50 protein-coding genes and 2 pseudogenes (1 of these 52 cut by a window edge) are annotated in these 57441 nt (G+C 73.0%); 36 read left to right on the plus strand and 16 right to left on the minus strand.

The annotated features are described in order from the left end of the window. Positions 1-40 precede the first annotated feature (40 nt). Genes OVA02_RS04145 through OVA02_RS04155 form a run of 3 tightly spaced genes read left to right on the plus strand, consistent with a single transcriptional unit; the run spans position 41 to position 4644 of the window. On the plus strand, positions 41-1876 hold the full coding sequence (locus OVA02_RS04145; RefSeq protein WP_173153352.1) for an ABC transporter ATP-binding protein: 1836 nt from the start codon (positions 41-43) through the stop codon (positions 1874-1876). After that, complete coding sequence (locus OVA02_RS04150) at positions 1873-3798, plus strand: ABC transporter ATP-binding protein (protein WP_082460047.1); 1926 nt, start codon at positions 1873-1875, stop codon at positions 3796-3798. The genes OVA02_RS04145 and OVA02_RS04150 overlap by 4 nt, the downstream gene beginning before the upstream one ends. Positions 3799-3855: 57 nt before the next feature. Next, the gene (locus OVA02_RS04155; RefSeq protein ID WP_173153349.1) at positions 3856-4644 is read left to right on the plus strand and encodes a GNAT family N-acetyltransferase; all 789 of its coding nucleotides are present in this window, start codon (positions 3856-3858) and stop codon (positions 4642-4644) included. Positions 4645-4752: 108 nt separating this feature from the next. Here OVA02_RS04155 and OVA02_RS04160 read toward each other — a convergent pair whose 3' ends face one another. Together OVA02_RS04160 and OVA02_RS04165 are read right to left on the minus strand one after the other, a co-directional pair. Continuing rightward, complete coding sequence (locus OVA02_RS04160) at positions 4753-5133, minus strand: MGMT family protein (protein WP_173153346.1); 381 nt, start codon at positions 5131-5133, stop codon at positions 4753-4755. A 25-nt stretch (positions 5134-5158) separates the two neighbouring features. After that, positions 5159-5632 carry a GNAT family N-acetyltransferase gene (locus OVA02_RS04165; RefSeq protein WP_173153342.1) on the minus strand — a complete coding sequence of 158 codons (474 nt, stop codon included), beginning with the start codon at positions 5630-5632 and terminating at the stop codon, positions 5159-5161. Between the two features lie 99 nt (positions 5633-5731). Here OVA02_RS04165 and OVA02_RS04170 point away from each other — a divergent pair, with 99 nt between their 5' ends. The 5 genes from OVA02_RS04170 to OVA02_RS04190 all read left to right on the plus strand — a co-directional run bounded on the left by OVA02_RS04170 (position 5732) and on the right by OVA02_RS04190 (position 13588). Continuing rightward, a complete protein-coding gene (locus OVA02_RS04170) occupies positions 5732-7006 on the plus strand; it encodes an ROK family transcriptional regulator (protein WP_159825069.1) in 1275 nt (424 codons plus the stop codon). Positions 7007-7200: 194 nt separating this feature from the next. Continuing rightward, on the plus strand, positions 7201-8589 hold the full coding sequence (locus tag OVA02_RS04175) for an extracellular solute-binding protein (RefSeq protein WP_056043385.1): 1389 nt from the start codon (positions 7201-7203) through the stop codon (positions 8587-8589). A 4-nt stretch (positions 8590-8593) separates the two neighbouring features. Continuing rightward, positions 8594-9580, plus strand: coding sequence for a carbohydrate ABC transporter permease (locus tag OVA02_RS04180; RefSeq protein ID WP_200412438.1), 987 nt, complete (start codon positions 8594-8596; stop codon positions 9578-9580). Between the two features lie 2 nt (positions 9581-9582). Continuing rightward, complete coding sequence (locus OVA02_RS04185; RefSeq protein ID WP_043594260.1) at positions 9583-10419, plus strand: carbohydrate ABC transporter permease; 837 nt, start codon at positions 9583-9585, stop codon at positions 10417-10419. A gap of 94 nt (positions 10420-10513) precedes the next feature. Next, complete coding sequence (locus OVA02_RS04190; RefSeq protein WP_267659296.1) at positions 10514-13588, plus strand: alpha-mannosidase; 3075 nt, start codon at positions 10514-10516, stop codon at positions 13586-13588. Positions 13589-13700: 112 nt separating this feature from the next. Here OVA02_RS04190 and OVA02_RS04195 read toward each other — a convergent pair whose 3' ends face one another. Beyond that, on the minus strand, positions 13701-14627 hold the full coding sequence (locus OVA02_RS04195; protein WP_056044502.1) for an ROK family protein: 927 nt from the start codon (positions 14625-14627) through the stop codon (positions 13701-13703). 339 nt (positions 14628-14966) lie between these two features. Between OVA02_RS04195 and OVA02_RS04200 the strand changes: the two genes are divergently transcribed. The 8 genes from OVA02_RS04200 to OVA02_RS04235 all read left to right on the plus strand — a co-directional run bounded on the left by OVA02_RS04200 (position 14967) and on the right by OVA02_RS04235 (position 24867). Beyond that, positions 14967-16184, plus strand: coding sequence for an ROK family transcriptional regulator (locus tag OVA02_RS04200; protein ID WP_056043376.1), 1218 nt, complete (start codon positions 14967-14969; stop codon positions 16182-16184). A 216-nt stretch (positions 16185-16400) separates the two neighbouring features. Then, positions 16401-17723 (plus strand): extracellular solute-binding protein, encoded by a 1323-nt coding sequence (locus tag OVA02_RS04205; protein WP_200922550.1) that lies wholly within the window; start codon positions 16401-16403, stop codon positions 17721-17723. A gap of 106 nt (positions 17724-17829) precedes the next feature. Next, positions 17830-18831 (plus strand): carbohydrate ABC transporter permease, encoded by a 1002-nt coding sequence (locus OVA02_RS04210; protein ID WP_200922549.1) that lies wholly within the window; start codon positions 17830-17832, stop codon positions 18829-18831. Next, positions 18828-19781 (plus strand): carbohydrate ABC transporter permease, encoded by a 954-nt coding sequence (locus tag OVA02_RS04215; RefSeq protein ID WP_199736328.1) that lies wholly within the window; start codon positions 18828-18830, stop codon positions 19779-19781. Before OVA02_RS04210 ends, OVA02_RS04215 begins: the two co-directional genes overlap by 4 nt. A gap of 4 nt (positions 19782-19785) precedes the next feature. Next, complete coding sequence (locus OVA02_RS04220) at positions 19786-21507, plus strand: beta-N-acetylhexosaminidase (protein ID WP_267659297.1); 1722 nt, start codon at positions 19786-19788, stop codon at positions 21505-21507. A 22-nt stretch (positions 21508-21529) separates the two neighbouring features. Then, positions 21530-22315, plus strand: coding sequence for a glucosamine-6-phosphate deaminase (gene nagB, locus OVA02_RS04225; protein WP_123571241.1), 786 nt, complete (start codon positions 21530-21532; stop codon positions 22313-22315). A 67-nt stretch (positions 22316-22382) separates the two neighbouring features. Further along, positions 22383-24083, plus strand: a complete 1701-nt coding sequence (locus OVA02_RS04230; RefSeq protein WP_267659298.1) for an N-acyl-D-amino-acid deacylase family protein — start codon at positions 22383-22385, stop codon at positions 24081-24083. 157 nt (positions 24084-24240) lie between these two features. Further along, positions 24241-24867, plus strand: coding sequence for an NAD(P)-dependent oxidoreductase (locus OVA02_RS04235; RefSeq protein ID WP_267659299.1), 627 nt, complete (start codon positions 24241-24243; stop codon positions 24865-24867). Between the two features lie 167 nt (positions 24868-25034). Here the strand turns inward: OVA02_RS04235 and OVA02_RS04240 are convergent, their stop codons facing one another. Next, positions 25035-25439, minus strand: a complete 405-nt coding sequence (locus OVA02_RS04240; RefSeq protein WP_056043363.1) for a RidA family protein — start codon at positions 25437-25439, stop codon at positions 25035-25037. A 150-nt stretch (positions 25440-25589) separates the two neighbouring features. Here OVA02_RS04240 and OVA02_RS04245 point away from each other — a divergent pair, with 150 nt between their 5' ends. Further along, the gene (locus OVA02_RS04245; protein ID WP_267659300.1) at positions 25590-27089 is read left to right on the plus strand and encodes an alanine racemase; all 1500 of its coding nucleotides are present in this window, start codon (positions 25590-25592) and stop codon (positions 27087-27089) included. A gap of 91 nt (positions 27090-27180) precedes the next feature. Here OVA02_RS04245 and OVA02_RS04250 read toward each other — a convergent pair whose 3' ends face one another. Then, positions 27181-28005 carry a hypothetical protein gene (locus OVA02_RS04250; protein ID WP_267659301.1) on the minus strand — a complete coding sequence of 275 codons (825 nt, stop codon included), beginning with the start codon at positions 28003-28005 and terminating at the stop codon, positions 27181-27183. Positions 28006-28143: 138 nt separating this feature from the next. Here OVA02_RS04250 and OVA02_RS04255 point away from each other — a divergent pair, with 138 nt between their 5' ends. Then, entirely contained in the window at positions 28144-28392 is a 249-nt protein-coding gene (locus tag OVA02_RS04255) for a DUF4287 domain-containing protein (RefSeq protein WP_267659302.1), read from the plus strand. Positions 28393-28437: 45 nt separating this feature from the next. On the opposite strand, the pseudogene OVA02_RS18085 reads toward OVA02_RS04255, so the two are convergent. Next, positions 28438-28824: pseudogene (locus OVA02_RS18085) on the minus strand (DivIVA domain-containing protein); the annotation flags it as partial. On the opposite strand from OVA02_RS18085, the gene OVA02_RS04265 reads away from it, so the two are divergent. Next, complete coding sequence (locus tag OVA02_RS04265) at positions 28780-29310, plus strand: SRPBCC family protein (RefSeq protein ID WP_267659303.1); 531 nt, start codon at positions 28780-28782, stop codon at positions 29308-29310. The pseudogene OVA02_RS18085 and the gene OVA02_RS04265 overlap by 45 nt on opposite strands. Positions 29311-29379: 69 nt before the next feature. Here OVA02_RS04265 and OVA02_RS04270 read toward each other — a convergent pair whose 3' ends face one another. Then, positions 29380-30321 (minus strand): hypothetical protein, encoded by a 942-nt coding sequence (locus tag OVA02_RS04270; RefSeq protein ID WP_267659304.1) that lies wholly within the window; start codon positions 30319-30321, stop codon positions 29380-29382. Positions 30322-30452: 131 nt separating this feature from the next. On the opposite strand from OVA02_RS04270, the gene OVA02_RS04275 reads away from it, so the two are divergent. Both OVA02_RS04275 and OVA02_RS04280 read left to right on the plus strand, forming a co-directional pair. Further along, complete coding sequence (locus OVA02_RS04275) at positions 30453-31121, plus strand: response regulator transcription factor (RefSeq protein WP_173153288.1); 669 nt, start codon at positions 30453-30455, stop codon at positions 31119-31121. After that, positions 31118-32860 carry a HAMP domain-containing sensor histidine kinase gene (locus OVA02_RS04280; protein WP_267659305.1) on the plus strand — a complete coding sequence of 581 codons (1743 nt, stop codon included), beginning with the start codon at positions 31118-31120 and terminating at the stop codon, positions 32858-32860. Before OVA02_RS04275 ends, OVA02_RS04280 begins: the two co-directional genes overlap by 4 nt. Before the next feature lie 465 nt (positions 32861-33325). Here OVA02_RS04280 and OVA02_RS04285 read toward each other — a convergent pair whose 3' ends face one another. Continuing rightward, entirely contained in the window at positions 33326-34306 is a 981-nt protein-coding gene (locus OVA02_RS04285; RefSeq protein ID WP_267659306.1) for an NAD-dependent epimerase/dehydratase family protein, read from the minus strand. A 156-nt stretch (positions 34307-34462) separates the two neighbouring features. Next, positions 34463-35413: a copper homeostasis protein CutC gene (locus OVA02_RS04290; RefSeq protein ID WP_267659307.1), complete on the minus strand. Its 951-nt coding sequence runs from the start codon at positions 35411-35413 to the stop codon at positions 34463-34465. Positions 35414-35485: 72 nt separating this feature from the next. Here OVA02_RS04290 and OVA02_RS04295 point away from each other — a divergent pair, with 72 nt between their 5' ends. Continuing rightward, on the plus strand, positions 35486-37231 hold the full coding sequence (locus tag OVA02_RS04295) for an AMP-binding protein (RefSeq protein ID WP_267659308.1): 1746 nt from the start codon (positions 35486-35488) through the stop codon (positions 37229-37231). Positions 37232-37370: 139 nt separating this feature from the next. On the opposite strand, the gene OVA02_RS04300 is transcribed toward OVA02_RS04295, so the two are convergent. From OVA02_RS04300 to OVA02_RS04315, 4 genes are all read right to left on the minus strand, one after another. Next, entirely contained in the window at positions 37371-38741 is a 1371-nt protein-coding gene (locus tag OVA02_RS04300; RefSeq protein ID WP_267659309.1) for an N-acetylglucosamine-6-phosphate deacetylase, read from the minus strand. Beyond that, complete coding sequence (locus tag OVA02_RS04305) at positions 38738-39133, minus strand: YrdB family protein (RefSeq protein WP_267659310.1); 396 nt, start codon at positions 39131-39133, stop codon at positions 38738-38740. Before OVA02_RS04305 ends, OVA02_RS04300 begins: the two co-directional genes overlap by 4 nt. A gap of 34 nt (positions 39134-39167) precedes the next feature. Then, the gene (gene purU, locus OVA02_RS04310; RefSeq protein WP_056044492.1) at positions 39168-39998 is read right to left on the minus strand and encodes a formyltetrahydrofolate deformylase; all 831 of its coding nucleotides are present in this window, start codon (positions 39996-39998) and stop codon (positions 39168-39170) included. 133 nt (positions 39999-40131) lie between these two features. Then, a complete protein-coding gene (locus OVA02_RS04315; protein WP_159827864.1) occupies positions 40132-40548 on the minus strand; it encodes a DUF1304 domain-containing protein in 417 nt (138 codons plus the stop codon). 141 nt (positions 40549-40689) lie between these two features. Here OVA02_RS04315 and OVA02_RS04320 point away from each other — a divergent pair. The 9 genes and pseudogenes from OVA02_RS04320 to OVA02_RS04360 all read left to right on the plus strand — a co-directional run. Beyond that, positions 40690-41250, plus strand: a pseudogene (locus tag OVA02_RS04320) (LacI family DNA-binding transcriptional regulator); the annotation flags it as partial. A gap of 29 nt (positions 41251-41279) precedes the next feature. Further along, positions 41280-41696 carry a substrate-binding domain-containing protein gene (locus OVA02_RS04325; RefSeq protein ID WP_267659676.1) on the plus strand — a complete coding sequence of 139 codons (417 nt, stop codon included), beginning with the start codon at positions 41280-41282 and terminating at the stop codon, positions 41694-41696. Positions 41697-41990: 294 nt separating this feature from the next. Then, positions 41991-43316 (plus strand): hypothetical protein, encoded by a 1326-nt coding sequence (locus OVA02_RS04330; protein ID WP_267659311.1) that lies wholly within the window; start codon positions 41991-41993, stop codon positions 43314-43316. 36 nt (positions 43317-43352) lie between these two features. Next, a complete protein-coding gene (locus tag OVA02_RS04335; protein WP_420709630.1) occupies positions 43353-44654 on the plus strand; it encodes an ABC transporter substrate-binding protein in 1302 nt (433 codons plus the stop codon). Positions 44655-44665: 11 nt separating this feature from the next. Then, the gene (locus OVA02_RS04340; RefSeq protein ID WP_056044485.1) at positions 44666-45676 is read left to right on the plus strand and encodes a carbohydrate ABC transporter permease; all 1011 of its coding nucleotides are present in this window, start codon (positions 44666-44668) and stop codon (positions 45674-45676) included. Positions 45677-45812: 136 nt separating this feature from the next. Continuing rightward, positions 45813-46568, plus strand: coding sequence for a carbohydrate ABC transporter permease (locus tag OVA02_RS04345; RefSeq protein ID WP_218141852.1), 756 nt, complete (start codon positions 45813-45815; stop codon positions 46566-46568). Positions 46569-46756: 188 nt separating this feature from the next. After that, entirely contained in the window at positions 46757-47812 is a 1056-nt protein-coding gene (locus OVA02_RS04350; RefSeq protein ID WP_056043318.1) for a glycosidase, read from the plus strand. A gap of 108 nt (positions 47813-47920) precedes the next feature. Next, the gene (locus OVA02_RS04355) at positions 47921-50017 is read left to right on the plus strand and encodes a hypothetical protein (RefSeq protein ID WP_267659312.1); all 2097 of its coding nucleotides are present in this window, start codon (positions 47921-47923) and stop codon (positions 50015-50017) included. Between the two features lie 115 nt (positions 50018-50132). Then, entirely contained in the window at positions 50133-50378 is a 246-nt protein-coding gene (locus OVA02_RS04360) for a hypothetical protein (protein WP_056043312.1), read from the plus strand. Positions 50379-50452: 74 nt separating this feature from the next. On the opposite strand, the gene OVA02_RS04365 is transcribed toward OVA02_RS04360, so the two are convergent. After that, positions 50453-51427 (minus strand): XdhC family protein, encoded by a 975-nt coding sequence (locus OVA02_RS04365; RefSeq protein ID WP_056043310.1) that lies wholly within the window; start codon positions 51425-51427, stop codon positions 50453-50455. 157 nt (positions 51428-51584) lie between these two features. On the opposite strand from OVA02_RS04365, the gene OVA02_RS04370 reads away from it, so the two are divergent. Further along, positions 51585-52277: a nucleotidyltransferase family protein gene (locus tag OVA02_RS04370; RefSeq protein WP_056043307.1), complete on the plus strand. Its 693-nt coding sequence runs from the start codon at positions 51585-51587 to the stop codon at positions 52275-52277. Between the two features lie 19 nt (positions 52278-52296). On the opposite strand, the gene OVA02_RS04375 is transcribed toward OVA02_RS04370, so the two are convergent. Next, positions 52297-53268 carry a hypothetical protein gene (locus OVA02_RS04375; protein WP_267659313.1) on the minus strand — a complete coding sequence of 324 codons (972 nt, stop codon included), beginning with the start codon at positions 53266-53268 and terminating at the stop codon, positions 52297-52299. A 291-nt stretch (positions 53269-53559) separates the two neighbouring features. Between OVA02_RS04375 and OVA02_RS04380 the strand changes: the two genes are divergently transcribed. Then, positions 53560-54078, plus strand: a complete 519-nt coding sequence (locus tag OVA02_RS04380; protein WP_056043301.1) for a DinB family protein — start codon at positions 53560-53562, stop codon at positions 54076-54078. Positions 54079-54311: 233 nt separating this feature from the next. Beyond that, on the plus strand, positions 54312-54857 hold the full coding sequence (locus OVA02_RS04385) for an MOSC domain-containing protein (RefSeq protein WP_267659314.1): 546 nt from the start codon (positions 54312-54314) through the stop codon (positions 54855-54857). A gap of 75 nt (positions 54858-54932) precedes the next feature. On the opposite strand, the gene OVA02_RS04390 is transcribed toward OVA02_RS04385, so the two are convergent. Continuing rightward, positions 54933-55322: a DUF2256 and DUF3253 domain-containing protein gene (locus OVA02_RS04390; protein WP_054147090.1), complete on the minus strand. Its 390-nt coding sequence runs from the start codon at positions 55320-55322 to the stop codon at positions 54933-54935. Between the two features lie 228 nt (positions 55323-55550). Between OVA02_RS04390 and OVA02_RS04395 the strand changes: the two genes are divergently transcribed. Continuing rightward, positions 55551-56213, plus strand: a complete 663-nt coding sequence (locus OVA02_RS04395) for a DUF805 domain-containing protein (RefSeq protein WP_267659315.1) — start codon at positions 55551-55553, stop codon at positions 56211-56213. A gap of 313 nt (positions 56214-56526) precedes the next feature. Next, positions 56527-57441, plus strand: partial view of an MFS transporter gene (locus OVA02_RS04400; RefSeq protein ID WP_267659316.1) — the 5' portion only. The gene runs 381 nt beyond the window's last position; 915 of the gene's 1296 nt are visible here — the first part of the coding sequence; its start codon is at positions 56527-56529; its stop codon lies off the right edge, out of view.

Consider the following 57441-nt stretch of genomic DNA (forward strand, 5'->3'; position numbering starts at 1 on the left):
GTTCGGTCGCCCGTGCCAGATCACGACACTTGGATCACCCATGTCTCAGAAGTCCTCGTCCGCACGCCCGCCCGACCCGGCGAAGCGCCCCTCGACGGTGCAGTCGCTCGTGCGGCTCCACCCCTACGTCAAGCCGGCCCTGCCCCGCATCGTGCTGGGCATGGTCGCGGCCCTTCTCGCCGCCGTCGTCGCCCTGCTGATCCCCCTCGTCCTGCAACTGCTCGTCGACGGCCCCCTGTCGAGCGGTGACCGATCGCAGGTCTGGCCCGCGTTCGCCGTCGTGCTGGGCCTCGGAGTGGCCGAGGCGATCCTGATCGGTGCCCGCCGTCGCCTGGTGCTCACTCCGAGCACGCACGTCGAGGCGACCATGCGGAACGCCCTCTACGCCAAGCTGCAAGATCTGCCGGTGGCGTTCCACGACCGTTGGCAGAGCGGTCAGCTGCTCAGCCGGTCGGTCAGCGACCTGAGCCTCATCCGCCGCTGGCTCGCGTTCGGTGTCGTGCTGCTCGTGGTCAACGTGCTCACGATCGTCGTCGGCTTCGTCGTCTTGTTCTCGTACAGCTGGGTGCTCGGCCTCGTCTTCCTCGTGGCGTCGCTGCCCGTGTTCTTCGTCAGCTTCGCGTTCGAGAAGCGCTACTCGGTCGTCGCCCGCCGCAGCCAGGACCAGGTCGGCGACCTGGCGACCAGCGTCGAGGAGAGCGTCCACGGAATCCGCGTGCTCAAGGCCTTCGGTCGCGGCAAGCACTCGCTGCGCGAGTTCGCCAAGCAGGCCGAGGACCTCCGCGGGACCGAGATCGAGAAGGCGAAGGCCATCTCGAAGCTGTGGCTCTGGCTGCTGCTCGTCCCCGACGTCGCCTTCGCGCTCTGTCTGCTCGGCGGCGTCTGGTTGGCCGCCGACGGCCAGCTGACCGTCGGCCAGCTGTTCGCCTTCTTCGCGACGGCGACCGTGCTGCGCTGGCCGGTCGAGTCGATCGGCTTCCTCCTCTCGATGACCTTCGACACCCGCACGGCCGTCGACCGCTACTTCGAGGTGATGGACAGCGAGAACACGGTGACCGACCCCGAGGAGCCGGCGACGATCGCCGAACCCCACGGTCGACTCGAGTTCAAGGGCACGCACTTCCGGTACCAGGACTCGCCGGCCCAGTTCTCCGACCTCGTCAACGGGGTCGACCTCGTCGTCGAGCCCGGCGAGACGATGGCCCTCGTCGGTCTCACCGGTTCGGGCAAGACGACGCTCCTGTCGCTCGTGTCCCGGCTCTACGACGTCACCGGCGGGCAGGTCCTGATCGACGGTGTCGACGTCCGCGACCTCAGCCGTGAAGAGCTCCGCCGTCACATCGGCATGGCGTTCGAGGACGCGACGCTGTTCAGCGCGTCCGTCCGTGACAACGTCCTGCTCGGTCGCCCCGACCTCGCCGACGACGCCGACGAGGCCGACCGGGTGATGCGCGAGGCACTCGAGATCGCGCAGGCCGACTTCGTCGAGCGGCTCCCCGAGGGCGTCGACACCCGCGTGGGTGAAGAGGGCCTCAGCCTGTCCGGCGGCCAGCGTCAGCGCCTCGCGCTGGCACGTGCCATCGCTGCGCGCCCGGCCGTGCTGGTGCTCGACGACCCGTTGTCGGCCCTCGACGTCGACACCGAGGCGCGGGTCGAGGCCGGTCTGCGACGCGTGCTCGCGTCCACGACCTCGCTGATCGTCGCGCACCGGCCGTCGACGGTCACCCTGGCCGACCGGGTCGCGCTGCTCCAGAACGGCACGGTCACCGCGGTGGGCCGGCACTCCGACCTCATCGCGAGCAACGAGCACTACCGCTACGTCATCTCGTCGCTCGACGACGACTCCACCACCACCCGAGAGGAGGTGCTCGCATGACCGACACGACACTCGAGGACGACCGTCCCGATCGTCCGGCGGTCGCCGACGGCCCCGTCGAGCGCGAGGCGTTGGACGGCCGCACGCCGGCCGAGAAGCGCGCCGAGCAGGGCTCGACGACGCAGGGCGTCCGCGGCGAGGAGCGCGAGAACTTCACCAAGGACGAGAGCAAGAGGCTCCGCCGTCGGTCGCTGCGCCTCCTCGGCTCGCTCGTGCACCCGCTGCGCTGGCGACTCGCGTTGATGGGCGTCGTCGTCGTGATCAGCACGGCCTCGCAGGTCGCGGGGCCGGCCCTGATCGCGATCGGCATCGACACCGCCCTGCCGGCCCTGATGGACGACCAGGACTGGGCGCCGGCGATCCTCGTCGTGGTCGCCTACCTGGTGACCGGCGTGATCGGTGCGGTGCTGATGGCGCAGTACACGGTGCTGTCGGCGCGCATCAGCCAGGCGATCCTGTTCGACCTGCGCAAGCGGCTGTTCCTGCACACGCAGCGGCTCAGCCTCGAGTTCCACGAGACGTACACGTCGGGCCGCATCATCTCGCGCCAGACGAGCGACCTGGACTCGATCCGCGAGCTGCTCGACTCGGGCATCAACCAGCTCGTGTCGGGCCTGCTGTACATGGTCTTCACCGCCGTCGCCCTGGTCGCGCTCGACCCGCAGAGCGGCCTCGTCCTCGCCGTCGCCCTCGTGCCGCTCGTCGCGTTGACCCGGTGGTTCCAGGTGCGCTCGCAGAAGCTGTTCCGGGCGACGCGCGTCACGAGCGCCCGCGTCATCGTGCACTTCGTCGAGACGATGACGGGCATGCGTGCCGTGCAGGCCTTCCGCAAGGAGGCGCGCAACGAGAAGGAGTACGCCGGTCACGTCGAGGACTACCGGCAGGCCAACTCGAAGGTGTTCACCTTGTTCGGCACCTTCGACCCGGGCCTGGTGCTCATCGGCAACGCGACCCTCGCGGCGGTCGTGCTGTTCGGCGGCTTCCGGGTGATCGACGGCTCGCTCGAGATCGGTGCCCTGCTGGCGGTGGCGCTGTACGCGAAGCGGTTCTTCGACCCGGCCGAAGAGATGGCCATGTTCTACAACGGCTACCAGTCGGCGTCCGCCGCGCTCGAGAAGATCTCGGGCGTGCTCGAGGAGCAGCCGAGCGTGCCCGACCCGACGCGCCCGGTCGACCTGTGGGACGCCAAGGGGCAGGTGCACTTCGACGACGTCGAGTTCGCCTACAACGCCGACACGGTCGTGCTGCCCGGCTTCGACCTCCACGTGCCGGCGGGGCAGACCATCGCCCTCGTCGGGTCGACGGGGGCCGGCAAGTCGACGTTGGCGAAGCTCATCTCGCGCTTCTACGACCCGACGCGCGGTGCCGTGACGCTCGACGGCGTCGACCTGCGCGACCTGCACCCGAAGGACCTCCGCCGCGCCATCGTCATGGTGACGCAGGAGGCGTACCTCTTCTCGGGTTCGGTGGCCGACAACATCTCGCTCGGCAAGCCCGACGCGACGCGCGACGAGATCGTGCGGGCGGCGAAGGCGGTCGGGGCGCACGAGTTCATCGAGGCCCTGCCCGACGGGTACGACACCGACGTGAACAAGCGCGGCGGCCGGGTGTCGGCCGGGCAACGCCAGTTGCTGTCGTTCGCCCGGGCGTTCATCGCGAACCCGAGCGTGCTGATCCTCGACGAGGCGACCGCGTCGCTCGACATACCGTCCGAGCGCATGGTGCAAGAGGCCCTGCAGACGCTGCTCGCCGACCGCACCGCGGTCATCATCGCGCACCGCCTGTCGACGGTCGCGATCGCCGACCGGGTGCTCGTGATGGAGCACGGCAAGATCGTCGAGGACGGCACCCCCGACGACCTGATCGCGGGCACCGGCCGCTTCGCGCAGCTCCACGCCGCGTGGCGCGACTCGCTCGTGTGAGGCGGGGCCCGGACGGCGGGCCCCGCCTGCCGTCCGGGCTCGGCTAGCGTGGCCTCGATGACCGACGCGACGAGCTACCTGCAGGCCTACGACGAGCAACTCCGCACCGACGCCGAGACGCCGAGCGCGATCGCGGTCACCCGCCACGGTCCGTTGCGGCTCGTCACCTTCGCCGGTGGTCGCGGGTTCGTCACCTACCGCGACCTCGGCGACGCGGACGCCGACGCGGTCCGCGCGCTGGTGGCGGCCGCCGTCGAGCACTTCGACGCCGACGACGAGATCACCCGGGTCGAGTGGAAGACCCGCGGGCACGACCGTGCCCCCGGGCTCCACGACGCGCTCGTGGCCTCGGGCTTCGAAGCCGGCGAGCCCGAGTCGATCATGATCGGGCCGCTCGCCGCGCTCGCGGACCTCGGCGAGGTGCCCGAGGGCGTGACGGTGCGTCGGGTCACCACCGAGGCGGACGTGCGGGCGATGAGTGCGATGGTCGACGAGGCGTTCGGCGAGGCGGTCGACGCGCGGATGGCCGACGCGCTGCTGTCCCGGTTGGGCCGTGGCGACGGCATGGAGCTCTGGGTCGCCGAGGTCGACGGCCGGATGGTCAGCGGAGGCCGGCTCGAACCCGTCCCCGGCACGGACTTCGTCGGCATCTGGGGCGGCGCCACGCTCGAGGCGTACCGCCACCGGGGCATCTACCGGGCGTTGACCGCGGCGCGCGCGCGTTCCGCCCTCGCGCAGGGCAAGACCCTCGTGCACAGCGACTCGACCGACGACTCGCGTCCGATCCTCGAGCGGTCGGGTCTGGTCGCCGTGTCGACGACGACCCCCTACGACCGGACGCGCTGAGGCGACCCGGGCGACGGCGGGCGGCGCCGGGGAGGCGGGCGGTCGTGGACGACCGCCTCCGACGAACATGCCCGTCCCGGTGATGCCGGTGGTCCGTGGTGCAGTCGCTCAGGGACGGTGGGAGGCGCGCTCCAGATCGACGCGGAAGGTGCCCGACCGGCTCCACAGCAGAGGCGTGCCCTCGACCCGGTACTGCTCGAGGGCGCGCTGCTCGTGGTCGCGCGGGGCATGGCCCGAGGCGCGGATCACCCGCCACCAGGGCAGGTCGGCCCCGGCGTAGGCCATCACCTGGCCGACGGCACGGGAGGCCCGCGACCCGAGGGCGGCGGCGACCGACCCGTAGGTCATCACGTGGCCCGGCGGGATCGACTCGACGACGGCGACGACCTGCGAGACGAAGTCGTCGGGGTCGGGGTCGGGGGCGGGCCCGGGGTCGGGGCCGGGGTGCGGCGCGGGCTCGCCGCCGTGGGGCGAGGCGCCCGGGGTCACGTCGTCGGCCTCGCGCGGTGCCGGCTCAGACCTGCGACGACGCCAGGGTCAGCCCCGCGACGTGCTCGCCGTAGGGCGTCTCGCCGATGACCTCGAAGCCGATGTGGTGGAAGAAGTCCTCGGGCCCGTCGTCACCCGGCTCATAGATGACGGTGACCCGGTCGAAGCCGCGGCTGCGGGCCTCGTCGGCGAGGGCGTGCACGGCGAACCGGCCGATGCCCCGGCCCTGGGCGTCGGCCTCGACGTTGATGCGCCAGATGCAGCTGCGCAGCGCCTCGTCGTCGGCCTCGGCGTCGAAGTTGCCCATGATGAAGCCGACCACCGTGTCGTCGTCGTCGTCGACCACGACGCGGGGCCAGGCGGTGGTCGGGTTGACGTACGCCTCGGCGATCGAGTGCGAGACGGGGGCGACGAACTGCTCTTGCCCCGGCTTGAGGGTGAGGTTGTTGGCCGCGACGACGGTGGCGGCGGACAGTTCTTCGAGGCGCAGTCCAGACATGCGTTCAGGGTAACGGGGCGTCCCGACGGGCACCACCGTCGGGCGGATGACCGGCGGTGGTGCGCGCGCGACCCCCCGACGTCGTGGATGATGACGAGAATGAACCGCGGGACGAACCTGCCGGCGATCGGCGGCTACAACCGGTCGGTCGTGCTCGACGCCATCCGGCGGGAGAGTGCGGGCCTCAGCCGGACCGAGATCGCCGGGCGCACCGGACTCAGCCCCCAGGCCGTGACGAACGTCTCGCGCCGACTGATCGAGGCGGGGCTCATCCGCGAGAGCGGCACCGTCATCAGCGGTCCCGGCAAGCCCCGCACCATGCTGCAGCTCGAGTCCCGCGGACGCTTCGCGGTGGGCGTGCACATCGACCCCGCGGTGCTGACGTTCGTCCTGCTCGACCTCGTCGGCACGGTCGTCGCCCACGCCCGAGAGTTGACGCCCTCGGCCAGCGAACCCGACGAGGTGGTGGCCCTGATGGCACGGGCCATCGACGGACTCGTCGTCACGAGCGGCGTCGACCGCGACCTGCTGCTGGGGGTCGGCATCGCCTCGCCCGGCCCGGTCGACATCGGGCCCGGCCTCGTGCTCGACCCCCCGATGATGCCCCTCTGGCGGCACGTGCCGTTGCGTCGGGCGCTCAGCGAGGCGACCGGTCTGCCGGTGCTGCTCGAGAAGGACGTCACGGCCTGCGCGGTCGCCGAGCTGTGGCTCAGCGACGGAGGCGCGGGTGAGCGCAGCGACTTCGCCTTCGTCTACTACGGCACCGGTTACGGCACCGGGCTCGTGCTGGGCGGCGACGTGCTGCGCGGGGCCAGCGCGAACGCGGGGGACTCGGGGCACGTGATGGTCGACGACCACGGCCACCGCTGCACCTGCGGGCGCATCGGCTGCGTCGGGGAGCTCATCACGCCGCACGCCCTCGTGCGGGAGGCCGCGGCCACGGGAGTGCTGCTCGAGGGGGACGTCTCGGACGAGGCGCTCGCCGAGGCGGCTCGCAGCGGGGACGACGTCGACATGCGCCGCATCGACGAGGCGTTCGGCGCCCTGGTCGGCAAGGCCGACCTGGGAGACGCCGGCGCCCTCGGGGTGCTGCACGGCGCAGGCCGACACCTCGCGCGTGCCCTCGTGACCATCGTCAACCTGCTCGACCTCGACGAGGTCGTCTTCGGCGGCCCGTTCTGGGCGCCGCTGTCGCGGCACGTCCTCGCGGTGCTGCCGGCCGCGCTCCGCGACGACCCGGCGCTGATCCCGAAGCACCCGATCCGGCTCGTCGAGTCGTCGATCGGCATCGACGTCGCGGCCGTCGGAGCCGCCTGCCTCGTGCTCGACCAGACGTTCTCGCCGCGACCCTCCGCCCTGCTGATCCGCGCCTGACGGGGCAGACCCGCGCCTCCTCGGGTCCCGACCTGCGCCTCCTGCGGTCGCGACCCGCGCCTCCTCGGCTCGGGCGCCGTTACCGGACCGATGCGGTCCGGCGTCTTGACACGAGTTACTCCATACGATGTAGTAATCGCATCGCGGTCGGGCAGAGCAGCCCGGCGCCGACGCGACTGGAGCAAAGGAGCACCATGTCACGCACGTTCACCTCGGTCCGGGGGCGCAAGCGCGCACTGGCCGTCGCCGCCGCAGCGGTCGCCACGGCCCTGCTGGCCTCGGGTTGCTCGGGGGGCGCCGGCAGCGGCGACTCCGACACCATCAAGGTCGCGTACCAGAAGTTCGGGACGTTCACGCAGATGGACGCCCACATGAAGGAGACCGCGAAGACCTTCGAGGCGGCCAACCCCGGCATGAAGGTCGAGTTCGTGCCCATCGCGGCGCAGAACGACGACTACTTCACCAAGCTCGCGCTGATGAACCGGTCGGCGGCCACCGCGCCCGACGTCATGTACGAGGACACCTTCAAGGTCAAGAGCGACGCAGCCGCCGGCTACCTGCTGCCGCTCGACGAGTACACCGACGCGTGGGAGGACTGGGACGCGTTCTACGACAACGCCAAGGAGGCCGGCGTCGGCGAGGACGGCAAGACCTACGGCATCCCGATGGGCACCGACACCCGGGCGCTCTGGTACAACAAGGACCTCTTCGCGCAGGCCGGCCTGCCCGTGCCGTGGGAGCCGAAGACCTGGCAGGACGTGCTCGACGCGGCCGAGACGGTCAAGGCGAAGGTGCCCGACGTGGTCCCGCTCAACGTGTACTCGGGCAAGCCGCAGGGCGAGGGCGCGACCATGCAGGGCTTCGAGATGCTGCTGTACGGCACGCCGACCGGCACCCTGTACGACGACGAGACCGGCAAGTGGCTCACCGACTCGCAGGGCTTCGTCGATTCGCTCGGCTTCATCGAGGACGTCTACCAGGGTGGCATCGGACCGAAACCCGAGGAGGCGCTGGACACCAACATCGCCACCATCGTCGGTGGGGAATGGCTCCCGCAGGGCAAGCTCGCGATCGCCCTCGACGGCTCGTGGATGAGCGGCACCTGGCTGGAGACCGGCACCAACCCGTGGCCCGAGTGGAACGACGTGATGGGCCAAGCGCCCATGCCCACCCAGGACGGCGCGAAGCCGGGTGCGACGAGCATGTCGGGCGGCTGGACGCTGGCCGTCGGCTCGAAGACCAAGAACCCCGACAAGGCGTTCGAGTTCATCGCCGACGCCCTCGACAAGGACGGTTCGCAGAGCTACGACATCGCCGCCAGCCAGATCGCGGTGCGCAGCGACGTCGCCGAGGACCCCGAGTACGTCGGCAGCAACCCGACCTTCGAGTTCTTCTCGTCGATCGTGCCGGTGACGCACTTCCGTCCGGCGACCACCGACTACAGCCGCATCTCGAACGAGATCACCGTCGCGATGGAGGCCGTCATGACGGGCCAGCAGAGCCCCGAGGAGGCGGCCGCCGCCTTCGACGACCAGCTGGTCGGCATCGTCGGTGAGGACCAGACGCAGAAGGCGGGGGACTAGCCACATGGCGACCATCGCCCCCACCCCGGTCGGCCGTGAGAGCGGCCGACCGGGGGCCTCCGGGCCCGGCCCCGGGCCCCACGGCGAGAAGCCGGGTCGCCGGGCGGGGGCGTCGAAGGCGCGCGCCCTGCGCACCGGCGCCCGCACCCTGCCGCTCGTCCCGGCCTTCGTCCTGCTGGCCCTGTTCCTGTTGGGGCCCGTCATCTCGAGCTTCTACGGCTCGTTCACCGACGCGTCGCTGACCGGCTACGCCGCCGGCGGCTCGGAGTTCATCGGCCTGCGCAACTACACCGAGCTGTTCGCCGACCCGGACTTCCCGAAGTCGGTGCTGCTGACTCTCGCCTTCGTCTTCTTCTCGGCGGTGGTCGGCCAGAACGTGGTCGGCCTGGGGCTCGCCCTGCTGATGCGGAACGGCCACAAGGTCGTGCGCTCGATCGTCGGCACGTTCGTCATCGCGGCGTGGGTGCTGCCCGAGATCGTCGCGGCCTTCGCGGCGTACGCGTTCTTCAACGACGCGGGCACCCTCAACACGGTCCTGTCGTGGTTCGGCATCACGGGCGCCAACTGGCTCTACGCGATGCCGATGCTCTCGGTGATCCTCGCCAACATCTGGCGCGGGGCCGCCTTCTCGATGCTCGTCTACTCGGCGGCGGTGCAGGAGGTGCCCCCCGAGATCACCGAGTCGGCGGAGGTCGACGGCGCCACCGGCTGGCAACGCCTGGTCTTCATCACGCTGCCGGTCATCCGACGGAGCATCTCGACCAACCTCATGCTGACCACGTTGCAGACGCTCTCGGTGTTCACCCTGATCTACGTGATGACCGGCGGCGGGCCCGGCGTCAACAGCACGACCCTGCCGATCCTGGCCTACCAGGAGGCGTTCCAGTTCTCGCAGCTCGGCTTCGGGACCGCCATCGCCACGATCATGCTGCTCGTCGGCGCGGTCTTCTCGATCATCTACATCAGAGCCCTCAAACCGGAGGTCGACTGACCATGGCCATGACCTCACCCAGCGGCCGCAGCATGAAGGCCGTCTCGAACGCCGTGCTGATCGTCATCGCGATCTGCTTCGCCGTCCCGCTCGCCTGGCTGCTGCTGGCCTCGTTCGACCCGTCGGCCACGCTGTCGGCGAAGGTGCCGTCGCAGTTCACGCTCGACAACTTCACCGCCGTGCTGACGCCCGAGATCTCGTTCGTCCCGCTCGCCAACAGCCTCATCGTGTCGGGCGGCTGCGCCCTGGTGACCGTCGTCGTGGCGATCCTCGCGGCGTACCCGCTCTCGCGGTACCGGATGCGCATCAACAAGCCGTTCCTCTACGGCATCCTCTTCGGCACCGGCCTGCCCATCACCGCGATGATGGTCCCCGTCTACAGCCTGTTCGTCTCGCTGAACCTGATCGACTCGATCGGCGGCACGGTGTTCTTCCTGGCCGCGACCAGCCTGCCGATGGCGATCTGGATGGCGAAGAACTTCATGGACTCGGTGCCGATCTCGCTCGAAGAGGCCGCGTGGACCGACGGGGCCTCGATGTTCTCGACCCTGACGCGCATCGTGGTGCCGCTCATGCGGCCGGGCATCGCCGTGGTGTTCATCTTCGTGTTCATCCAGGCCTGGGGGAACTTCTTCGTGCCGTTCGTCCTGCTTCTCAGCCCCGACAAGCAGCCGGCGGCCGTGAGCATCTTCAACTTCTTCGGGCAGTACGGCTCGGTGGCGTACGGCCAGCTGGCGGCGTTCTCGATCGTCTACTCGGTGCCCGTCATCGCGTTGTACGTCCTCGTCTCGCGGACCCTCGGCGGCTCGAACGCGCTGGCCGGCGCCGTGAAGGGGTGAGGCGCCTCCCCACCAGTGCCCCCGCCGCCCTCCCGATCCACAGAACGACCCGCCCCACCGTGCGCCCCGGCGCGCCCGTCAGGAGACTGATCCCATGCACGACAACACCGTCCTCGTCGAGGCCCGCATCGACCGCTTCGTCCGCGACCGCATCACCCCGGCGGTCTACCGCCGGGCCGTCCCGCTGACGATCACGGCCTGGGAGGCGCCGGGTGAGCCGGTCCCCTTCGCCGAGGCCGTCTCGCAGACGTTCGAGCCGTTCGCCGTCGGCTCGCCGTGGAGCAAGCCGTGGGGCACCACGTGGTTCCACGTCACGGGGACGGTGCCCGACGACCTCGGCACCGACCCGGCGACCGCCCTCGAACTCGTCGTCGACCTGGGCTTCAGCATCAGGCAGCCCGGGTTCCAGGCCGAGGGCCTCGTCTGGCGACCCGACGGCACGATCGTCAAGGCCATCGAGCCGTACAACGGCTACGTGCCGCTGACGGCGATCGGCGCGGGCGTCACCCCGGGCAGCACGATCGACGTCTACGTCGAGGCCGCGTCGAACCCCGACATCGGTGGCGACGACTTCCACGGCGAGACACCGCTCGGCGACCCCGAGACCGCGGGCGACGCCCCGATCTACGCCCTGCGCAGCATCGTGCTCGCCGAACGCGACGAGGTGGTCGCCGAACTCGACCGCGACGTCTGGACCCTCGTCGGGCTGATGCGCACCCTCGCGCTCACGTCGCCGCGACGGCACGAGATCCTGCGGGCGCTCGACCGGATGTGCGACGTCGTCGACCACGCGGACGTCGCGGGGACCGCGGCAGCCGGGCGTGCCGCGCTCGCCGACGTGCTCGCGGCACCGGCGAACGCGAGCGCGCACCGGGTCGTCGCGACCGGCCACGCGCACATCGACTCGGCCTGGCTCTGGCCCGTCCGCGAGACCCAGCGCAAGGTCGCCCGCACCTTCTCGAACGTCGTCGCCCTGATGGACGACGACCCCGACTTCGTGTTCGCCGCCTCGAGCGCGCAGCAGTACGCCTGGTTGAAGGAGCGCTACCCGGAGCTGTTCGAACGGGTCGCGCAGAAGGTCGCCGAGGGCCGGTTCGTGCCGGTCGGCGGCATGTGGGTCGAGTCCGACACCAACATGCCCGGCGGCGAGGCGCTGGCCCGTCAGTTCGTCGCGGGCAAGGGGTTCTTCCTGCGCGAGTTCGGCGTCGACGCCGACGAGGTCTGGCTGCCCGACTCGTTCGGCTACACGGGCGCGATGCCCCAGATCGCCCGCGCGGCCGGCGCCAGCTCGTTCTTCACGCAGAAGGAGTCCTGGAACGAGACGAACCGCATGCCGCACCACACCTTCCTGTGGGAGGGCATCGACGGCAGTCGCGTGTTCACGCACTTCCCGCCCGTCGACACGTACAACTCCGACCTCTCGCCGGCCGAGCTCGCCCATGCCGAGAGCGGCTACGCCGAGAAGGGGTTCTCGAACGTCTCGATCGTCCCGTTCGGCTGGGGTGACGGCGGTGGCGGCCCGACCCGCGAGATGATGGCGGCCGCGCGCCGGGCCGGCGACCTCGAGGGCTCGCCCCGCGTGACCGTCGGCACCCCCGCCTCCTTCTTCGCGCAGGCACGGGCCGAGCTGGCCGACCCGGCCGTGTGGTCGGGCGAGATGTACCTCGAGTTCCACCGCGGCACGTACACGTCGCAGGCTCGCACCAAGCAGGGCAACCGTCGCAGCGAACACCTGCTGCGCGAGGCCGAGCTGTGGAGCGCCACGGCGACCGCCCGCGGCCTGCTCGACTACCCCTACGACGAGCTCGAAGAGATCTGGCACGTCGTGCTGCTCCAGCAGTTCCACGACATCCTGCCCGGGTCGTCGATCGCGTGGGTGCACCACGAGGCCGAGCGGCACTACGCGCGGGTCGCCGAGCAGCTCGAGGCGATCATCGGCTCGGCCCAGCGGGCACTGGCGGGGACGGGGTCGGCGACGACCACGTTCAACGCCGGGCCGGTCCCGTCGGCCGGGGTCGACGCCGCGGCCGGGTCGGCCGCGGGACGGGCCCAGGAGGCGGGGGTCGGGTCGGTGGCACCGGTGGCCTCCGACGGCGGCTGGGTGCTCGACAACGGGTCCGTGCGTGCGGTGTTCGACGGTGACGGCCTGGTCGCCTCGCTCGTCGACGCCACGTCGGGACGCGACCTCGTCGCCCCGGGGGCCCGGCTCGGGCTGCTGCAGCTCTTCCGCGACACCCCCAACCAGTGGGACGCCTGGGACGTCGACCAGGCCTACAAGAACGTCCGCACCGACCTGGTCGAGGCCGAGTCGGTCGTCGTCGACGGCGGCGCGCTCGTCGTCACCCGCCGCATCGGCGACTCGACCATCGTGCAGCGCTGGTGGCTCGACGACGGCGAGGGCGAACTGCACGTGCAGACCGAGGTCGACTGGCACGAACGGCAGAAGCTGCTCAAGCTGGCGTTCCCGCTCGACGTGCACGCCGACCGGGCGGCCTCCGAGGTGCAGTTCGGTCACGTGCAGCGCCCGACCCACCAGAACACGTCGTGGGACTTCGCCCGGTTCGAGACGGTCGCACACCGCTGGGTGCACGTCGCCGAGCCCGGCTTCGGCGTGGCCGTGGCGAACGACGCCACCTACGGCCACGACATCACGCGGAGCACCCGCGACACGGCCGAGGGCGGCGACGGCGGCACGACGACGCTCGTGCGCCAGTCGCTGCTGCGGGCACCGACGTTCCCCGACCCGCACGCCGACCAGGGGCGGCACGTGCTGCGCTCGTCCGTGCGGGTCGCGCCCGACGTGCTCGACGCCGCGACCGCGGGCTACCGCATGAACCTGCCCGTCCGACGGGTCGAGGGGTCGTCGGGCGCCGGGGTCGCTCCGCTGGTGTCGTCGTCGTCGCCGGCCGTGCTGATCGAGGCGGTCAAGCTGGCCGAGGACCGGTCGGGCGACCTGATCGTGCGGCTCTACGAGGCTCGCGGTGCTCGGGCGGCCACCACCGTCACGGTCGACGCCGACAGCGGGTTCGGCGAGGCGTGGCGCACCGACCTCATCGAGCGCGAGCTGGCGTCGGGCACGGCCGGGGCCGGTCGGTGGGCGTCGGGCTCCGCGGTCGAGTTGACGCTGCGCCCGTTCGAGATCGTGACGCTGCGGGTGGCCCGGGCGTAGCGCCGCACCGGCGGACACCGCACCGCGAGATGGTCACAGTTCCAGGTTTTCTCCTGGTGCTGTGACCATCTCGTGGCGGCGTGGCGACGTGGGGGCAGGGCCGTGGTGGCGGTCAGAGGGCGGCGGCGACGGCCGTCGCGGGCCCGCGGGCGCCGATCGTCGCGGCACCGACGGCTGCCACGGGGAACCCCGGCGGCAGCAGCTCGATGCGCGACGACAGCTCGAGCGAGGCGAGGAACGGCGACCCCGCCGCCCACCGGTCGAGCACCCCGGCGACGTCGTCGAGCAGGGGGCGACCCAGGTTGCTGAGCCCGCCGCCGATCACGACGGAGTCCACGTCGGTCGTCAGGACGAGGAGGCGCACCGCGGCCGCCACCCCCGCCGCGAGGTCGACACGCACGCGGACGGCCTCGGGGTCGCCGGCGTCGGCCGCCGCGAACAGCGCCACGGCCGGGTACGCCCCCTCGGTCGGCCAGTGACGGGACACCGCGGCGCCGGCCGCGACGGTCTCGAGGCAACCGCGCTGCCCGCAGGGGCAGAGCTCGCCCCCGGGGTCGACGGGGACGTGACCGATCTCGCCCGAGACGCCCCGCGAGCCGCGCCAGAGTTCGCCGTCGACGACGAGGCCGGCAGCGAGGCCGGTGCCGAGGTTGAGGTAGCCGACAGATCCCGACAGCGACATGGCGAGGTACGCGCCGAGCGCGGCCGCGTTGACGTCGTTCTCGACCCGGACCGGGACCCCGAGGCGGGCGCTCAGCGTCGGCCCCACGGCGACGTCGTCGAAGCCGATGTTCACGGCGTGCCGCACGCGACCCGTCGTGCCGTCGACGAGGCCGGGGATGCCGACGCCGACCGACTCGAAGGCCTCGACGGCGACGCCGGAACGGTCCGCCAACGAGGCGACCGCCGTGGCCGCGTTCGTCAGCACGGCGTCGGGGCCGAACCCCGTGGGCAGGCGGAGGCGATGGACGGGGGCTCCGGACCCGTCGACGACGACCGCGTCGATCTTGGTGCCGCCGATGTCGAGGCCGACCCTCACGGCCACTCCGTCGACCCGGCTGCGGACGGTCCCGCCGGCGCACCGCCGACGGCGACGTGAGGCGCGGCGACGGACACGGTGGCGAGCGTGGACATGTTTGTTAGTAAAGCTTACGAACCTGCTCGCGGCAAGGGGCCGCGGCCCGTGGGTCGCCGTGTTTCGGGTGTTGACCGCCGGTGTTTCGTGTGCGTAAACTCGCCGCCACGCACCTTGACACGTGTTTGTAAGGCCCATTTACTAACGGCACGCCACCACGGCGACGCCACCCGGCACCGCTGCCGACGGGCCCTCTCACCGGGTCCGAGGTCGGCGACGATGCCGAGACGAGAGGACGCGCCCGTGACCAGCACGACGATCACCCGGCAGCAACAGCCGCCGGTCCGCGCCCACAACCGGTCCCTCCTCCTACAGTCCCTGTACCGCGACGGCTCCATGAGTCGAGCCGACCTCGCGCGTCGCTCGGGTCTGACGCGCCCCACCGTCTCCGCCCTCGTCGCCGAACTCATCGACGACGGCATCGCCCGCGAGCTCGGCGTCCGCGACGACGCGCGGGTCGGCAAGCCGGCGACGCTCGTCGGCATCGAGTCGGACGCCTTCCACATCGTCACGGTCGACCTGTCGAGTGCCGAGCGTTTCGTCGGGGCCGTCGTCGACCTGCGGGGCGGGGTCGTCGAGCGCGCCGGGGTCGAGCTCGACGGGGCCGTCGGCGAGGCCGCCGTGAGCCTGGTCGAGCGGCTCGTCGACGACCTCGCCTCGCGGACGACCCGTCGGCTGCTCGGGGTCGGCGTCGCGACCCCCGGCATCGTCGACCACGACGGCGTCGTGCGCACGGCCGTCCACCTCGGTTGGTACGACCTCCCGCTGCGGTCCCGACTGTCGGCCCGCACCGGTCTGCCCGTCCACGTGGGCAACGACTCCAACGCCGCGGCGATGGGCATCCGCACCTTCGGCGAAGAGGTCGGGAACGATGAGACCGGGCGGGGCGCGACCGGACCGGGCGCGACCGGACCGGGCGCGACCGGACCGGCTGCGGCCGGGCAGAGCGGCGGCGGACGGTCCCCGGCGGGACAGAGCCTCATCGTCGTCACGATCGACCACGGTGTCGGGGTCGGGCTGATCGTCGCCGGTGCGCTCGTCGAGGGCGACCAGTTCTCGGCCGGCGAGATCGGGCACGTCACGGTCGACGAGAACGGCGACGTGTGCGCGTGCGGTCGACGCGGCTGCCTCGAGGAGGCCATCGCCGCCCCGCAGCTGAGGGCGCGCCTCCGACAGCACGACGAGGGATCGCGCGGCGCCGTCCTCCACGAGGCCGGTCGCGCGCTCGGCCTGGTGCTCGCCCCCATCGTCAGCGCGCTCAACATCGACGAGGTCGTGCTGTCGGGCCCGGCCGACCTGGTCGAGGGCGCGATGCTGCGCGCAGCCCGCGAGACCGTCCGGCAGCGCACGCTGTCCGCCGTCAGCAACGGCCTGACGATGCGGATCGCGGGCAGCGGCACCGACCTCGCCCTGCGAGGCGCCGCGTCGTTCGTGCTGCAGGCCGAACTGGGGTTGACGTGAGCCCGGCGTCGGCACGCCCGGCGTCGGCCCGCCCGGCGTCGGCCCGCCCGGTGCCCGGCCCGCCCGGGGCGACCGCCCCACCACAGACCTCGGGGGTCCACCCCCGGAGGCGGCGAGGGCCTCGGCCCGTGCCGCATTCCCGACCCGACGCTTGTGCGAGCGCGGGCCGGGACCACAGCGATGCGGCATCCCCGCTTCGAGAACGAGGAGATGAAATTGCGAATCCAACGCTACACGGCGGTCGGGGCCCTGGGCCTGGCCGCGGCACTCGCCCTGTCCGCCTGCTCGAGCTCGGGCACGGGCGGCAGCTCGTCCGACGAACCCCAGGCCGTGCCCACCACCAAGGGTGACGGCAAGACCCTGACGGTCTGGGTGATGACGGGCGACTACACGCCCGAGACCATCGATGCCGTCAACGAGGAGTTCACGAAGCAGACGGGCGCCGACGTCGACGTCCAGATCCAGCAGTGGGACGGCATCACCACCAAGATCAGCACGGCACTCGCCACGAGCACCCCACCCGACGTGCTCGACCTCGGCAACACGCAGGTCGCCAGCTACGCGGCCAACGGTGCACTCCTCGACCTGACGTCGTACCGCGACGACCTCGAGCAGGGTCAGACCTGGTTGACGGGCCTCGAGGAGCCCGCGACCGTCGACGACTCGCTCTACGCCGTGCCCGGCTTCGCCGGTGCCCGCGCCGTCATCTACAACAAGACGATGTGGGCCGAGGCCGGCGTGACCGAGGCGCCCACCACCTACGACGAGCTCACCGCCGACCTCGACAAGGTGAAGGCCGCGAACACGGCGTCCGACTTCTCGGCGTTCTACCTGCCCGGCCAGTACTGGTACGCGGGCATGCAGTTCGTCTGGGACGCCGGCGGAGAGATCGCCACGTCGAGCGACGGCACCTGGAAGGCGGGCCTGGCGAGCGACGAGGCGCAGCAGGGACTGGCCGACTTCACCGAGTTCCAGAACGCCTACTCGACGCCCGCCTCGCAGACCCTCGACACCGACGCGCCCGACCAGACGCAGGTCTTCGCGGACGGCAAGACGGCGACGATCCTGCACACCAACGGCTCGATCGACCTGATCCAGAAGGCCAACCCCGCCCTGACCGACGACGACTTCGGCACGTTCCCGATGCCGGGCAAGTCGGGCGAGACGCAGCCGGTCATGCTCGGCGGCTCGGACTGGGGAATCGCGGCCAAGAGCCAGAACTCCGACCTGGCCCTGCAGTGGACCAAGATCGCCACGAGCCCGGACATCCAGAGCGAGTGGGTCGTGGGCAACGACGGCTGGATCCCGAACAGCGAAGAGGGCATCGAGGCGGCCGGCAGCGTGGTGACGCCGATCCAGAAGGGCTTCTTCGACGCCGCGCTCAACTCGAAGGCCACCCCCGCCAGCGCGAACTGGGCGGCCCTCGAGGGCGACAAGAGCATCAACCAGCTCTTCTCCTCGGTGGTCTCGGGCTCGAAGTCGCCCGAGGCGGCCGCGAAGTCCTTCGACGAGGCCACCGACGAGGCGCTGAACGACTAGCACCGAGCCCTCGGCAGCACCCCGGGGGCGTCACGCGACCACCTGATCGCGCGACGCTCCCGCCCCCTCGACCCGCACCTCCTGGACTCGAACCGAAAGAGGAACCGTGGCCCTCTCGATCGCCCCCGGTCTCACCGAGACCCCGCCCGGCGCGGCACCCGACCGGAAGGGCGGCCGGCGCCCGAAGGCCGAACGGAAGGCCCCGGTGCGCCCCGGCGGGAAGCGCCAGCTCGCCCCGCTCTGGCTGCTGTCGCCCGCGGGCATCGTGCTGCTCGCCGTGACCGTCGCGCCCATCGTGTTCCTGGTCTTCACGTCGTTCACCGACTACGACCAACGCTCGCTCTTCACCGGCGCGTACGACTCGGTCGGCGTGCAGCAGTACGCGACCCTGCTGGCCGACACCGACTTCTGGTGGTCGCTCGTCCGCACGCTGGTCTTCACGGCCGCGATGGTCGGTGGCAGCGTCGTGATCGGCACGGGCGTCTCGCACCTGCTCACCCGGCTCGGCACGCCGATGCGCTACACGGTGACCGTCGTGCTGATCCTCGCCTGGGCCATGCCCAACGTGGCGTCGTCGATCGTCTGGAAGTGGCTGTTCCAGCCCGGCTACGGCGTCGTGAACTGGCTGTTGACCCGGACCGGCCTGGTGGGCGACATGACCAACGTCGACTGGTCGAACGACGCGGCCCTCGCCTACACGAGCATCTGGCTGCTGATCGTGTGGCAGGCGGTGCCCTTCATCGCGCTGACCATGTACGCCGCCGAGACGCAGATCCCGCTCGAGTACAAAGAGGCCGCGCGGCTCGACGGGGCGAGCGAGTGGCGCGTGTACCGGACCGTCACCCTGGTCTTCCTCAAGCCGACGCTGCTGCTGATCACGATCCTGTCGATCATCTGGGACTTCAACGTCTTCAACCAGATCTGGCTCGTCTCGGCCGGCGGCCCCGACGACGCCACCTCGACCCTCGGCGTCTTCACCTACGTCACCGCGTTCGTCGGCTTCGACATCGGGCAGGGCGCCGCCATCTCGGTGGTCACCACCCTGCTGCTCGTCGTGTTGACCGCGTTCTACGTCCGCAACCTCGTCCGATCCGGAGAAGACCTGTGACCACGACCGCACCCGCCGGCGTCGGCACCACGACGACCGAGACCGTCGCGCGCGACGAGAGAAGCAAGGAGGCGCGCTCGGGCCACGGCACCGGCCGCCCGTCGCCCGCCCGCCCGACCCGTCGCCGCCGGAAGCCCCGCTGGGTCAGCAACGCGATCGCGATCGTCTTCAGCCTCGTGTGGCTGTTCCCCGTCTACTGGATGGTCAACACGGCGTTCAAGCCGCGCCCCGAGGTGATGACGGCCACCCCGCTGTTCTGGCCGCAGAACCCGACCCTCGACAACTTCGTCGTCGCGGTGACGCAGTCCGACTTCTTCACGAACCTGCGCAACAGCGTGATCGTCGTGGTCGGGGCCGTCGTCTTCTCGATCGTGCTCGGACTGTTCGCCTCGGCCGCCCTGTCGCGGTTCCGGTTCCGGGGGCGGCGCACGATCATGGTGTTCATCCTGATCGTGCAGATGCTGCCGGCGACGGCCCTGTTGATCCCGCAGTTCCTGATCTTCAACAGCCTCGGGCTGCTCGGCACCTACGGCGGGCTCATCCTGGCGTACGTCGCGTCGACGCTGCCGTTCTCGATCTGGGTGATGCGCGGGTTCTTCCTGGCGATCCCGGTCGAGGTCGAGGAGGCCGCGCAACTCGACGGCGCGAGCACCTGGCAGGTGCTGACGCGGATCATGTTCCCGCTCGTGCTGCCCGGCATGATCGCGACGAGCATCTTCGCCTTCATCGCCGCGTGGAACGACTACCTCGTGGCCTACACGTTCATGAAGGACCAGTCGATGTACACGCTGCCGGTCTGGCTGGCCTCGTTCAGCACGCCGACCAGCGGCACCGACTTCGGCGGACAGATGGCGGCCTCGGTGCTGTTCTCCCTGCCGGTCGTCGTCTTCTTCATGATCATCCAACGCAACCTGGTGACCGGCATGTCCGCCGGCGCCGTGAAGGGCTGACCCCGTGACGACCGACTCCTCGACCCCCTCGACCACCATGCGGGCCGGCACCGCGACCCCCGAGACCGCACCGGTCGCGATCGTGCCGCGTCCTGCCCGGCTGACCCGCGCCTCCGGGGCGTTCCGGCTCGACTCCGCGACGCGCGTCTCGGCGCCCGACGAGCTGGCCGGAGTCGTCGCCTGGCTGCAGCAGGCGCTGCGCCCCGCGACCGGCCTGCCGCTCCGCGAGGGCAGCGCCGACGGGACCGGCATCTCGTTCGACCTGGACGCCTCGCTCGGTGCCGAGGCCTACCGGCTGGAGGCGCGACCCGCGGGGGTGCGCATCACCGGTGGCGACGCGGCCGGCGCGTTCCACGGGGCGCAGGTGCTGCGACAGCTGCTGCCCGCGGCCGCCTACCGGACGGCCCTCGTGCCCGGGGTCGACTGGGTCGTGCCCGCCGTCGACGTCGAGGACCGACCACGCTTCGGCTGGCGGGGTACGCACCTCGACGTCGCCCGGCACTTCCTGCCCAAGCACGACGTCCTGCGGTTCGTCGACCTCATGGCCCTGCACCGGCTCAACACGCTCCACTGGCACCTCACCGAGGACCAGGGCTGGCGCATCGAGATCACGAAGTACCCGCGCCTGACCTCGGTCGGCGCGTGGCGGGGGTCGTCGCAGGTGGGGGCGGGGCCGGACGCGACCCAGGACGGCCGACCGCACGGCGGCTTCTACACGCAGGACGACATCCGCGAGGTGGTCGCCTACGCCGCGGCCCGCCACATCACGGTCGTGCCCGAGGTCGACGTGCCCGGCCACTCGATGGCGGCGATCACGGCGTACCCGCACCTCGGCGTCGGCGCCGTCGAGGTCGGCGGGACGCCCGTGGCGGCGCCCCGGCAGATCGCCGTGGGGACCGAGTGGGGCATCTTCGAGGACGTCCTCAACACCGAGCAGACGACCGTCGACTTCTACACCGACGTGCTCGACGAGGTGATGGAGCTCTTCCCGGGCACCTGGATCGGCATCGGTGGCGACGAGTGCCCCAAGGCGCAGTGGCGGGCCGACCCGCGCACGCAGGAGCTCATGCGGGACCGCGGCCTCGCCGACGAGGAGGAGCTGCAGGCGTGGTTCATCGGGCGGCTCGACGCGCACCTCACCGCGGCCGGGCGCCGCACCTTCGGGTGGGACGAGATCCTCGAGGGGAACGCCACGATGTCACCCGGCGCGACGGTCGCGTCGTGGCGGGGCATGACCGGCGCGATCACGGCGGCACGACGCGGCTACGACGTCGTGGCGTGTCCCGACGACCAGGTCTACCTCGACTACCGGCAGTCGGACGGGCCCGACGAGCCGATCCCGGTGTCGATCCCGCTCACCCTGGCCGACGTGTTCGCGTTCGAACCGGTGCCCGCGCAGCTCACCGAGGACGAGGCCCGTCACGTGCTCGGAGGCCAGGCCAACATCTGGACCGAGCACATGGACTCGCCCCGCACCGTCGACTTCTTCGCGTTCCCCCGGTTGTGCGCCGTCGCCGAGGCGCTGTGGACGACCGAACCGCGGGACTTCGACGACTTCTCCACACGGCTGGCCGTGCACCTCGGACGCCTCGACGCCCTCGGCGTCGAGTACCGGCGGGAGTCGGGGCCGCTACCGTGGCAGCAGCGTCCGGGCGTGCCCGGGCGGCCGGCCTCACGCGAAGAACGCGAGGCGTACATCGCGTCGGTCGTGGCCAACATCGTCTGACGCCTCGGCAGCAAGGAGCCCCATGGAGATCGTCATCGTCCGCGACGCCGACGAGGTCGGCCGTGTCGCCGCCCTCAAGATCGCGTCCGTCGTCCAGCGCGACCCCGAGGCCGTGCTGGGCCTCGCGACCGGGTCGTCGCCCACCGGCATCTACGCGTCGCTCGCGGCCCGGGTCGCGGCGGGCGAGCTCGACTTCGGCCGCGCCTCCGGGTTCGCGCTCGACGAGTACGTCGGCATCCCGCTCGAGCACCCCGAGAGCTACGCCTCGGTGATCGAGCGCGACGTCGTCGTGCCCCTGGGCATGGACGCGTCGAAGGTCCACGTGCCCGACGGGCGGGCCTCCGACGTCGAGGCCGCGGTCGTCGAGTACGAGCGGGCCATCGCCGACGCGGGCGGCATCGACATCCAGATCCTCGGCATCGGGGCGAACGGGCACATCGGCTTCAACGAGCCCACCTCGTCCTTCGCGTCGCGCACCCGCATCAAGACGCTCGCCCCGCAGACCCGGGCCGACAACGCCCGGTTCTTCGACGACCCGTCGCAGGTGCCCACGCACTGCCTGACGCAGGGGCTCGGCACCATCCTCGACGCGCACGAGGTCGTGCTCGTGGCGCAGGGGTCGTCGAAGGCGTCGGCGGTCGCGGGCATGATCGAGGGGCCGCTCGGCGCGATGTGCCCCGGCAGCGCGTTGCAGTTGCACCGGCACGCCACGATCGTCGTCGACGAAGCCGCGGCGTCGCAGCTGCAGCTGGCGGACTACTACCGCTACACCTACGCGAACAAGCCCGTGTGGCAGCGCTTCGAGTAGCGCACCCGTCCTGGCGACGACCGCGGTGCTCCCGTGACGGCGGCGTCCGTGTGACGACGGCGTCCCCGTGACGACGCTGGTGCTCGCGGGCGGGACGGTCTGGGACGGGTCCGGAGGCGCGGGTCGCGTCGCGGACGTCGTCGTGCGCGACGGCGTGGTCGCGGCCGTGGGGCCCGGGGCCGCGGCGTCCGTGGGCGACGGTCGCCGCGCCTCCTCGTCCGGGGTGCCGGCCGGGGTCGAGGTGGTCGACGCGAGCGGACTCGACGTGCTGCCGGGCTTCGTCGACGTGCACGCGCACGACGACGCCGCGTTGTTCCGCCCGGGAGGGGTCGCGCCCAAGACCGGGCAGGGCGTGACGACCACGATCGTCGGCAACTGCGGCCAGGGCGTCGCGCCGTCGCCGTCCGACGCGCGGGACCGATCGCTCGAGGACTACTCGCGGCCGGTGCTCGGCGGGTTCCCTGCGCGACGATGGGCGACGTTCGCCGACTACGTGCGGACGCTGGCCGAGGGCGACGCCGACGGCACCTTCGGCCTGCACGCCGCGACCCTCGTTCCGCACGCCCCGCTGCGGGCGGGCGTGCTCGGCTTCGACCGTCGACCGGCCGACGGCGTCGAGCGGTCGCTCATCGCGGCGTCGGTGGGCGAGGCGCTCGACGCCGGGGCGCTCGGCGTCTCGCTGGGCCTCATGTACGCACCCGGCGACGCCGCCGACCGGCCCGAACTCGTCGCCCTGGCCCGGGAGTGCGCGGTGCGGGGCAAGCTGCTGGTCGCCCACGTCCGCAACGAGGCCGACGGACACCGCGACTCGATCGACGAGCTGGCGTCGCTGGGGCGCGAGACCGGGGCCGCCGTCCACGTCAGCCACCTGAAGGTGACCGGGCCGCGGAACGTCGGCGGCATGCCCGCGATCGTGGAGCACCTCGACGCCTTGCGCGACGACGGTGTCGACGTCAGCGCGGACGTCTACCCCTACGACGCGGGCAGCACGACGGTCGCGTCGCTGTTCCCGCCGGCCACGGCCGACCACGGGGTCGAGAGCCTGCTCGAGGCGCTCCGTCCCGGCACGCGCTCGCGGAGGGATGTGCTCGACGGGCTGCTCGAACCCTGGGCCGGATCGACGCTCGAGAACCAGTACGCGGCGATCGGCCCCGAGCGGATCTCGGCGGCGGGGTTCACGCGACCCGAGCACGCGGGCTTCGAGGGGCGGCCGCTGTCCGAGATCGCCGAGGCGGTCGGTGCCGACCCGCGCGAGGTGCTCGCCGACCTCGTCCTCGCCGAACGGGGCGCCTTGACCGTCATCGTGTTCCACACCGACCTCGAGGGCATGCGGACGGCCCTGGCGTGGCCGCACACCCTGGTCGGCTCGGACGGGCTGCCGCGCGAGACCGGCACCGTGCATCCCCGCCTGTACGGGACGTTCTCGCGCGTGCTCGACGAGTACGCCGGGTCGGGGCCGCAGGCCGTGCTGTCGCGGGGCGAGGCGATCGCGCGCATGTCGACCCGCGCCTCCTCGCGGTTCGGGCTGGGGGGCACGGGTGCCGGCGCGGGCGGAGGCGCGGGCGGCATCGCCGGCGGCGGCGGCGGCGGCGTCGGCGCCGTGGGTGGTGGCCGGGCAGGAGGCGCGCTCAGCATCGCCGCCGGGGCCGTCGCCGACCTCCAGTTGGTCGACCCCGGGGCGTACGCCGACCGGGCCACCTACGCGACGCCCCGCCTCGGCCCCTCGGGGCTGGTCGGTCTCTGGGCTGCGGGCCGTCGCCTCCATTGAGCCGCCCCGGCCGACCTGCATCGGCTGACCCGACCCGACCCGACCCGCCCTGGCCCGATCCGCCCTGCCCCGATCCGCCCTGCCGCGACCCTGCGCAGGCGTTCTCGGCCCGCTCTTGGTCGGACGGTGTTCGCTTCGACGAACGACAGGAGGCGCGATGAAGGTTCTGGTGTTGGGAGCGACAGGGGGCACGGGCTCCCACGTCCTGCGGGTCGCCCTGTCGGCGGGGCACGACGTGACGGTGCTCGTCCGCGACGCCTCGTCCCTCGACGTGACGGAGGGCGTCCGGGTGCTCACCGGGGACGCGACCTCGGCCGAGGACGTCCGCGCCGCCGTCGCCGGCCAGGACGCCGTGCTGAACGCGATCGGCTCGCGGAACATGCGGCACCCGGTCGAGGTCGAGGTCGGGCGAGCCCTGCTGCCGGCGATGCACGACGCGGGCGTCGACCGACTCGTCGTCTGTTCGGCCTTCGGCGTCGGCGAGAGTCAGGCCGACGCGACCACCTTCCAGAAGATGTTCTTCCACACCGTGCTCGGCAAGGTCTACGCCGCCAAGGACGTCGCCGACGCCGAGGTGCGCGAGAGCGGACTCGACTGGACGCTCGTCTACCCGACGCGCCTCACCGACGACCCGGCGACCGGGTCGCTCGCCACGGGGGAGCGGTTGCTCCAGGGGGCGGGCAGCCACGTGACCCGTGCCGACGTGGCGCGTTTCATGCTCGCCCAGCTGACCGACGCGACGTGGTCACGGAAGATCGTGGTCGTGACGGGCGCGACCGACTGACCTGCGCCTCCTGTGGTCGCGCCGCCTGGACGCCGCGCCACCCCGAACACGGGCGTGTCCGGGGTGGGCGGGCGATCGTGCCGACCAGGAAAGTGCGAACTCGCCCGCTGTCGACGAGCGGCAGGGCGGCAGAGCCGCAGGCCGCAGGCCCGGAGAGCCGCAGCGCGTCAGCTGAGGATGGCGAGCGCGTCGATCTCGACGAGCATGGCCTCGTTCGGCAGCTCGACGAAGACCGTCGTGCGGGTGGGGAACACCCCGCTCGGGACGTTCTGCAGCAGGTAGGTCTCGTACGCGGCGTTCATCTCGGCGAAGTCGTCGCGCGTGGTGAGGAACACGCGCAGCGACACGACGTCGTCGAACGTCCCGCCGGCGCCCTCGACGATCGCCTTGACGTTGTCGAGCGTGCGGACGGTCTGCGACGTCAGGTCGCCGGGGTGCAGGTACTCGCTCGTGGCGGGGTCTTGCGGGCCCTGGCCCGACACGCTGAGGAACCCGTTCTTGAGCACGCCCTGCGAGAAGGTCGAGATGGGGGTGGGGGCGCCGCCGGTGCGGACTTCGGTCTTCTCGCTCACAGGTCTGCTCTTCTCTGGTGGATGGTCGGTGGGCCCGACGTGAGGTGTCGCCCGTCGGGGGTGGCTGCAAAACTACCGTCAGGTACCGACACACGGCCTGACCGCAGCACCACTCCGCACACCCCCGAACCGCACCCGTCGGAAGGCACCATGACCACGTCGTCCTCGACCCCGTCCGCCCCCGTCCCCACCAAGGTGGGCTTCGGCCGCGAGCCCCGGCCGGTCCCGCTGATCGACCTCGCGACCCCGCTGCTCACGATCGACCTCGACGCCCTCACCCACAACGTCGAGACCATGGCCGCCTGGTGTCGCGAGGGCGGGGTCGACCTGGCGCCGCACGGCAAGACGACGATGGCGCCCGAGATCTGGCGCCGGCAGCTCGACGCCGGCGCGTGGGGCATCACGCTCGCGACGGCGTTCCAGGTCGCCGTCGCGCGCGAGGCCGGGGTGCCGAACGTCGTCCTGGCGGGCACCGCGTTCGCGCCCGCGACCCTCGCGGCGCTCGCCGCGCCCGGCGTCGACGTGCTCATGTGGGTCGACTCGGTCGAGACGGTGCGCCTCGTCGACGCCGCCCTGGCGCGGGCCGAGGGCGAGCGTCCGCTCGCCGTGCTGGTCGAGTTCGGGTCGCCGCTCGGCCGGACCGGCGCGCGCTCGGTGCGCGAGGCGCTGCTCGTCGCCGAGGCCGTGGCGGCGGCACCGCACCTCGTCCTGGCCGGGGTGGCCGGGTACGAGGGCGCCCTCACGCACGACGTCGACGCGGCCGGCATCGCCGTGGTCGACGACTACCTGCGGGGGCTCCTCGAGGTGCTCGACGGCATCGGTGCGCCGGCCTTCGACCCGTGGCTGTCGAAAGGTCACGACGTGGTGGTGACGGCCGGCGGCAGCGTCTACTTCGACCGTGTCGTCGCCGTGCTCGGCGACCGGCACGACCCCTCGGGTCTGCAGGGGCCGCGCACGCGCGTCGTACTGCGGTCGGGTTCGTACGTCGCCCACGACCACGACCTCTATCGCCGGCTGACCCCGTTCGCCCGCGACACGATGCCGTCGACCCGCCACGCCGTGCCGTCGACCGCAGGAGGCGCGGCCGGCGTCGACGCCGACGTCACGGTCGTCGTCGGCGACGGTTCGGCGGGGTCGCAGGCCGACCGCGAGATGGGCGGGCCGACCGACGGCGAACTCACCGGGTTCGACGGAGCGGCCGAGGGGTTCGACGCCGAGCGGGCCGCGGGGTTCGACGCCGAGCAGGTCGAGGGGCCGACGATCGAGCCCTCGTTCCTGCCGACCCTCGAGCTCTGGGCGTCCGTGGTGTCCCGTCCCGAGCCCGGGCTCGCCCTGCTCAACGTCGGACGGCGCGACACGTCGGACGACGAGGGGTTCCCGGTGCCGCTCGAGGCGTGGCGTCCGCAGGCGGCCGACCGGCGCCTCCCGGGGGTGCTCGACGGGTCGCACGTGTCGGCGCTCAACGACCAGCACGCCTTCCTGCGGCTCGACCCGGCGTCGGGGCTGCAGGTCGGCGACCTGGTGCGGCTCGGCGTCTCGCACCCCTGCACCACGATCGACAAGTGGAACGAGATCGCCACGGTGCGGGGCTCGGCCGACCGCCGCGGTGTGCCACCCGTCGTCGAGGGCGGCATCACCACGCGGTTCTGACGGAGCCTGCTGTTCTGGCGGAGCCTGCTGTGCTGACCGGTGCCGGCGCTTCCGAGCGGCCGGCGCCCTGACGGCCGGTGCGGCCGGCGGCCTACGAGCCCGAGCCCTCGTCGGTGCCGGGGGTGGGCGTCGGCGCGTCCGTGGGAGGGGTGGGCGCGTCGGTCGGCGGGGTGGGGCGGTCAGAGCCGTCCTCGGTGTCGCCGGAGTCCGTCTTCGGGCCGCCCTTCTCGCCGGGGCCGTGGCCCGGGCCGCGCTTCTCTCCCGGGCCCTGCGGTCCGCCAGCCATCGGGCCGCCGGCGGCGGGGCCGCCCTCCGGTGCCTCGGGCAGAGCCTTCCCGTCGGGGCCGGTGCCGGGGGCCGGCAGGGCTTCGCCGTCGGGCCCGGTGCCCTCGGCCGGAGTGCTCTCGTCCGAGTCGTCGCCCGCAGCAGGCGGGGTCGGTGCGTCGGTGGGTGTACCGGTGGCGTCGTCGGAGCCTCGTCCTCCCGGCCCCTGGCGTGAACCGTCGGCCTGGTCCGTCGCGTCGTCCCGGCCCGGAGTCGCACTCGAGGAGGCGCTGGTCAGGCTCCCGGCGTTCGACACCGCGACGGCGGTGCTGGTCCCGACCAGGGCGAGGCCGGCCGCCGCGATGCCGATGCCGACGAGCAGGCCCTTCCTCGGGCGCCGTCGCGGGGTCGACTCCGCTCGGAACGCGCTGCCGTCCGTGGGCAGTTCGCGGGTGCGCTGGTCGTCGGCGACGATCGGGGTGGTCGGGGCCGTGGGCTGGCCCGACGGCCGGGCCGGCAGCTCGGTCGTCGCACGGGCGTCCTGGTCCTCGTCCTCACGACGCAGTCGCTCGGCCCACGCATCGTCCTGCGCGGGGGTGTTCTCGTCGCGACGGTCGTCGTCGCGGCCGTCGGGGGTGGTGTCCTTCGCCATGGTGTCTCCAGATGTCGGGTGCCGGGCGAGCCGCGGTGCGGCTGGCGGTCGGGGCGTTCCCTCCGGCAGACACCACTCTCGGAACCGAATCTGAAGCGGGGCTTAAGTCGCGTCGACACCGACTGCTACCGTCACGGCATGTCCGAGCGACGCGTCCTGGCACCCGAACCGCCCGCCGACGGCCAGAAGGCCAGCGGCCCGGCGTCGTACTTCCCGAGCATCGAGCGCACCTACGGGCGGCCGGTCCAGGAGTGGCTCGACCTGGTCGACGAGCGTCTCGACGAGGACGCGCACATGCAGGTGGTGTCGTGGCTGAAGTCCGAACACGGCCTGGGCCACGGTCACGCCAACGCGATCGTCGCGTACGTGCGCCACGCCCGCGGCTGACGCGTCGTCGGGACGCGGTCAGCGACCCCCGGCGGACTGTCGTCCCCTGAGCTCGACGACGACCTGGTCCAGGAAGTCGTCGACCTCGTCCTGGTCGTAGCCTTCCCTGAACCTCGTCGGTCGGAACCGGGCGGCCACGACGTCGACGTCCGCCAGGAGGCCGACGGTGGTCCCCTGCTCGTAGGCCGCGAGGGTGGTCCGGATGCGCTCGAGGAACGGGTCAACGTCCTCCATCGCGTAGCCGTCGCGGAAGCGGGTCGGAGTGAATCTCTTCTCGGTCACGTCTCGTGCGAGCACGTCGCTCCTCGGGGTCGGGTGTCGACAGATCTGTCCTGATCTTTCCACGCCCGTGGTCGCCCGGACGTCCGGAGGTGCGACGATGAGCCCATGCCCGTCGTCGAGTCCCGGTGCGTCGTTCCTGTCGACCTCCACGTCGCCTTCGCGGTGTCGCAGACCCAGGGGGAGGCGCGCAAGCGGTGGGACCCCTTCATCCGTGGGCAGTACCTCGTCGGCGGAGCGACCCGGGCCGCCAAGGGGGTCCGGACGTTCACCGTGCAGCGTTTCGGGTTCCGGATGGAGAGCGAGTACGTCTCGTACAACCCACCGACGAACGTCGGCATGAACATGACGAAAGGGTCGTGGTTCTTCGCGCGCATGGGCGGGGGATGGCGGTTCAGCGAGGTCGACGGCGACCCGAGCTCGACCGAGGCCGTCTGGCGCTACAACTTCTCGTGCAAGCCGGCGTGGCTGGCGCCCGTGGCCGAGCGCATCGGCGCCGTCCTCCTGCAGCGCGACATCGACCGACGCATCCGCGGTTTCGCCCGGGGCTGCGTCGATCCGTTCGTCCTCGCCCACCTCGACCCCGACCTCGGCGGCGCCGGTGACCCGGCCCGCACCGCGCCTCCGGCCCTTCCGTAGAACCCGCTCACCGACGGTCCAGCGGCGCCTCCCCGCATCGATCCGTCTCGGTGGCTCGGCACGGACGAGTCAGGTGTCGGTGGGACCGAATGCCGGTGCCGGGTCGGGCTCGTGCGCGTGCCGCAGGACGTCGCGAAGGCGTCGCGTCAGCTCGCCGCCCGCGAGGCGCGCCTCGCGCCCGTCTTCACCGCCACCCTCGCCGCTGCCGCCGAGTCGGTGGACGGCGGCGAGGTCGAGGTCGATGAGCCCCTCGACCACTTCCTGGAGCGAGTTGGTCACGGCCTGGAGCTGGTCGAAGGGCACGACGAACCACGGATCGCGTCGGACACCGACCTGGGCGTCCTGCCCGAGGGCCCAGGCCGTCCAGCCGATCCGGCGTGCTCCGACACCAGAGGCCCGAACCGGGTCGAACCGCGGACCCGGCGCATCGCGAGCGGCGCGGGCTGCGCGACGCGACCACGCGAGGGCCTCGTCGTGCGAGAAGCCGGAGTCCCACGGTGAGGCGAGGGCGTAGTCGGCGGCGGTGTTCAGGGCAGCCGACATCATCAGCAGGTCCTGGGTCGAGAGGGCGATGACGATCTCCCTCGACCCGCCGATCGGCCCTTCGCCTCGATCGTCGGCGAGCAGGAGTTCGAGGGCGCCGTCGGCATCGACGCGTCGCAGTACGGGGATGCTGCGCGGCCGCCAGATGAGGGGGAGCCAGTCCGTGTCGCTTGCGACGGTCTCGCGTGGAGGGATCGGAGGCTGCCGCCGCTGGAACGGCCACCAGCCCGGGGAACTCGGACGGGTCGGGAGGGTCGGGGCACCAGAGGGCGGCCCCTCACGCTCGGCGATGACGAGGAGGAACAACCACAGGGCGACCAGGAAGAGCCCGAACGCCGCCAACCCCACGGTCAGGTAGGCCGACGGCCACCGGGCCGAGATCGGCCCTCCGAGCCAGAACGCGAGCAGCGACAGCCCCAGCAGGACGCCGCCCGCGACGAGTTGCCGTCGTCGGCGCTGTCTCCCCATGCGCCGACCCTAGCGGCAGGCCGAGCCCGTCGGCGGTCCACCCCTGGTGGCAGTCCGCGACCACGCGACCCACACCGCACCCCCAGCCCGTCCATAGCCTCCGCCCACCGACCGGCCCTACCGTTCCGAGGATGCTCAGCCCCGCCCGTGTCCTCGTGATCGACGACGACGAGACCATCCGCACCGCCGTCGTCACCGCACTGGGCGCCGAGGGCTTCGCCGTGCACGGTCTCGCGGACGGCTCCGACCTGTCCGAACAGCTGAAGGCGTTCGTGCCCGACCTCGTCGTGCTCGACTGGATGCTCCCCGGGGCGAGCGGCATCCGGCTCGCGAGCACGATCCGCACCTCGTCCGACGCGGCGGTCGTCATGCTGACCGCCCGCGACGAGGTCGACGACCGGCTGCGCGGCTTCTCCGAGGGCGTCGACGACTACGTGGTCAAGCCCTTCGCCGTCGCCGAACTGATCGCGCGCGTCACGGCCGTCCTCCGCCGCCGCGGCCGCATCCCGTCGGTGATCGAGATCGGCGACCTCGTCGTCGACCCCGAGGCGGCCCGCATCACGCGGGGCGGCGAACCACTCGACCTCACCGCGACCGAGTTCCGCCTGCTCGGCTTCCTCGCCGAGAGCCGCGGACGCACCGTCTCGAAGACCCAGATCCTCACCCAGGTCTGGGGCTACGACGACTACGACCCCAACCTCGTCGAGGTGCACCTCAGCGCCCTGCGCCGCAAGATGGAGACCCGGGGCCCCCGCCTCATCCACACCGTCCGCGGCCTCGGCTACCGGATGAGCGCGTGAAGCGCGCCCGCCGTCCCGCCGCGCTCACGACGGGACGCCACCCCCGAGGAGGCGCGGTGTCGGCCCCCGAGGCCGCCGCCCCCGGGCTGCGCACCGGTTCGTTGCGCGTCCGCACGGTCGTCGCCGTGCTGCTGCTGCTGGCCGTCCTGCTGGCGGCGCTCGCCGTGACGGTCGAGCTCACGCTCGGCCAGCGGCTCCGCGCCCAGGTCGTCGACCGGCTGTCGGACCGCGCCGCGGCCGCCGCGGCCCTGGTCGGCACGGTGGACGGCGACGAGCTCGCCGACCGGCTCTCGGCCCAGGGGCTCTCGGTCGTCATCCGCGACGCCGACGGCGACGCCATCGTCGCCGGCCCGAGCCCCGACCAGCTGCGCGAGGGCCCGCCCTCGCTCGGCGACGGCCCCGGACGCGGCGGCCCGGCCTCGGGGCTCGACGTCGGACCAGGAGGCGCGGGCGCCGGCAGCCCGGACGGCACCGGCACCGGCACCGGCACCGGCACCGGCACCGATGAGACCGGCACCGACTCCCCGGGCGGCACCGACGCCGGGGACGCGACCGGCACCTCCTCGTCCGACGCGGTCACGGTCACCTCGTCCGAGGTGCGGAGCGACGACGAGGTGACCACCCTCGTCTCGCAGCTCAGCGACGGGTCGACGATCACCCTGACCACGGACTCGCGGTCGGTGGGCGAGACCCTGGTGCAGCTGCGCTGGGTGATGATCGGCGCCTCCGTGGCGTTCCTGCTGATCGCGGCGATCGGCCTCGCCCTCGTGGTGCGGGCCACCCTGCGGCCGCTCGACCGGATGACCGGCGTCGCCCGGTCGATCGCGCACGGCGACCGGGGACGACGCCTGCGGCCGGCCCGACGCGACACCGAGATCGGCCGGGTCGCCGTCGCCTTCGACGAGATGCTCGACGGCGTCGAAGGGGCCGAGCGGGCCGCGCTCGACGCCGAGACGCGGGTGCGCGCGTTCGTGTCGGACGCCGCCCACGAGCTGCGCACCCCCGTCGCCGGGATGCGCGCCGCGGCCGACACCCTCGTGCGGTCACCCGGCACGGCCGACGAACGCGAGCGGCTGGCGACGCACGTGGTGCGCGAGGCCGAGCGCGCCTCCCGGTTGATCGACGACATGCTGCTGATGGCCCGCGTCGACCAGGGCATCTCGCTGGACGTCGCACCCGTCGACCTCGGGGCGTCGCTGCTCGCCGACGTCGAGCGTCAGCGGCTGCGACGGCCGTCGCTCGACCTGCGCGTCCTGCTGCCCGACGGCCCGGTCGTGGTGGCGGCCGACGCGGGTCGGGTCTCGCAGATCGTCGGCAACCTGGTCGACAACGCCGCTCGGGCGACGGGGGGCTCGGGGCGGGTGACGATCTGGCTCGACGCGTCGCGTACCGACGAGGTCGCGGTGCTCGTGTCCGACGACGGCCCGGGCGTGCCCGAGCGCGACCGCGAGCGGGTGTTCGACCGGCTGGTGCGGCTGGACGAGGCCCGACGGTCCGGGGACGGAGGCGCGGGCCTGGGGCTGCCCATCGCCCGCGGTCTGGCGCGCGCCCACGGCGGCGACCTGGTCTGCGAGCCTCCCGGGGTCGGCCGGCCCGGCGCGGTGTTCCGGCTGACGCTGCCCGTCGCCGTGAGTGCGGTGCGGGCCGGATCGGAGGCGGCGGCGGCGGCGGCTGCGGCGGCTGGCGCCCCGACGGCCGCAGCCGCGCCCGCACCCGAGCTGCGTCGCACCGCCCACTGACCGTCGCACTGCCCACTGAACGTCGCACCGCCCACATCGGCGGTGCAACGTTCAGCCGGCGGTGCGTCGGCGGCCCGGTGGCCCGGCCCGGTGGCCCGGCCCGGCCCGGTGGCCCGGCCCGGCCCGGCCCGGTGGCCCGGTGGCCGGGCCCGGGGCCGAGGTCGCACCACGCCCGGGTCGAGGAACCACGCCCCCGGGTGGTTCGACGACGCGACGGTGGTGCGACGTCCAGTCGGCGGTGCGACGGTGGCCCGGTGGCCCGGTGGCCCGGTGGCCCGGTGGCCCGGCGGCCCGGTGGCCCGGTGGCCGGGCCCGGGGCCGAGGTCGCACCACGCCCGGGTCGTGGAACCACGCCCCCGGGTGGTTCGACGACGCGACGGTGGTGCGACGTCGACCCGAAGCTCCCACGGGCCGGGGCCGGGGCGGGGGCCGGGGGCCGGGCCGGGGTCGGGACCCGAGTCCGGGCTAGAGCGCGACGAGCCGCTCGTAGGCGTCGTCGACCCAGGGGTCGACCGTGCGACGGGAGGCGTCGGCGTCGTACCACGCGACGATCTGGCGGGCTCCCTCGGCGAAGGGGACCCGCGCCTCCCACCCGGGCACCAGCGCGCGGATCTTCGACGTGTCGAACACGGCGGGGTGGCTGCGGTCGCCGCAGAGGTCGGCCGTCCACTCGGGCACCTCGTCGGTCAGGACCTGCGTCGTGCGGTGGACGACGTGCAGCGACGCCCCCGCGGCGTCGGCGAGGTCGCGCGCGATCATGTTCCAGGTGAGCAGCTCGGGCGACATGATGTGGAACGCCTCGCCCAGGGCGCCGGGGTGCCCGAGCAACCCGACGAACGCGCGGGCGAAGTCGCTCGAGTGGGTCAGCGCCCAGAGCGAGGTGCCGTCGCCGTGCAGCACGACCGCGTCCCCGCGGCGCATGCGCTCGATCGGGGTCCAGCCGCCGAGCAACGGCACGTGCGTCTCGTCGTAGGTGTGCGAGGGCCGGACCACGGTCGCCTGCACCCGCCCCGCGAGGTGCTCGTCGCGCAGCAGGCGCTCGCAGGCGATCTTGTCGCGCGAGTACGACCACCACGGGTTGAAGAGCGGCGTCGCCTCGGTGATCGGCAGCGTCACCGGGGGCTTCTGGTAAGCCGACGCCGAACCGATGAAGACGTACTGGTCGGTGAGCGGGGCCACCACGCGCAGCATCGAGGAGAGCTGGTCGGGCGTGAAGGTGAGGAAGTCGGCCACCGAGTCGAAGCGACGCCCGTCCAGGGCGGCGACCAGCGCCTCCTCGTCCCGGACGTCGGCGACGAGTTGCTCGACGCCCGCGGGCACGGGCCGGATCGTGGTGCTGCCGCGGTTGAGCACGGTCACGGCCAGGCCGTCGCGCAGGGCCTGCCGCACCACCGAGGCGCTGATCTGCCCGGTGCCGCCGATCACGAGGAGGGACGTCGATGTCATCGCTCCACTGTGCACCCCCGCGACCGGGGGCGGTCGCCGAGGTGGGCAGGAGTCGGGCAGGAGGCGCGGGTCGGGACCCTGGGGAGGAGGCGCGGGTCGGGACCCCGGGACGGGTCGCGTCGCCGGTGCGCCGCGGTGTCGCGGTCGGCGGCGGCCTCAGGCCTGGTCGAGGGCGTGACGGGCGGCGCGGACCAGGTCGTGGTCGGTCTCGAACCACGAGTCGGTCGACGCCTCGGTGCCGAGCGACACGGTCGTCCCCGACCGGGACGAGGAGGCGCGCACGGCCCGCGCCCGCTTCGCCGAGAGGTGGACGGCGTCGACCCCCGCGGCCACGAGCGCCGGGACGTCGCCGAGCTGAACGCCGCCCCCGGCCATCACCTGCACGTCGCCCGCGACCTCGACGAGGCGCGGCAGCACCCCCGACGCCAGACCCGCCCCGACCGTGGACGAGCCGCCCGACGTCAGCACGCGCGTGACGCCCAGCCCCGCCAGGGCCGTCACCGCCGCGACCGGGTCCGCCGCACGGTCCACGGCCCGGTGGACGGTGATCTCCAGTGGGCGCGGCTCCAGCGTGCGCGGCTCGAGCGGGCGCGGCTCGAGCGTGCGCGGCTCGAGCGGTGAGGCCCCGGGAACCCGCGCAGACCCCACGCCGCGCGGAGGGGTCTCGGCGAGGTCCTGGGGTCCGGCCACCCGGTGCGGAGTTGCGGCGGCGTCGAGCGCGGCCTCGACGAACCAGCGGAGGGCGTCGACGTCCAGCGAGCCGTCCTCGCGCAGCGCGCCCACGACGACGCCGGCCACGCCCGAGCGCACCAGCGCCCGGATCTCGCGCACCATCACGTCGAGCTCGTCCGCGTCGTACGCGAAGCCGCCGGGCCGGCACCGAACCAGCGCGTGCACGGGAACGCCCGTCGCGACGGTCGCCTCGACCAGCCCCTGCGACGGGGTGACGCCGCCGAGCTCGAGGGCGCTGCACAGTTCGACGCGGTCGGCTCCGCCGTCGCGCGCCGTGACGGCTCCGGCGGCGCTCGTCACCGCGATCTCGAGCGCGGGCCGCCGGCGGGCGGACGTGTCGGCGGATGAGGAGGCGCGGGTCGCGTCGTTCGTCATGTCACGACCCTAGGCGAGCGGCTCGACGGGCCCATGCCGGGCCGGGCATGGGGCGGGGTGCATGATGGCGGGATGTCCGACGCACCCGCATCCGCACCCGCCGAGGCCCCGGCCACCGCCGCCTACCGGGCGGCCCGCGACCACCTGCTGGGGCTCGGGCACGACCTCGACCGGGCGAGCGACGAGTTCCGCTGGCCGGACGTCGGCGACAGCTTCAACTGGGCGACCGACTGGTTCGACGTGGTCGCCGACGGCAACGACCGCACGGCGCTCTGGATCGTCGAGGAGGACGGCTCCGAGCAGCGGGTGTCGTTCGACGCCATGCGTCGGCGCAGCGACCAGGTCGCCGCGTGGTTGCACGACCTCGGCGTCGACAAGGGCGACCACGTCATGCTCATGCTCGGCAACCAGGTCGAGCTGTGGGAGGCCATGCTCGCGGTGATGAAGGTGGGCGCGGTCATCCTGCCGACGTCGACCGTGCTCGGCAGCGCCGACCTCGCCGACCGCATCGACCGCGGGCTCGTCCGGCACGTGATCGCCAACGCGGCCGACGCCCCGGCGTTCGCGGGGGTCGACGGGGTCGAGGCCGTCACGCGGATCGCGGTCGTCCCCGAGGGCGACGTGACCCCCGCGGGCTGGACGTCCTTCGGGGACTCGCACCGCGCCTCCTGGGACCGCCCCGACGTCGCCAACGCGACGGAGGACGCCTGCCTCGTCTACTTCACGTCGGGCACGACGAGCAAGCCGAAGATGGTCGTGCACTCGCACGCCTCGTACCCCGTCGGGCACCTGACCACGACGTACTGGCTGGGCGTGCAGCCGGGGGACGTGCACATGACGATCTCGTCGCCGGGCTGGGGCAAGCACGCCTGGAGCTGCTTCTTCGCGCCGTGGACCGCCGAGGCCACCGTGTTCGTCTACAACTACGGTCGCTTCCGCCCGGCCGAGCTCCGCGACCAGCTCGAGCGGGCCCGGGTGACCTCGTTCTGTGCGCCGCCGACCGTGTGGCGGATGCTGATCCAGTCGTCCCTGGGTTCGCGGCCGAGCGCCCTTCGCGAGGCGCTCTCGGCCGGCGAACCGCTCAACCCCGAGGTGATCGGGCGGGTGCAGCAGGGTTGGGGCCTGGACATCCGCGACGGGTACGGGCAGACCGAGACGACCGCCATCGTCGCGAACGCGCCCGGCGGCACGATCAAGGCCGGCTCGATGGGGCGCGCCCTGCCCGGCGTCGAGGTCGTGCTGGTCGACCCCGTCACGGGTGTCGTCGGTGACGAGGGCGAGGTCTGCCTCGACCTCACCACGCGGCCCGTCAACCTGATGACCGGCTACCTCGGCGACGCCGCCCGCACCGAGTCGTCGATGCGCGACGGGCTGTTCCACACCGGCGACGTGGCGGTGCGCGACGCCGACGGCATGATCACCTTCGTCGGCCGCACCGACGACGTCTTCAAGTCGTCGGACTACAAGGTCTCGCCGTTCGAGGTCGAGAGCATGCTGATCGAGCACCCGGCCGTCGCCGAGTCCGCGGTCGTGCCGGCACCCGACGACACCCGGCTGAACATCGTCAAGGCGTACGTGACCCTGGCCGAGGGGTGGGCACCCGACGCCGAGACCGCGCGGGCCGTCCTGGCTCACGCCCGGGTGTCGTTGCCCGCCTACGAGCGGGTACGGCGGGTCGAGTTCGCCGAGCTGCCGAAGACGATCTCGGGCAAGATCCGACGCGTCGAGCTGCGCGACCTCGAGGAGGCGCTGGCCCGGTCGGGCGAGCGGGCCGCGGCCGAGTGGCGCGACGCGGACTTCCCCGACCTGAAGGGGTAGGGCCGCTCGGCGAGCCCGACGCCCCACGGCTCCGACTCACTGCACCGCGTTTCGTGCACGACACCGCAACCAGTCGCGGTGCCGTGCACGAAACGCGCTGCGGTGTCGGGCGGAGCGGGGCGGGGCCGGGTGGCGGGGATCAGCCGGCGGGCAGTTCGCGGCCGGCGGCCCAGACCCGGGCGACCGTCCAGTCGTCGTGCCACGCGACGGCGTCGGCCACGTGACCGGGGGCCAGACGCCCGAGCGGCGGCCGGGCCCCGGCGGCCGGCGCCGTGCGCGGCGCCGTGCCCAGCCCAGCGCCCTGCGCCGGGTCCTGCGCCGTGCGCGCGACGCCGGCCTGCGCTCCGGACATGTCCGCTCGCCTGCCCCCGGCGTCGAGGCCGAGCACGCGGGCCGGCACGAGCGTCAGCGCCGCGACGGCGTCGACGGCCGAGAGTCCGGTCCGGAGGACGGCGATGCGCAGGGCGGCGTCCTGCGTCAGGGTCGAGCCCGCGATGGTCGACGTGCCCGTGAGCGTGGCGACGCCGTGCTCGACCGTCACCGCGAGTTCGCCGATGCGGTAGTCGCCGTCGGCGGCTCCGGCCGCGGCCATCGCGTCGGTGATGAGGGCGACCCGCCGGGGCGCCGAGCGCAGCACGAGGTCCGCCACGGCCGGGTGCACGTGCACGCCGTCGAGGATCAGCTCGATCGTCACGCGTTCGTCGCCGACCGCCGCGACGAGCGGCCCCGGGTCGCGGTGGTGGATGCCGGCCATGGCGTTGAACGCGTGGGTCACGAGGCTCGCGCCGCGGTCGAACGCCGCGCGGGCGAGGTCGAAGTCGGCCTCGGTGTGCCCGACGGCGGCGACCACGCCCGAGCTGACGAGCCGGTCGATCGCGTCGAGCCCGCCGGGCAGCTCGGGGGCGAGGGTGACCTGACGGACGACGCCGTCGCCGGCCTCGAGGAGGCTCTCGACCGTGGCGGCGTCCGGTTCGAGCAGGAAGTGCGGGGCGTGGGCTCCCCGCCGGTCGGGCGCCAGGAACGGTCCTTCGAGGTGTGCCCCGAGCACGAGCGGATCACGACGCATCAGGTCACCGACCAGCCCGAGCGACCGGGACAGCACCGGCACCGGGTTCGCGACGAGGCTGACCAGCGAGCGCGTCGTACCGTGCCGGCGGTGCAGCGCGAGTCCCGCGTCGAGGTCGTCCGGTCCGCCGTCGAAGGCGTGCCCGCCGCCGCCGTGCGTGTGCAGGTCGATCAGCCCCGGGGTGAGCGTGGCGCCCGCGAGGTCGACCGTGACGTCCGCGGGGGGCGGCACCGCGCCTCCTGCGGTCGGGTCGTGGGGTGCACCCGACGCCGCCGAGGAGGCGCGGGTCGCGTCGAGCCCGCGCCTCGCCCCGGCCGCCGCGCGAGACCCCGGCACCGTGGCACCGGTGGCGACGATCACGTCGCCGTCGACGAGCATCCAGAAGCCCTCGACCACGCCGTCGGCGTCGACCTTGCGGGCGTCGGAGAACAGGGTGGTCGTCACCGGCGGGCCCCCCGGCCGTTCTCGCGACGGAAGGCCAGGACGCCCGTGACGCCGGCCAGGACGGCGAACGCCACGGCGACGACCGGGTAGCCGAGCATGGCCCAGGCGGCGACCACGGCACCCATGATCGCGATCTCGACCAGGGCCTTGCCGACGGCGTCGGTCGGGATCGGGGCGCGTGGCGAACGGAACAGGCCCCACACGACGATCGCGAAGAGCGGCGCGCCGATCATGAACGCCAGCGACGGGAACGGGAACGGCCAGGCGAGGTAGCCCCAGAAGCCGAGGCTCAGGAAGGCGAGGATCAGCGTGACGAACCGCACCACGTCGAGGGGGCCGACCGGGCCGCCGCGGGCCGGGACGGGGGAGGGGGCGGAGTCGGTCGGGGTCACGCGTCCAGCGTACGGCCGGTGTGCCCGGGCGGGGCTAGCGGAAGACGATGGTGCGGGCGCCGTCGAGCAGCACGCGGTCCTCGGCGAACCAGCGGACGGCCTGGGTCAGCGTGCGGCTCTCTTCGTCCTGGCCGATCGCCATCAGCTCGGGGGCGCTGCGGGTGTGGTCGACGCGGACCACGTTCTGCTCGATGATCGGCCCCTCGTCGAGGTCGCTCGTGACGAAGTGCGCCGTCGCGCCGATCAGCTTCACGCCGCGGGCGTGCGCCTGGCGGTAGGGGTTCGCCCCCTTGAACCCGGGCAGGAACGAGTGGTGGATGTTGATCGCCCGCCCCTCGAGCGCGGCGCAGAGCTCGGGGCTGAGGATCTGCATGTAGCGGGCGAGCACGACCAGCTCGACGTCGTAGCGGTCGACGACCTGCAGCACGCGTGCCTCGAACGCCGCCTTGGACTCGGGGTCGGTGACGGGGTGGTGCTCGAACCGCTTGCCGTAGAACTCGGCGAGGCCCGACAGATCGTCGTGGTTCGCCAGGATCAACGGCACCTCGATCGGCAGCTGTCCCGCCCGCTGCCGGAACAGCAGGTCGTTCACGCAGTGCGCCGCCTTGCTCGCGAGCACGAGCGTGCGGGTCGGGCGACCGACGACGTCGAGCTTCGCCTGCGCGTCGTAGTGCGCGAGCACGGGCGCCAGCGCCGCCTCGAACGCGTCGCGCTCGCCGGGGGCCTCGACCTGCAGGCGCATGAAGAACGTGCCGGTGTCGTGGCTCGAGAACTGCGCCGACTCGGTGATGTTGCCGCCCGCCTGCACGACGGCACCGCTGATCGCGTGGACGATGCCGGGTCGGTCCTGGCAGACGAGCGTCAGCGTCCAGTGCGTCGTCGGGGCGGCCGGGGCAGCGGCCCGAGCGGCGTCGGCCGTCGCGGCGTCGGGGGCGGAGGAGGCGCGGGTGGCGTCGGTCACGTCGGTCACCCGCCCAGGGTAGTGCGGCCGAACCCGGTCAGGCGGCGGCGATGAGCAGCGTGACGAGCGCGACGAGCGGGAGGAACCCCTGCGTGACCGCGGCGCGGGTCTTCGTGCGGTCCGAGAGCAGCAGGACGAGCGCGGCGGCGAGCATCGACCCCGTGCCCGCGACGAGCAGGGCGTTGCCCGAGGGGGATGCCTCGAAGGCGCTGCCCGCGCCTCCTGCCCCTCCGGCGGCGATCAGCACGACGCCCACGATCGTGACGATCGCGAGGAACAGGTTGTAGAAGCCCTGGTTGTAGGCGAGCGGCTTCGTGTGCTCGGCCTGGACGTCGTCGGTGATGCCGAAGGTCGCGCGGACGCGGGGGGTGGTCCAGAGGAAGGACTCCATCACGAAGATGTAGAGGTGCAGCAGGGCGGCGAGCGAGGCCGCGACGAGCGAGACGATGAGCATGCCCCGACCCTAAGGCCGGGCGGTCCACGCGAGGGTGGCGGCTGCGGCGGGTCAGTAGCATCGTGGGGGCGCAGCGGGCGCACACGGGCATCGGCACCGGCGAGGACGAGGAGGCGCGGCGTGGCAGAGCGGGTCACCATCGTGGAGGTCGCGGCCCGGGCCGGCGTCGCGATCAGTTCGGTCAGCAGCGCCCTCAACGGTCGCCCCGGCGTCTCGGAGCAGACCCGCGCGCGCATCCGCCAGGCCGCCGACGACCTCGGCTTCGTGCCGAGCGTCCGGGGCCGCAGCCTGAGCGCCAAGCGGGCGTTCACCGTCGGGCTCGTCGTGCACCGCGACCCGTTCGTGCTCGAGTCCGACCCGTTCTTCGGCAGCTTCATCGGCGGGCTCGAGTCGGTGCTCGACCCGCGCGGGTACGCGCTCATCCTGCAGATGGGGTCGGCGGCGGACGAACCGCTCGACCGCTATCGCCGGCTCGCGGCCGGACGTCGGGTCGACGGCGTCGTCCTGAACGAGCTGACGGTGGACGACCCGCGCGTCGAGCTGGTCCGCGAGCTCGACCTGCCCGCCGTCGGGGTCAACCCGGCCGGGGACTTCCCCCTGCCCGCCGTGCGGCAGGACGACTCGGCCGGCATCGGCGAGCTCGTCGAGCACCTCGTGTCGCTCGGTCACCGGCGGTTCGCCCACGTCGCCGGGCCCGGGCGCTTCGTCCACTCACGGCGTCGCGGGGCCGCCTGGCGGGACGCCGTCGTCGGAGCCGGGCACGAGCCCGGGGCGGTCGTCGAGGCCGACTTCACCTACGACGGGGAGCCCGGGCCGCCGCTCGCCTCTTCGGCCCGGACGCACCGGTCCACGACCGGCCCACCGCCGTCTTCTGCGCCAACGACCTGGCCGCCATCGGGTTCATGACCGAGCTCGACCGACTCGGGGTCCGTGTGCCCGACGACGTCAGCGTGGCCGGGTTCGACGGCATCGAGCTCGGGTCGTACGTGCGCCCCGGGCTGACCACGCTGACGACGGCTCCGCGGCTGATCGGGGCCGAGGCGGCGCGCCTCCTGCTCTCGGCCGTCGAGGGCGAGGCCGTCACCGACGCCGAGATCGAGCCCGCCCGGCTGCTTGTCCGCGCGTCGACGGGCCGCGCCGCCCGCTGACCCCGCTGACCCCGCGGCGCCCCGCGCCGCCTCAGAGATCGCTCGGCGCCCGGGCGTCGAGGACGCACCACGCTCGCGTCGTCGAACCACGTCCCGGGGTGGTTCGACGACGCGAGCGTGGTGCGCCCTGCGGCGGGAGCCCGGTGGATGCCCGTCGGGCGTCCGGTCAGGAGGCGCGGGTCGGGAGATCGCGCCGGGAGGGGTTCCGGCGCAGCGGCGGACGTGCTAACTTCTCGATCTACCGAAACGTTTCGGTAGACGAGTGAGACCGCACACGACGAAGTGGGTGCCCCGATGACGACCGCCAGCGACACGACGAGCACCGAGGCGAGCGCCGACGCCACGCGCGCCGACACCGGGCCCGACACGACGCGCGCCGACACCGGGGCCTACACGACGCGCGTCGACACCGGGGCCTACACGACGCGCGTCGACACCGGGCCCGACGCCGACGCGGCGCGCGCCGCCTCGAAGCCGTACCTCGTCCCGCTGACCCGGGAGCGCCTCCGGACGGTCCTCGACGAGGCCCTCGTCCACCGCAACGAGCTCACCGGCGCCCTCTCGCAGCTGACCTTCTCGAGCCCCGCCGCCTACGAGCCGGGCCGCCCCGACTGGGCGGTCGGCCCCTTCACCGCCGACCCGGCGTTCACCTTCACGCTGGACGGCCAGTGGCCCGACCCCGACGGACTCGGCTGGACGAGCGAGTCGCTCTACAACCCCAGCCTCATCGAGCACGACGGCACGCTGCATCTCTTCTACCGGGCCTCGCCCCGCAAGGAGAGCCTCGGCAGCCGCATCGGCCACGCCACCCTCGCCCTCACCCCCGACGGCGAACCCGCACCCGGCGCCGCCTGGGTCGACGACCCGGCCAACCCGGTCGTCCGTCCCACCCTCGACGACGAACTGCTCGGCACCGAGGACCCCAAGGTCTACCGCGCCGAGGGTCGCTTCTGGCTGTTCTACAACGGCGTCTTCCCGATCACCGAGGAGGCGCGGGTCGCGCACCCGAGCCCCGGTCACCCCGTCCAGGCGGTCGGCATCGACCTGCTGGTCGCCGTCAGCGACGACCTCGTGACCTGGCAGAAGCTCGGCCCGATCGCGGACCACGAGCAGACGCGGCTCTGGGCCAAGGGCGCCGTGATCCCGCGCGACGAGCACGGGAACGCCGTCCGCCTCGGCGGCAGCGGCAGCGGCGGCGGCCGTGACGACGGGGACTACCTCATGTTCGTCAGCGAGGGCTTCGACGGCGTGCTGCACGTCGGCCGCTCGGACGACCTGCGCCACTGGACCTTCGAGCCCGTGCCGTACCTCGACCTGTCGGGCGTCGGCGGCCACCTGCACGAGGTCGCCGCCGCGATCGTCACGGGCGACGGCCGACTCGTGCTGGACGTCTTCCACGACGTCGACGGGGTCTTCGCGGCGAGCCAGGCGCTCTACGACGTCGGGCGTCCGGTCGACCAGCTCGCCCTCACGTCCGGCGGGTCGCTCAGCTGGGGCGGCCTGCAGCAGATCGGCGGCCGCTGGACCTTCGCCCAGGGCTGGGACGCCCCCGTCGGCCACCGTGACCTGTACTTCTACCGCACCGACCCGCACGCCCCGGCACCGCAGACCACCCCCTAGCCACACCCGCAGCACCACCCACCCAAGGAGAACACCGTGCAACGACGCACACGCTTCACCCGCCGCGCGACCCTCGGCGCGACCGTCCTGGTCGCCGCCCTCGGCCTGACCGCCTGCTCCGGCGGCGGCGGTGCCTCGAGCGACGCCCTCACCGCCAAGGGCCCCATCACCATCTGGTACTCGAACAACGAGCAGGAGGTGACCTGGGGCAAGGCCATGGTCGAGGCCTGGAACGCCGACCACCCCGACGAGCAGGTCAAGGGGCAGGAGATCCCCGCCGGCAAGTCGAGCGAAGAGGTCATCGGCGCCGCCATCACGGCCGGCAACGCCCCCTGCCTCGTCTACAACACGGCCCCCAGCGCGGTCGGTCAGTTCCAGAAGCAGGGCGGCCTGGTCGACCTGTCGAGCTTCGACGACGGCGCGAGCTACATCGAGGAGCGCAGTGGCGACCTCGCGAAGCAGTACCAGGACGCCGACGGCAAGTACTACCAGCTGCCCTGGAAGTCGAACCCGGTGATGATCTTCTACAACAAGGACCTCTTCACGAAGGCCGGCCTCGACGCTCAGAACCCCGACCTGTCGACCTACGACGACTTCCTCGCGACGTCGAAGACCCTGGTCGACGCCGGCGTCTCGAAGTACGCCATCCACCCGGCGCCGACGAGCGAGTTCTTCCAGTCGCAGTTCGACTTCATGCCGCTCTACGCGGCCGAGACGGGCGGCACCGGCCTCGTCGAGGACGGCAAGGCGACCTTCGCCGACACCGCCGGCGAGGACGTGGCGACCTTCTGGCGCTCGCTCTACGAGCAGGGGCTGGCCGGCCAGGAGCAGTACACGGGCGACTCGTTCGCCGACGGCGAGGCCGCGATGTCGATCGTCGGGCCGTGGGCCGTGTCGGTCTACGAGGACGTCAACTGGGGTGCCGTGCCCGTCCCGACCAAGGACGGCACGAGCGCCGACGAGACCTACACGTTCAGCGACGCGAAGAACGTCGGCATGTACACGGCCTGCGAGAACCAGGGCACGGCGTGGGACTTCCTGAAGTTCTCCACCAGCAGCGACCAGGACCGCGCCCTGCTCGAGACGACGGGCCAGATGCCGATCCGCACCGACCTGGCCTCGACCTACTCCGACTACTTCGACGCGAACCCCTCGTACGCGCTCTTCGGCGACCAGGCGGCCCGCACGGTCGAGGTGCCGGCCGGCCCGAACACCGTCGCCGAGTTGCAGGCCTTCCGCGACGCGTGGTCGAGCAGCGTGATCTTCGGCAAGGGCGACGTCGACTCGTCGCTCAAGGACGCCGCGGACAAGATCGACGAGCTCGCGGCGCAGGGCTGATCGTGTCCACCGTGCACGAGGCGGCGGCAGCGTCGCCGACCGCCGGACGAGCCGAGGAGGCGCACCGCGCCTCCTCGGGGGGTCCCGGCTCCGGGCACCGGGCGGGCCGTCGCCGCGACGGCGACCCGCGCGGGCGCCGGCGGGGCGGCCCCCTCGGCAAGCACCCGCTCGGCCTGCTGTTCAGCGCGCCCTACCTGGTGTTCGTGCTGGCGGTGTTCGCGTACCCGTTGGTCTACGCGGTCTACATCGCGTTCCACGACTACTTCTTCACGGCGCCCGGTGCCGTCGTCGCGCGGCCCTTCGTCGGCCTCGACAACTTCGTCACCGCGTTCACCGACCCGGCGGTCATCCGCTCGTTCGGCAACGTCGGCGTCTTCCTGGTGATCAACGTGCCGCTGACCGTCGTGCTGAGCATGGTGCTCGCCACGGCGCTCGACAAGGTCGCGCACTTCCGGGGGTTCCTGCGGGTGGCGTTCTACGTGCCGTACCTGACGGCGAGCGTCGCCGTCGTCGCGGTCTGGTTGTTCCTCTTCAACGGCGACGGTCTCGTGAACAACGTGCTCGGGCCGTTGGCCCCGACCCCGTCGTGGCTGATCAACTCGGCCTGGGCCATGCCCTCGATCGCGTTGTTCGTCACCTGGAAGCAGCTCGGCTTCTACATCCTGCTGTACCTCGCGGCTCTGCAGAACGTGCCCAAGGAGCTGTACGAGGCGGCCTCGAGCGACGGTGCCGGCCCGATCCGGTCGTTCTTCACCGTCACCGTCCCGGGCGTGCGTCCGGCCACCGTGCTCGTGCTGCTCGTCTCGACCGTCACGGGGGCGAACCTCTTCACCGAGCCGTACCTGCTGACCGGGGGAGGCGGGCCGAACGGCGCGTCGACCTCGCCCGTGCTGCTGATGTACCAGAAGGGCATCGAGCAGGGGAATCCCGACCAGGCCGCCGCGATCGGCGTCGTGCTCGTGATCCTCGTGCTGGTCATCGCCCTGCTGCAGAACCGGTTCGCCGGCGGAAAGGAGGACTGAGATGACCGTCTCCGACGAGACCACCGCCCGCCCCCTGCGGGTCGGCAAGAAGCCGCCGCTGACCCGGGCCCAGACCACGCTGCGCGGCGTCGTGCTGGCGATCGGCGCCCTGGCGTTCCTCTTCCCGTTCTACTACATGGTGATCGGGTCGCTGCAGACCAAGCCCGACCCGACCGTGGCCGGGGCGTTCCCCCACCCGTCGAACCTGACGGTCGAGAACTACGCCGCGATCGACAGCCGCATCGGGCTGCTCAGCGGCCTGCTCAACTCGGGCATCTTCACGGTCGGCGTGCTCGCCTGCACCCTCGTGTTCGGGGTGCTGGTCGGCTACGCGCTGGCCGTGCTGCAGTGGCGTGGTCGCGGGGTCACCTTCGCGCTGGCGCTGCTCGTGCAGGTGGTGCCCTTCCAGCTGCTGATCATCCCGCTGTACGTGCTCATCGCGCGCAACTACGGGCTGAGCGACAACTACCTGGGCATGATCCTGCCGTTCGCCATCAACTCGACGGCGGTGATCATCTTCCGGCAGTACTTCCTGCAGCTGCCGAAGGAGCTCTTCGAGGCCGCGCGCATCGACGGCACCGGCGAGTTCCGGCTGCTGTGGAACATCGCGTTGCCGCTCGTGCGCCCGGCGCTGGTCACGGCCCTGCTGCTGACCTTCATCGGTCCGTGGAACGAGTTCCTCTGGCCGTTCCTCATCACCAAGGAGGCGTCGATGCAGCCGCTCGCCGTGTCGCTGGCGAACTACATCAGCAACGTGGCGGCGACGGCGGCGAACCCGTTCGGCGCGACCCTCGCGGGCGCCGTCGTGCTGGCCGCTCCGGTCGTGCTGCTGTTCATCGTGTTCCAGCGCTACTTCATCTCGACCGACGTCGGCTCGAGCGTGAAGGGCTGACCGACCGCCTCCCGACCCGAGGAGGCGCGCTGCGCGACCGGCGCGCGCCGCGCCTCCTCGGCTCCCCACCCCCAGACCGGGTCGTCGTGCCGACGGCCCCCACCGCAGGAGGCGCGGTGCGATCCCCCCTCGCACCGCGCCTCCGTCGCCTCCCGCCTCTCGCTTCTCGCCTCTCGAAAGGGCCTCCCATGGCTGACTTCCCGTACCGACTGACCCGCCTGGGCGTCGTGATGACCCCCGACCCCGACTCGCCCGACGAGGCCGAGGGCGTGCTCAACCCCGGTTCGGGACGCGGGCCCGACGGCGAGCTCTACCTGCTGCCGCGGCTCGTGGCCACGGGCAACGTGTCGCGCGTCGGGCTGGCCCGGGTCGTCGTCGAGGACGGCGTGCCCGTGGGCGTGACCCGCGAGGGCGTCGTGCTCGCGCCCGACCGCGGGTGGGAACGCGGCGTGACCCACGCCGGCGTCGAGGACCCGCGCGTCACGTGGATCGAGGAGCTCGGGCTGCACGTGATGACCTACGTCGCCTACGGACCGCTCGGGCCGCGCACCGCCGTCGCCGTGAGCGACGACCTGCGCGACTGGCGCCGGCTCGGGCCCGCGACCTTCGAGTACGTCGACGAGCTCGACACCGACCTCGGACTGTTCCACAACAAGGACACCGTGTTCTTCCCGTCGCCGGTCACCGCGCCGGACGGCGTGCGCAGCTTCGCCGTGCTGCACCGACCGATGTGGCACATCGGTGCGACGGTGCCGGGCGAGGGCAGTCCGCTGCCGGCCGGCGTCACCGACGGGCGGCACTCGATCTGGATCAGCTACGTGCCGGTCGACGCGGTCGCCGCCGACCCGCGGGCGTTGGCGCGGTGGGGGCAGCACCGGTTCGTCGCCGGCCCCGAGTTCCCGTTCGAGGAGCTGAAGATCGGCGGCGGCCCGCCCCCGCTGCGCGTCGACGAGGGCTGGCTGCTGCTGCACCACGGCGTCACCGGCGTGATCGACGACGCCTTCGCCCAGCAGCAGAACGTGAACTACGCGGCGGGCGGGATGATCCTCGACGCCGACGACCCGTCGCGCGTGGTCACCCGGTCGGAGGTGCCGCTGCTCGAGGCCGAGACCGCCGACGAGCGCGACGGCATCGTGCCGAACGTCGTGTTCCCGACCGCGATCGAACACGTCGACGGCGTCCCCTACGTGTTCTACGGCATGGCCGACTCGAAGATCGGCGTCGCCCGCCTCGACCGCGCCTGAGGTCGCGCACGGACCGACGACACCCACGGCCCGGCGACACCCTCGGACCGACGACACCCTCGGACCGACGGCACCCACGGATCACCGACAAGAAGGAGGCGGTCGACGATGATCGCACGCAACTCACGATGGACGGGCGCGGCGCTGGCCGCGGCCCTGGCGACCGTGCTGGGGGTGACGGGGGCGCTGCCTGCTGCCGCCGCGCCTCCTGGTCCGGCGACCGCGCCGCCCGGCTCGGCCGCGCCGACCGTCCCGGCGGCCGCACCGGCCGTGGCACCGTTGACGAACCTCGCGCACCTGGACTTCCTGCTCGACCGGACGACGCCCGTGCCCGAGGCCGGGCACTCGACCTACCGGCAGAGCGCGGAACCGACGCTCACCCTGCCGTGGACCTACGCCGACGCCCGCGACGGCGGCACCTTCGCCCGGGTGGGCGGCGGTCCGCTCGACCCCGCGACCGGGTACTGGGTGCAGGGTGCATACAACAGCGACGACGTCTCACGGACGGCCGTCGTGTACCTGCGCGACTGGAAGCAGACCGGCTCGGAGTCGAGCCGGCAGAAGGCGTACGAGCTGCTGCGGGCGACCGCGTACTTCCAGACGACCACCGGTGACGCCGCCGGCAACGTCGTGCTCTGGATGCAGCCCGACGGCACCTTCAACCGCAGCCCGGTGCCGGTCGAACTGCCCGACCCGTCCGACAGCGGCAACAGCTACTGGCTGGCCCGCAGCATCTGGGCGTTCGGCGAGGGGTACGCGGCGTTCGCGGACGACGACCCCGAGTTCGCCGCGTTCCTGCAGCAGCGGCTGCAGCTCGGCGTGACGGCGCTGAACCGCGAGACGCTCGCCCGCTACGGTCGGTACGACGTGGCCGACGGGGCGAAGGTGCCCGCCTGGCTGATCGGCTCCGGAGCGGACGCCTCGGCCGAGGCCGTCCTCGGGCTGAGCGCCTACTCGGCCGTCGTGCCGGGTGACGCGGCCTCGCGCACCGCGCTGACGCAGCTCGCCGAGGGCGTCGCGGCGATGTCGTCCGGCGACGGGCAGACCTGGCCGTACGGAGCCGTGCTGCCCTGGGCGAAGTCCCGCTCGATGTGGCACGCCTGGTCGTCGCAGATGCCCGTCGCCCTGGCCCGGGCGTCGACCGTGCTCGCCCGACCCGACCTGCTGAAGCCGGCCGTGCTCGACCAGACCTCGTTCACGACCACGCTGCTCACCGCGAGCGGGCCCGACAACGCCTGGTACCCGACGCCCGTTGACCAGACGCAGATCGCCTACGGAGCCGACTCGCGGCTGCAGTCGGCGCTCGCCGTGGCCGGCGCCGGCGCGGGGGCCCCGGGTCTGAAGCGCATCGCGGCCGTCGCTGCGAGCTGGTACTTCGGCACGAACCGCTCGGGCACCCCCGTCTACGACCCGGCCACCGGGGTGACCTTCGACGGCGTGCAGGCGGACGGCACGGTGAACCGCAACAGCGGTGCCGAGAGCACGATCCACGGCCTGTTGTCGATGATCGCCCTCGACGGCGCCCCCGACGTCTCGGCCGAGGCTCGAGGGCTGACGAGCGTCACGTCGCGTGACGGCCTCACGGTGGTCGAGGCCGAGACGGCGTCGCCCACGACGGGCACGGTCGTCACCCCCGACTCGGCGTGGACGGGCGAGTCGCAGTACGGCGGAGGCTCGGCGCTGCGGCTCGAGCCCGGGCAGAGCGCGACGATCACGGTGCCCGCGGGCTCCGGGTTGCGGCACGTCGAGCCGGTCCTGCTCGCCGCCGAGGGAGTGCGGTCGACGTCGGTCTGGAAGGCGGGACGCGTGCCCCTGGGGACGCTGACGACGCAGGCCGGGGCGCAGGGCGTGACCGCCGCCTCCGGGGCTCTGCTGCCCCAGACGCTGCCGGTGCCGATCGGTGCCGGAGCGACGGCGATCACCGTGACCGCCGGCCGCGACGCGACCGTGGTCGACGGCCTGATCGTGCGGCCGCTCGTCCAGCGGCTCGTGCTCGCCGGGACGGCGGCCGACGGTCGCCCGACGACGACCGAGCTGCTGTCGTCGACCTCGCGGCTGCCGTTGCCGACCCCGGTCGGCGTGCGGGGCAGTCGGACGTCGGCGTCGTCGTACGACGCGCAGGGCCGCCTCGTGCAGCAGCGCGACGTGCAGGGCCGCAGCGTCGTGCTGGTCAAGCCTGGCGGCTTCGCCGTCCTCACCCGCTAGCCCGGCGCCGAGGCCCAGGAACCCGCTCAGACCCCATCGACCCACGTGAGGGTCTGGGCGGGTTCCTGGGGTCTCGTGCGCCAGGACCCGAGGAGGCGCGGGTACGGTCGACCGCATGAGCGACGACACGCAGGCCCCCGGTCCCGACGGCGCCGGCCGCGACACCAGCCCGGGGCACGAGGTCGACCACGACCCGACCGGCATGACCGACGACGAGAAGCGGCACGACCAGCTGACCCGTGCCCCGAAGTCGGACGAGTCGGACGCCGCCCCGCGCATCACGACCGAGGAGCGCGGCGACGGCGTCACCCGCATCGACGTCGCCGACACCGCCAAGGTCCGCCCGGGCGGGGCCGGCTGACGCCGACGCACCACGGGCTCGCCGAGACCCTCTGCGCGCACGGGCGCCTCGGCGGAACCCTGGGGTCTCGCGCCTCAGCTGATCAGGTGGATGCTGCCGTCACGGTCGCGCAGCGGAGCCCGCGAGGCGCCCGACCGCACGGCGAGCACCTCGGCCAGGATCGACACGGCCGTCTCCTCGGGCGTGCTCGCCCCGAGGTCGAGCCCGATGGGGGAGTGCAGTCGGCCGAGCGCCGCCGGCCCGACTCCGCGATCGGCCAGGGCGGAGACGCGTCGGTCGTGCGTGACCCGTGATCCCATGGCCCCGACGTACGCCGCCGGGGACGCCAGCGCCGCCTCGACCAGGTCGGCGTCGAACCGTTCGTCGTGCGACAGCACCGCGATCACGGTGCGCTCGTCGACCCCGGTGCGCGCCAGGTAGTTCGGCGGCCACTCGACGACGACCTCGTCGGCCGACGGGAAACGCTCGCGGGTCAGGAAGACCGGACGCGGGTCGCACACCGTCACGCGGTAGCCCAGCACCGCCCCGGCGTTGCAGAGGGCGACGGCGAACTCGACCGCCCCGAAGACGAGGAGGCGCGGCGGCGGCACCGAGCGCTCGCTGAAGACCCGCAGACCCTCGCAGTCGTCGACGGTCGGCACGACCTCGCCGGTGCGGACCGGGCCGAGCACGACATGCGCCGACGCCTCACGCCCGGCGGCGGCATCGCGGAGGGCGGCGATCGTCTCGGCGTCGTCCGGGGTGACGAGCCGGGCGAGCACCTCGATGCGCCCGCCGCAGCTGAGCCCGACCTCGAACGCCGTCTCGTCGCTGAACCCGAACGTCTCGAGCTGCGGCGTGCCGTCGTCGAGCACCTGCGTGCAGATCTCGTAGACCGCGCCCTCGACGCAGCCGCCCGAGATGCTGCCGATCACGGTGCCGTCGACGGTGACGGCCATCGACGTGCCGACCGTCCGGGGTGCACTGCCCACGACCGACACGGCCGTCGCGACGGCGAGGCGCTCGCCGGCGTCGAGTCGCGCCAGCAGGCGGTCGGCGATCTCGAACACGGGGCTCCTCGGGTGCGACGGGCGAGCGGGTGGTCTCTGGTGGTGCCAGGTCTCGATGGTGTCACGGCCTCGGCCCCGCGACCTACCGCGACCTACCGCGACGTCGGACGTCGCCGGCCGGCGCGAGGTGCTCTCCGGGGTTGGCTAGCCTGACCTCGTGCCCGGTGACGACTCCTCGACGTCCGTCGGCCTGCTGCTCGCGGCCGGCGCCGGGACGCGCATTGGCCGTCCCAAGGCGCTCGTGGTCGACGAGCGCGGGCCGTGGCTGACCCGCGCCGTGACGACGCTGCTCGACGGGGGCTGTGACCGCGTCGTCGTCGTGCTCGGGGCGGGCGCGACCGAGGCGCGGGCGCTGCTGGCCGCCGACCCGCGCCTCCTGACGGTCGAGACACCGGTGCCGGGCGGGGCGACGGACGCGCCGCACGCCGACCCGCGCCTCCCGCCGGTCGACGGTCGGGCGAGGGTGGCGGTCGTCGTCGCGGACGACTGGGCCGACGGCCTCGCGACGTCACTGCGCGTCGGGCTGGAGGCGCTCGCCGCCCTCGACCCCGAGGAGGCGCGGCTCGCCCTCATCACGCTGGTGGACTACCCGGGTCTGCCGTCGTCCGCGGTCGCGCGGCTGCTGTCGTCCCCGGCCGCCGACGTGCCCCTGGGCCCGGCTGCGCTGCGGCAGTCCGTCTTCCACGGACGCCCGGGTCACCCCGTCGTGGTCGGTCGGTCCCACTGGTCGGCCCTCGCGGCGTCCCTCACCGGGGATCGCGGGGCGGGCCCCTACCTCAGGGCGCACGCCGCCGAGCCGGTCGACTGCTCCGACCTCTGGGACGGCGCCGACGTCGACGCGCCCGCCTGACCTTCGCCGTCCCCGAGGGTCAGTTGCACTTCCCGCTGCCGCTGAAGCACGGGGTGTAGTTCGCGGGCAGGGGTTCCTGACGGGGGGTGGGGGACTCCCACCGGTCCCCGGGGACGGGTGCCCCGACGGCACCGATCACGACCAGCCCGGCGACGACGACGGCCGCCACGACGACACCTCGATGCCCGGCGGTGATCGCGGCGAACAGCGTCACGACGAGGCACGCGAGGCAGGCGACGAGGGTCCGGAGCCAGCTGTCCGCGGCCTCCTGGCTGACGGTCACGGGGGTGCCGAAGAGGCTGAACTCGGCCGAGAACCACTGCCCGGCCAGCGAGAGCGTGAGCAGGACGCCCGCCGCGAGGGCGAGCGCCTCGACGATCACGGCGACGCGGTGCACGAGGTGACGGGGCGGGCGGGGCGCCCGGTCCGCCCGGGCCGCGGGGGCGTCGACGGGGGCGTCGACGGGTGCGTGCTCGGCCGGACGTGCTCCGTCGTGCGCCGAGGCGTCGCGGCCGCCCCGACCCGACCGCGCGGCGAGGACGACGAACGACGCCAGGCCGACGGTCGCGACGAACGGCAGGCTGACGAAGACGACGGTGGGCACCGTGTAGAGGGAGAAGCCCGCCCGGAGGCCCGACGTGACGCCCGACCCGACGGTGAGCTCGACGCCGGCCCGTGCCACGGCCGCCGCGGCGACGTAGTGCCAGGCCCGGCGTGACACCGGCGCCTCGGACCACCGCCACGCGACGAGGACGACGAGGACGGCCCACACCACGAACGGCACGAGTGCGGCCTGCGCGAGCGCGCCCGGCAACTCGAGCAGCGACGCGACCACCCGGCCGGCCGAGGCCGTCAGGCCGACGAGCGCCGCGCCCGCGACGAACAGGGCCGCGGTGGTGCCGACGACCCACGCCACCTCGCGGCGGTCGACCCGCCGTCGCAGGCTCGCCGCCGCCCCCGCGAGTCGGCCCTCGTGCTGAGTGTTCGTCATGGGTCGACGGTAGCGGCGGGTCGCGGAGCCGACGTCATCCCGGAGGCGGATGTCGGTCGGGCGGCACGGATCGCCCGAGCCCCTGTCCCGCCGCGCCCCGTCCCGCCCTGTCCCGGCGCTCCCGCCGCGCCTCGCCCCGCCATGAACCCGGTTTCGAACCGTGCACCCGGTAGCAACCGGGTGCACGGTTCGAAACCGGGTGCCTCGCGTGGTCGCGGTTGGCACCGGGGGCACCGACGTCGGCAGGATCTCGATGGCGGGTGTCGGGTCGCGCGTCCTAGCGTCGGTCCCATGCCGATCACGCCCGACACGAAGAACTGGACCTGGGTGCTCGAACGCCCCTGCGACGACTGCGGCTTCGACCCCGCCGAGGTCGCGTTCCGCGACGTGCCGCGCCTCGTCCGCGAGAACGCCGCCGCCTGGCCCGCCGAGCTCGCCCGGCCCGACGCCCGCACCCGGCCCGACGACGCCACGTGGTCGACCCTCGAGTACGGGGCGCACGTGCGCGACGTGTTCCGGGTCTTCGACACGCGCCTCCGGCTGATGCTCGCCGAGGACGCGCCGACCTTCGCGAACTGGGACCAGGACGCCACCGCGCTCGACGACGACTACGCCTCCCAGCAACCTCCGGTGGTGGCCGACGAACTCGTGGCCGCCGCGGCCGTCGTCGCCGACGCGTTCGAGGCGGTGCCCGACGACCGGCTCGGTCGCACCGGCCTCCGCAGCGACGGCTCGGCCTTCACGGTCGACTCGCTCGCGCGCTACTTCGTGCACGACCCCGTGCACCACCTGCACGACGTCCGCCGCTGACCCGTGCCCCGGCCGGCACCATCGCCCGGCGAGCCGCTGTCGCACCGCCGCCCGGGCCACCGCTGTCGCACCGCCGACTGAACATCGCACCGCCCATGTCGACGGTGCGACGTCCATTCGGCGGTGCGACCCACCCGGGCCAGCCCGACCGCCGCCCAGCCCGACCGCTGCCGAGCCCGGCCCCGCGCAGCACCACCCTCGACCCCGGCGGCCGACGCGGGCAGACTGACGACATGACCCGCGCCTCCGTCCTCTCGGTCAACGTCGACGACGTCCACCGCTTCAGCAAGCCGCCCGTGGAGCGGGTCACCCTGCTCGCCGGCCTCGGCGTCGAGGGTGACGCCCACCTCGGGCCCACGGTGCAGCACCGCTCCCGCGTGGCGCGCGACCCGAGTCAGCCCAACCTGCGGCAGGTGCACCTGATGCACGCCGAGCTCTTCGCCGACCTGGCCGACCACGGCTACGACGTCGGGCCGGGCGACCTCGGCGAGAACGTCACCACCCACGGGGTCGACCTGCTCGGTCTGCCCGTCGGCACCGTGCTCACCCTCGGTCAGGAGGCGCGGGTCGAGATCACCGGACTCCGCAATCCGTGCCTGCAGATCGACCGATTCGAGTCGGGCCTGCTGAAGGCGGTCGTCGGACGCGACCAGGCCGGCGAACTCGTCCGCAAGGCGGGCGTCATGGGCGTCGTGCTCGCCGGGGGAGAGGTGCGACCCGGTGACGCGGTCGGAGTCGACCTGCCCGTCGAGCCCTGGTCGGCCTTGCAACCCGTCTGATCCCGATCGGTCGCCCCGATCGTCCTCAGCGTCCCTGGCAGCCCGCTCGCCCCGCGCGTCGTGTCGGCGCCCGGCTCAGGACCGGTGCCGGCGGATGCGGATCGGGCCCTTCGCCGTGGACGGGTCGACCACCGACCCGCCCTGCGTGATGTCGACCTCGCCCGCGGCGACCAGTCGTCGGGCCGCGCGACGGACGGGCTCCATCAATCCGCGCCAGGCGTCCTCGTCGTCGGGGTGCAGCGACCGCGCGACGTCCGAGGGGCAGATCGTCGACGTGGCCGCCCGGGCCGCCAGGAGGTCGCGGATGCGCTGCTCGAGCTCGCGGTCCTGCGCCGTCACCTTGCGCTTGCGGCACGCGTCGCTGCAGTACGCGACCTCGTCCCAGTTCGACGCCCACTTCTTGCGCCACTCGATGGTGCGCCCGCACGATCGGCAGGTCTTCGGGTCGGGGGTCGCGGCGCTCATGCTGACAGTCAACGCGGGAGGCGCGGTGTGCGTTCCCGGGGAGGCAGCCGTCGGTCCCTCCGCCGCGGACCGCACCCGCGCCTCCGGACCTCGCGGCACCGCCTTTCGTGCAGCACACCCCGACGAGTCGAGGTGCCCTGCACGAGACGCGGTGCGACGCTGCGGGAGGGGACATCTCGCTCGCGTGGGGGATGGAGGCGCGGGCACGGTCCCCGTATCGTCGTCCCGATGAGCGAGGGCACGGCGGCAGGCACGACGAGGGGTTCGTGGTTCGAGGTCGACCGTCAGCCCCTGCCCGGCGCGACCCCGATGCAGGCTCTCCGGCGGTTCGTCGGCAACGCCTACGTGGTGCACGCCCGCGCGGGCCGGGCCGAGTTCTGGTGGATCTGGCTCTTCCAGACCGTCCTCGCCCTCGTGCTCAACGTCGGCGTCGGGTCGCTGGTGCGCGGTGCGAGCGTGGCCTCGTGGTCGATCGGCGCTTACGGCTCGTCGCTCTTCGCGCCCTGGCCGGTCGTCGTCCTCGGCCGCCCGGCCGGTGCGGGCCCGGGCACCAGCCTGGGCCAGGGCGCGTCCCTCCAGATCGGACAGTTCTCGCTCGGCCCGTTCGGCCCCGCGGGTCCGGCCTGGGGCGGCACGACCTGGGTCGCCCTCGTCTGGGGTCTCTGGTGCCTGATGACCTTCGTCCCCATGGCGACGCTCACCATCCGTCGCCTGCACGCCGCCCGGGCCTGGGGGTGGGGTTGGTTCTGGCTCGGGGCGTTGGTCCCGTTCCTGCAGATCGTCGTCGTGTTCATGCTGGCTCGCGAGACCCAGCCGCCGAGTGCCCGCTTCCTGGACCGCGAGCTCGACCGCGACCGCGAGCGCGAGCCCGACCCGCACCGCGCCTCCTGACGCCACTGCACCGCGTTTCGTGCACCGCACCGCGACTAGTCGAGGTGCGGTGCACGAAACGCGGTGCGCCGCCGCACACCGGGCCCCTGGCCAGGCCGGGCACGAGCGGGTAGGATCGACCTCGGTCGGGCGGTACTCCCGGCCCCGGGCGTGCACGACAGCGCGCAGTCGGGATCACCATCCTCCCCGAGTCACCCACGGTCACGAACGGCACCTGCCGCGAAGGCCGTGCCGCCGGCAGATCGTCACGATCGGCCGGCCCGTGGCCACCATCGGGTCGAGAGAACGGCGCCCGCCGACCACCCCAGGTTCCATGACACTCGCACCCCCGCGCCCCACCGCGCCTTCGTCCACCCCGTCCGCCCGCTTCCCGTGGGCCGGCCTGATCGCCATCGCCGTCGCCACGTTCCTCTCGATCTCGGGCGAGATGCTGCCGACCGGCCTGCTGCCCGAGATGAGCGCCGACCTCGGCGTCACCGAGTCGAGCATCGGCCTGCTCGTCAGCGTCTTCGCCTTCACGGTCGTGCTCACCAGCACCGGCCTCACCCACCTCACCCGTCGCCTGCCCCGCCACCTGATCGTGGTCGGCCTGATCGTCGTCCTCGCGATCAGCGCCGGGCTCACCGCGATCGCACCGACCTACGAGCTCGTGCTCGCCAGCCGCGTGCTCGGCGGTCTCGCCCACGGCATGTTCTGGGCCATCGGAGGGGCCTACGCCGGTCACCTCGTGCCCCGGGCGCAGGTCGGCCGCGCGCTCGCCGTCGCGATGAGCGGGGGCACCCTCGCGTTCGTGCTGGGCGTCCCGCTCGGCACCGCGCTCGGCCAGGCCCTCGGCTGGCGTGAGGCGTTCGGCATCCTCGCCGGGCTCATGGCGCTCGGTGCGGTCTTCGTCTACAAGTTCCTGCCGCCGGTCGGTCGGGGCACGGCGCACGAGTCGGGGCCGGAGCCGGTGACCGACGCTGTCCCGACGCTGGTCGACGGCACCGCGCCTCCTGCGGGGGCCGTCCGTCGCCGTCGCTCGCTGCCGAGGCCGAGCGTGCTCGGCGTCGTCCTGAGCTGCGTGATCACGGCGGTCTTCATGATCGGCCACTACTCGTTCTTCACCTACATCACGCCCTACCTCGTGCGCTCGACCGGGGTGCCCGAGCAGGGTCTGGCCGCGTGGCTCTTCGCGTTCGGCGTCGCCGGGGCCGTGGGGCTCGGCATGGTCGGGTGGTTCCTCGGGGCG

It is taken from the genome of Frigoribacterium sp. SL97, assembly GCF_026625765.1.
GTDB lineage: Bacteria > Actinomycetota > Actinomycetes > Actinomycetales > Microbacteriaceae > Frigoribacterium.

What these genes read in the sequence shown, in the direction of transcription:
- OVA02_RS04330 (WP_267659311.1), top strand. Translation starts at nt 41,991, where the DNA reads ATGACGACCGCCAGCGACACGACGAGCACCGAGGCGAGCGCCGACGCC.
- OVA02_RS04150 (WP_082460047.1), top strand. Translation starts at nt 1,873, where the DNA reads ATGACCGACACGACACTCGAGGACGACCGTCCCGATCGTCCGGCGGTC.
- OVA02_RS04275 (WP_173153288.1), top strand. Translation starts at nt 30,453, where the DNA reads ATGCTCAGCCCCGCCCGTGTCCTCGTGATCGACGACGACGAGACCATC.
- OVA02_RS04290 (WP_267659307.1), bottom strand. Translation starts at nt 35,413, where the DNA reads ATGACGAACGACGCGACCCGCGCCTCCTCATCCGCCGACACGTCCGCC.
- OVA02_RS04345 (WP_218141852.1), top strand. Translation starts at nt 45,813, where the DNA reads ATGGTGATCGGGTCGCTGCAGACCAAGCCCGACCCGACCGTGGCCGGG.
- OVA02_RS04285 (WP_267659306.1), bottom strand. Translation starts at nt 34,306, where the DNA reads ATGACATCGACGTCCCTCCTCGTGATCGGCGGCACCGGGCAGATCAGC.
- OVA02_RS04385 (WP_267659314.1), top strand. Translation starts at nt 54,312, where the DNA reads ATGACCCGCGCCTCCGTCCTCTCGGTCAACGTCGACGACGTCCACCGC.
- OVA02_RS04390 (WP_054147090.1), bottom strand. Translation starts at nt 55,322, where the DNA reads ATGAGCGCCGCGACCCCCGACCCGAAGACCTGCCGATCGTGCGGGCGC.
- OVA02_RS04175 (WP_056043385.1), top strand. Translation starts at nt 7,201, where the DNA reads ATGTCACGCACGTTCACCTCGGTCCGGGGGCGCAAGCGCGCACTGGCC.
- OVA02_RS04180 (WP_200412438.1), top strand. Translation starts at nt 8,594, where the DNA reads ATGGCGACCATCGCCCCCACCCCGGTCGGCCGTGAGAGCGGCCGACCG.
- OVA02_RS04360 (WP_056043312.1), top strand. Translation starts at nt 50,133, where the DNA reads ATGAGCGACGACACGCAGGCCCCCGGTCCCGACGGCGCCGGCCGCGAC.
- OVA02_RS04145 (WP_173153352.1), top strand. Translation starts at nt 41, where the DNA reads ATGTCTCAGAAGTCCTCGTCCGCACGCCCGCCCGACCCGGCGAAGCGC.
- OVA02_RS04350 (WP_056043318.1), top strand. Translation starts at nt 46,757, where the DNA reads ATGGCTGACTTCCCGTACCGACTGACCCGCCTGGGCGTCGTGATGACC.
- OVA02_RS04375 (WP_267659313.1), bottom strand. Translation starts at nt 53,268, where the DNA reads ATGACGAACACTCAGCACGAGGGCCGACTCGCGGGGGCGGCGGCGAGC.
- OVA02_RS04185 (WP_043594260.1), top strand. Translation starts at nt 9,583, where the DNA reads ATGGCCATGACCTCACCCAGCGGCCGCAGCATGAAGGCCGTCTCGAAC.
- OVA02_RS04295 (WP_267659308.1), top strand. Translation starts at nt 35,486, where the DNA reads ATGTCCGACGCACCCGCATCCGCACCCGCCGAGGCCCCGGCCACCGCC.
- OVA02_RS04315 (WP_159827864.1), bottom strand. Translation starts at nt 40,548, where the DNA reads ATGCTCATCGTCTCGCTCGTCGCGGCCTCGCTCGCCGCCCTGCTGCAC.
- OVA02_RS04355 (WP_267659312.1), top strand. Translation starts at nt 47,921, where the DNA reads ATGATCGCACGCAACTCACGATGGACGGGCGCGGCGCTGGCCGCGGCC.
- OVA02_RS04170 (WP_159825069.1), top strand. Translation starts at nt 5,732, where the DNA reads ATGAACCGCGGGACGAACCTGCCGGCGATCGGCGGCTACAACCGGTCG.
- OVA02_RS04250 (WP_267659301.1), bottom strand. Translation starts at nt 28,005, where the DNA reads ATGGCGAAGGACACCACCCCCGACGGCCGCGACGACGACCGTCGCGAC.
- OVA02_RS04255 (WP_267659302.1), top strand. Translation starts at nt 28,144, where the DNA reads ATGTCCGAGCGACGCGTCCTGGCACCCGAACCGCCCGCCGACGGCCAG.
- OVA02_RS04245 (WP_267659300.1), top strand. Translation starts at nt 25,590, where the DNA reads ATGACCACGTCGTCCTCGACCCCGTCCGCCCCCGTCCCCACCAAGGTG.
- OVA02_RS04235 (WP_267659299.1), top strand. Translation starts at nt 24,241, where the DNA reads ATGAAGGTTCTGGTGTTGGGAGCGACAGGGGGCACGGGCTCCCACGTC.
- nagB (WP_123571241.1), top strand. Translation starts at nt 21,530, where the DNA reads ATGGAGATCGTCATCGTCCGCGACGCCGACGAGGTCGGCCGTGTCGCC.
- OVA02_RS04270 (WP_267659304.1), bottom strand. Translation starts at nt 30,321, where the DNA reads ATGGGGAGACAGCGCCGACGACGGCAACTCGTCGCGGGCGGCGTCCTG.
- OVA02_RS04155 (WP_173153349.1), top strand. Translation starts at nt 3,856, where the DNA reads ATGACCGACGCGACGAGCTACCTGCAGGCCTACGACGAGCAACTCCGC.
- OVA02_RS04265 (WP_267659303.1), top strand. Translation starts at nt 28,780, where the DNA reads ATGCCCGTCGTCGAGTCCCGGTGCGTCGTTCCTGTCGACCTCCACGTC.
- OVA02_RS04380 (WP_056043301.1), top strand. Translation starts at nt 53,560, where the DNA reads ATGCCGATCACGCCCGACACGAAGAACTGGACCTGGGTGCTCGAACGC.
- OVA02_RS04190 (WP_267659296.1), top strand. Translation starts at nt 10,514, where the DNA reads ATGCACGACAACACCGTCCTCGTCGAGGCCCGCATCGACCGCTTCGTC.
- OVA02_RS04395 (WP_267659315.1), top strand. Translation starts at nt 55,551, where the DNA reads ATGAGCGAGGGCACGGCGGCAGGCACGACGAGGGGTTCGTGGTTCGAG.
- OVA02_RS04165 (WP_173153342.1), bottom strand. Translation starts at nt 5,632, where the DNA reads ATGTCTGGACTGCGCCTCGAAGAACTGTCCGCCGCCACCGTCGTCGCG.